At 54.6% G+C, this 57,671-nt stretch carries 54 protein-coding genes (1 of these 54 running past the window's edge); 28 read left to right on the plus strand and 26 right to left on the minus strand.

The genetic code is table 11. The features are described from left to right. From tnpA to B5D39_RS07525, 3 genes are all read left to right on the plus strand, one after another. Window positions 1–243, plus strand: a 243-nt coding sequence (tnpA, locus tag B5D39_RS07515; RefSeq protein WP_208610559.1) for an IS200/IS605 family transposase, incomplete at its 5' end; no start/stop codon positions are given. A gap of 163 nt (window positions 244–406) precedes the next feature. Next, on the plus strand, window positions 407–3,100 hold the full coding sequence (locus B5D39_RS07520; protein ID WP_078789851.1) for a valine--tRNA ligase: 2,694 nt from the start codon (window positions 407–409) through the stop codon (window positions 3,098–3,100). Window positions 3,101–3,114: 14 nt separating this feature from the next. Then, window positions 3,115–4,350: a tetratricopeptide repeat protein gene (locus B5D39_RS07525; RefSeq protein WP_078789852.1), complete on the plus strand. Its 1,236-nt coding sequence runs from the start codon at window positions 3,115–3,117 to the stop codon at window positions 4,348–4,350. On the opposite strand, the gene B5D39_RS07530 is transcribed toward B5D39_RS07525, so the two are convergent. After that, window positions 4,347–4,847 carry a BPTI/Kunitz domain-containing protein gene (locus B5D39_RS07530; protein ID WP_078789853.1) on the minus strand — a complete coding sequence of 167 codons (501 nt, stop codon included), beginning with the start codon at window positions 4,845–4,847 and terminating at the stop codon, window positions 4,347–4,349. The genes B5D39_RS07525 and B5D39_RS07530 overlap by 4 nt on opposite strands. 45 nt (window positions 4,848–4,892) lie before the next feature. On the opposite strand from B5D39_RS07530, the gene B5D39_RS07535 reads away from it, so the two are divergent. From B5D39_RS07535 to B5D39_RS07550, 4 genes are all read left to right on the plus strand, one after another. Further along, window positions 4,893–5,291 carry a hypothetical protein gene (locus B5D39_RS07535; protein ID WP_078789854.1) on the plus strand — a complete coding sequence of 133 codons (399 nt, stop codon included), beginning with the start codon at window positions 4,893–4,895 and terminating at the stop codon, window positions 5,289–5,291. A gap of 207 nt (window positions 5,292–5,498) precedes the next feature. Beyond that, window positions 5,499–6,965, plus strand: coding sequence for a caspase family protein (locus B5D39_RS17010; protein ID WP_208610560.1), 1,467 nt, complete (start codon window positions 5,499–5,501; stop codon window positions 6,963–6,965). 21 nt (window positions 6,966–6,986) lie between these two features. Further along, window positions 6,987–7,556, plus strand: a complete 570-nt coding sequence (locus B5D39_RS07545) for a metal-dependent hydrolase (RefSeq protein ID WP_078789855.1) — start codon at window positions 6,987–6,989, stop codon at window positions 7,554–7,556. A gap of 4 nt (window positions 7,557–7,560) precedes the next feature. Beyond that, window positions 7,561–10,638 (plus strand): CHAT domain-containing protein, encoded by a 3,078-nt coding sequence (locus B5D39_RS07550; RefSeq protein WP_078789856.1) that lies wholly within the window; start codon window positions 7,561–7,563, stop codon window positions 10,636–10,638. 10 nt (window positions 10,639–10,648) lie between these two features. Here B5D39_RS07550 and B5D39_RS07555 read toward each other — a convergent pair whose 3' ends face one another. The 14 genes from B5D39_RS07555 to pfkA form a co-directional block, all read right to left on the minus strand. Continuing rightward, window positions 10,649–11,959: an ATP-binding protein gene (locus tag B5D39_RS07555; RefSeq protein WP_078789857.1), complete on the minus strand. Its 1,311-nt coding sequence runs from the start codon at window positions 11,957–11,959 to the stop codon at window positions 10,649–10,651. A 41-nt stretch (window positions 11,960–12,000) separates the two neighbouring features. Beyond that, window positions 12,001–13,215, minus strand: coding sequence for an aspartate kinase (locus tag B5D39_RS07560; protein WP_078789858.1), 1,215 nt, complete (start codon window positions 13,213–13,215; stop codon window positions 12,001–12,003). A 42-nt stretch (window positions 13,216–13,257) separates the two neighbouring features. Next, a complete protein-coding gene (gene tsaE / locus B5D39_RS07565; protein ID WP_078789859.1) occupies window positions 13,258–13,788 on the minus strand; it encodes a tRNA (adenosine(37)-N6)-threonylcarbamoyltransferase complex ATPase subunit type 1 TsaE in 531 nt (176 codons plus the stop codon). Window positions 13,789–13,796: 8 nt separating this feature from the next. Further along, complete coding sequence (locus tag B5D39_RS07570; protein WP_078789860.1) at window positions 13,797–14,246, minus strand: CBS domain-containing protein; 450 nt, start codon at window positions 14,244–14,246, stop codon at window positions 13,797–13,799. A 15-nt stretch (window positions 14,247–14,261) separates the two neighbouring features. Further along, window positions 14,262–15,836, minus strand: a complete 1,575-nt coding sequence (locus B5D39_RS07575) for an NAD(P)H-hydrate dehydratase (RefSeq protein WP_078789861.1) — start codon at window positions 15,834–15,836, stop codon at window positions 14,262–14,264. Further along, window positions 15,833–16,213, minus strand: coding sequence for a holo-[acyl-carrier-protein] synthase (locus tag B5D39_RS07580; RefSeq protein ID WP_078789862.1), 381 nt, complete (start codon window positions 16,211–16,213; stop codon window positions 15,833–15,835). The genes B5D39_RS07575 and B5D39_RS07580 overlap by 4 nt, the downstream gene beginning before the upstream one ends. After that, the gene (locus B5D39_RS07585) at window positions 16,210–16,929 is read right to left on the minus strand and encodes a pyridoxine 5'-phosphate synthase (protein ID WP_078789863.1); all 720 of its coding nucleotides are present in this window, start codon (window positions 16,927–16,929) and stop codon (window positions 16,210–16,212) included. Before B5D39_RS07585 ends, B5D39_RS07580 begins: the two co-directional genes overlap by 4 nt. Before the next feature lies 1 nt (window position 16,930). Further along, the gene (glmM, locus tag B5D39_RS07590; RefSeq protein ID WP_078789864.1) at window positions 16,931–18,289 is read right to left on the minus strand and encodes a phosphoglucosamine mutase; all 1,359 of its coding nucleotides are present in this window, start codon (window positions 18,287–18,289) and stop codon (window positions 16,931–16,933) included. Between the two features lie 24 nt (window positions 18,290–18,313). Continuing rightward, window positions 18,314–19,060, minus strand: a complete 747-nt coding sequence (gene cdaA, locus B5D39_RS07595; protein WP_078789865.1) for a diadenylate cyclase CdaA — start codon at window positions 19,058–19,060, stop codon at window positions 18,314–18,316. Window positions 19,061–19,084: 24 nt separating this feature from the next. Further along, window positions 19,085–20,326 (minus strand): dihydropteroate synthase, encoded by a 1,242-nt coding sequence (gene folP, locus B5D39_RS17215; RefSeq protein WP_078789866.1) that lies wholly within the window; start codon window positions 20,324–20,326, stop codon window positions 19,085–19,087. Continuing rightward, a complete protein-coding gene (gene ftsH / locus B5D39_RS07605; RefSeq protein WP_078789867.1) occupies window positions 20,323–22,218 on the minus strand; it encodes an ATP-dependent zinc metalloprotease FtsH in 1,896 nt (631 codons plus the stop codon). The genes folP and ftsH overlap by 4 nt, the downstream gene beginning before the upstream one ends. A 116-nt stretch (window positions 22,219–22,334) precedes the next feature. Next, window positions 22,335–23,744 (minus strand): tRNA lysidine(34) synthetase TilS, encoded by a 1,410-nt coding sequence (gene tilS / locus B5D39_RS07610; protein ID WP_139366714.1) that lies wholly within the window; start codon window positions 23,742–23,744, stop codon window positions 22,335–22,337. Between the two features lie 11 nt (window positions 23,745–23,755). Further along, window positions 23,756–24,829 (minus strand): magnesium/cobalt transporter CorA, encoded by a 1,074-nt coding sequence (gene corA / locus B5D39_RS07615; protein WP_078790001.1) that lies wholly within the window; start codon window positions 24,827–24,829, stop codon window positions 23,756–23,758. Between the two features lie 4 nt (window positions 24,830–24,833). Next, a complete protein-coding gene (pfkA, locus tag B5D39_RS07620) occupies window positions 24,834–25,796 on the minus strand; it encodes a 6-phosphofructokinase (protein WP_078789869.1) in 963 nt (320 codons plus the stop codon). Between the two features lie 117 nt (window positions 25,797–25,913). Here pfkA and B5D39_RS16940 point away from each other — a divergent pair, with 117 nt between their 5' ends. Then, a complete protein-coding gene (locus B5D39_RS16940) occupies window positions 25,914–26,069 on the plus strand; it encodes a hypothetical protein (RefSeq protein ID WP_153304308.1) in 156 nt (51 codons plus the stop codon). Window positions 26,070–26,131: 62 nt separating this feature from the next. Here B5D39_RS16940 and B5D39_RS07630 read toward each other — a convergent pair whose 3' ends face one another. The 4 genes from B5D39_RS07630 to B5D39_RS07645 form a co-directional block, all read right to left on the minus strand. Further along, the gene (locus B5D39_RS07630) at window positions 26,132–26,422 is read right to left on the minus strand and encodes a helix-turn-helix domain-containing protein (protein ID WP_078789870.1); all 291 of its coding nucleotides are present in this window, start codon (window positions 26,420–26,422) and stop codon (window positions 26,132–26,134) included. After that, window positions 26,409–26,741 (minus strand): type II toxin-antitoxin system RelE/ParE family toxin, encoded by a 333-nt coding sequence (locus tag B5D39_RS07635; RefSeq protein ID WP_078789871.1) that lies wholly within the window; start codon window positions 26,739–26,741, stop codon window positions 26,409–26,411. Before B5D39_RS07635 ends, B5D39_RS07630 begins: the two co-directional genes overlap by 14 nt. Window positions 26,742–26,864: 123 nt before the next feature. Continuing rightward, a complete protein-coding gene (locus B5D39_RS07640) occupies window positions 26,865–27,362 on the minus strand; it encodes a hypothetical protein (RefSeq protein WP_078789872.1) in 498 nt (165 codons plus the stop codon). Window positions 27,363–27,527: 165 nt separating this feature from the next. Beyond that, on the minus strand, window positions 27,528–28,622 hold the full coding sequence (locus tag B5D39_RS07645) for a 6-phosphofructokinase (RefSeq protein WP_078789873.1): 1,095 nt from the start codon (window positions 28,620–28,622) through the stop codon (window positions 27,528–27,530). A 78-nt stretch (window positions 28,623–28,700) separates the two neighbouring features. On the opposite strand from B5D39_RS07645, the gene B5D39_RS07650 reads away from it, so the two are divergent. Beyond that, complete coding sequence (locus tag B5D39_RS07650; protein ID WP_078789874.1) at window positions 28,701–28,934, plus strand: CopG family transcriptional regulator; 234 nt, start codon at window positions 28,701–28,703, stop codon at window positions 28,932–28,934. Continuing rightward, window positions 28,921–29,178: a type II toxin-antitoxin system RelE family toxin gene (locus tag B5D39_RS07655; RefSeq protein WP_078789875.1), complete on the plus strand. Its 258-nt coding sequence runs from the start codon at window positions 28,921–28,923 to the stop codon at window positions 29,176–29,178. The genes B5D39_RS07650 and B5D39_RS07655 overlap by 14 nt, the downstream gene beginning before the upstream one ends. A 19-nt stretch (window positions 29,179–29,197) precedes the next feature. Here B5D39_RS07655 and B5D39_RS07660 read toward each other — a convergent pair whose 3' ends face one another. The 5 genes from B5D39_RS07660 to B5D39_RS07680 all read right to left on the minus strand — a co-directional run bounded on the left by B5D39_RS07660 (window position 29,198) and on the right by B5D39_RS07680 (window position 36,809). Beyond that, window positions 29,198–29,437: a hypothetical protein gene (locus B5D39_RS07660; protein ID WP_078789876.1), complete on the minus strand. Its 240-nt coding sequence runs from the start codon at window positions 29,435–29,437 to the stop codon at window positions 29,198–29,200. A gap of 26 nt (window positions 29,438–29,463) precedes the next feature. Continuing rightward, window positions 29,464–30,771, minus strand: coding sequence for a replication-associated recombination protein A (locus B5D39_RS07665; protein WP_078789877.1), 1,308 nt, complete (start codon window positions 30,769–30,771; stop codon window positions 29,464–29,466). Continuing rightward, window positions 30,771–33,239, minus strand: coding sequence for a glycogen/starch/alpha-glucan phosphorylase (locus tag B5D39_RS07670; protein WP_078789878.1), 2,469 nt, complete (start codon window positions 33,237–33,239; stop codon window positions 30,771–30,773). Before B5D39_RS07670 ends, B5D39_RS07665 begins: the two co-directional genes overlap by 1 nt. 310 nt (window positions 33,240–33,549) lie before the next feature. Further along, entirely contained in the window at window positions 33,550–36,006 is a 2,457-nt protein-coding gene (locus B5D39_RS16945; RefSeq protein ID WP_078789879.1) for a methyl-accepting chemotaxis protein, read from the minus strand. A 41-nt stretch (window positions 36,007–36,047) separates the two neighbouring features. Continuing rightward, complete coding sequence (locus tag B5D39_RS07680) at window positions 36,048–36,809, minus strand: substrate-binding domain-containing protein (protein WP_078789880.1); 762 nt, start codon at window positions 36,807–36,809, stop codon at window positions 36,048–36,050. A 245-nt stretch (window positions 36,810–37,054) separates the two neighbouring features. Between B5D39_RS07680 and ilvD the strand changes: the two genes are divergently transcribed. From ilvD to pssA, 7 genes are all read left to right on the plus strand, one after another. Next, on the plus strand, window positions 37,055–38,716 hold the full coding sequence (gene ilvD / locus B5D39_RS07685; protein WP_078789881.1) for a dihydroxy-acid dehydratase: 1,662 nt from the start codon (window positions 37,055–37,057) through the stop codon (window positions 38,714–38,716). 50 nt (window positions 38,717–38,766) lie between these two features. Beyond that, the gene (locus B5D39_RS07690) at window positions 38,767–39,180 is read left to right on the plus strand and encodes a DUF995 domain-containing protein (protein WP_078789882.1); all 414 of its coding nucleotides are present in this window, start codon (window positions 38,767–38,769) and stop codon (window positions 39,178–39,180) included. Between the two features lie 17 nt (window positions 39,181–39,197). Next, the gene (gene ilvB, locus B5D39_RS07695; RefSeq protein ID WP_078789883.1) at window positions 39,198–40,898 is read left to right on the plus strand and encodes a biosynthetic-type acetolactate synthase large subunit; all 1,701 of its coding nucleotides are present in this window, start codon (window positions 39,198–39,200) and stop codon (window positions 40,896–40,898) included. A gap of 21 nt (window positions 40,899–40,919) precedes the next feature. Further along, window positions 40,920–41,411, plus strand: coding sequence for an acetolactate synthase small subunit (ilvN, locus tag B5D39_RS07700; protein WP_078789884.1), 492 nt, complete (start codon window positions 40,920–40,922; stop codon window positions 41,409–41,411). A gap of 111 nt (window positions 41,412–41,522) precedes the next feature. After that, the gene (ilvC, locus tag B5D39_RS07705; RefSeq protein WP_078789885.1) at window positions 41,523–42,539 is read left to right on the plus strand and encodes a ketol-acid reductoisomerase; all 1,017 of its coding nucleotides are present in this window, start codon (window positions 41,523–41,525) and stop codon (window positions 42,537–42,539) included. Window positions 42,540–42,616: 77 nt separating this feature from the next. Next, window positions 42,617–43,276: a phosphatidylserine decarboxylase family protein gene (locus B5D39_RS07710; protein ID WP_078789886.1), complete on the plus strand. Its 660-nt coding sequence runs from the start codon at window positions 42,617–42,619 to the stop codon at window positions 43,274–43,276. A 22-nt stretch (window positions 43,277–43,298) separates the two neighbouring features. Further along, window positions 43,299–44,126: a CDP-diacylglycerol--serine O-phosphatidyltransferase gene (pssA, locus tag B5D39_RS07715; RefSeq protein ID WP_078789887.1), complete on the plus strand. Its 828-nt coding sequence runs from the start codon at window positions 43,299–43,301 to the stop codon at window positions 44,124–44,126. On the opposite strand, the gene B5D39_RS07720 is transcribed toward pssA, so the two are convergent. Next, entirely contained in the window at window positions 44,104–44,577 is a 474-nt protein-coding gene (locus tag B5D39_RS07720) for a metallophosphoesterase family protein (RefSeq protein ID WP_078789888.1), read from the minus strand. The genes pssA and B5D39_RS07720 overlap by 23 nt on opposite strands. 47 nt (window positions 44,578–44,624) lie before the next feature. Here B5D39_RS07720 and sppA point away from each other — a divergent pair, with 47 nt between their 5' ends. After that, window positions 44,625–45,515 (plus strand): signal peptide peptidase SppA, encoded by an 891-nt coding sequence (gene sppA / locus B5D39_RS07725; RefSeq protein ID WP_078789889.1) that lies wholly within the window; start codon window positions 44,625–44,627, stop codon window positions 45,513–45,515. Between the two features lie 143 nt (window positions 45,516–45,658). Here the strand turns inward: sppA and B5D39_RS07730 are convergent, their stop codons facing one another. Next, the gene (locus tag B5D39_RS07730; RefSeq protein ID WP_078789890.1) at window positions 45,659–46,711 is read right to left on the minus strand and encodes a 3-deoxy-7-phosphoheptulonate synthase; all 1,053 of its coding nucleotides are present in this window, start codon (window positions 46,709–46,711) and stop codon (window positions 45,659–45,661) included. A 63-nt stretch (window positions 46,712–46,774) separates the two neighbouring features. On the opposite strand from B5D39_RS07730, the gene gmhB reads away from it, so the two are divergent. The 10 genes from gmhB to B5D39_RS07780 form a co-directional block, all read left to right on the plus strand. Next, on the plus strand, window positions 46,775–47,350 hold the full coding sequence (gmhB, locus tag B5D39_RS07735) for a D-glycero-beta-D-manno-heptose 1,7-bisphosphate 7-phosphatase (RefSeq protein WP_078789891.1): 576 nt from the start codon (window positions 46,775–46,777) through the stop codon (window positions 47,348–47,350). Between the two features lie 109 nt (window positions 47,351–47,459). Next, entirely contained in the window at window positions 47,460–48,284 is an 825-nt protein-coding gene (gene mreC, locus B5D39_RS07740) for a rod shape-determining protein MreC (RefSeq protein ID WP_078789892.1), read from the plus strand. 12 nt (window positions 48,285–48,296) lie between these two features. Further along, entirely contained in the window at window positions 48,297–48,785 is a 489-nt protein-coding gene (gene mreD, locus B5D39_RS07745; protein WP_078789893.1) for a rod shape-determining protein MreD, read from the plus strand. After that, a complete protein-coding gene (mrdA, locus tag B5D39_RS07750) occupies window positions 48,782–50,698 on the plus strand; it encodes a penicillin-binding protein 2 (protein ID WP_139366715.1) in 1,917 nt (638 codons plus the stop codon). Before mreD ends, mrdA begins: the two co-directional genes overlap by 4 nt. Then, window positions 50,695–51,795, plus strand: coding sequence for a rod shape-determining protein RodA (gene rodA, locus B5D39_RS07755; protein WP_078789894.1), 1,101 nt, complete (start codon window positions 50,695–50,697; stop codon window positions 51,793–51,795). Before mrdA ends, rodA begins: the two co-directional genes overlap by 4 nt. A 63-nt stretch (window positions 51,796–51,858) precedes the next feature. Beyond that, window positions 51,859–54,558 (plus strand): preprotein translocase subunit SecA, encoded by a 2,700-nt coding sequence (gene secA / locus B5D39_RS07760; protein ID WP_078789895.1) that lies wholly within the window; start codon window positions 51,859–51,861, stop codon window positions 54,556–54,558. Window positions 54,559–54,704: 146 nt separating this feature from the next. Next, window positions 54,705–55,886: a bifunctional glutamate N-acetyltransferase/amino-acid acetyltransferase ArgJ gene (gene argJ, locus B5D39_RS07765; protein ID WP_078789896.1), complete on the plus strand. Its 1,182-nt coding sequence runs from the start codon at window positions 54,705–54,707 to the stop codon at window positions 55,884–55,886. A 21-nt stretch (window positions 55,887–55,907) separates the two neighbouring features. Beyond that, entirely contained in the window at window positions 55,908–56,303 is a 396-nt protein-coding gene (locus B5D39_RS07770; RefSeq protein ID WP_078789897.1) for a DUF2914 domain-containing protein, read from the plus strand. Beyond that, window positions 56,304–57,527, plus strand: coding sequence for a serine hydrolase domain-containing protein (locus tag B5D39_RS07775; RefSeq protein ID WP_078789898.1), 1,224 nt, complete (start codon window positions 56,304–56,306; stop codon window positions 57,525–57,527). 88 nt (window positions 57,528–57,615) lie between these two features. Continuing rightward, a protein-coding gene (locus tag B5D39_RS07780) for a response regulator (RefSeq protein ID WP_078789899.1) crosses the window boundary here: on the plus strand, window positions 57,616–57,671 show its beginning. Its footprint extends 1,039 nt past the window's final position; 56 of the gene's 1,095 nt are visible here — the first part of the coding sequence; it begins with the start codon at window positions 57,616–57,618; the stop codon falls past the right edge of the window.

Here is a 57,671-nt window from a genome sequence, read left to right on the forward strand (position 1 = left end):
GTGTTGAGTATTCCACCGAAGTACAGTGTTTCGATGGTGATAGGGTATTTGAAAGGCAAGTCGGCAATTCATATTCACCGTAAGGCCGAAGGGGTCAAGAAAGGTTTTATCGGTCGGCACTTTTGGTCACGTGGTTACTGTGCCAGCACTATCGGCCTGGATGAAGAAATGATCCGGGCGTATGTAAGAGATCAAGAACATCTGGACAAACAAGAGGAGTTGGACTTCACCCAAAACCCTTAGCCCCTTTTAGGGGCTTTCCTCAAGCCACCGGCTCTGCCGGTGGTCATGACTTTAATGAAGATTGCTTGGCGAGCCGTGTCTGAGCAGAACCTTGACCATGATGCCATCACAGGGTATATAACTATATTCACGCAAAAACAGGTAAAGGCAGGGTTGCTACGTAATGTCAAACAAAGAGCTGGCTAAGGGGTATGAACCCTATGAAGTAGAAAAGAAATGGTACGACGAGTGGCTTGGCAAGGGCTACTTTCATGCTGATGAAGCTTCCCCGCGTACACCGTACAGTATCGTCATCCCCCCCCCAAACGTAACCGGCGCTCTGCATATGGGGCATGCCCTCAACAATACCCTGCAGGATATCCTCTGCCGCTGGAAGCGGATGACCGGTCACAGCGTGCTCTGGATGCCCGGCACCGACCATGCCGGTATTGCCACCCAGAACGTGGTGGAGCGTCAATTAGCAGCAGAAGGCAAGGATCGTCACGATCTGGGGCGCGAGGCGTTTATTGAGCGGGTCTGGCAATGGAAGGCTGAGTCGGGCGGACAGATCATCGGTCAGCTGAAGCGGCTGGGTGCCTCCTGTGACTGGGAGCGTGAGCGTTTTACCATGGATGCCGGTCTGTCCAAGGCGGTCCGCACCGTGTTTGTCAAGCTGTACGAAGACGGGCTGATCTACCGTGATAACCGGTTGATCAACTGGTGTCCCCGCTGCCATACCGCTCTTTCTGATATCGAGGTTGAGCACGAAGAGAAGAAGGGGCATCTCTGGCATATCCGTTACCCGGTGGTTGGCCAGCCGGGCCGTTTTGTAACCGTTGCCACCACCCGTCCTGAGACCATGCTGGGTGATACTGCGGTGGCGGTCCATCCTGAAGATGAACGCTATGCTGACCTGCACGGCGCCAAGGTGCTGTTGCCGCTGGTGAACCGTGAGATTCCGGTGGTTGCGGATGAGTATGTGGACCGCGAGTTCGGCACCGGTGTGGTCAAGATTACCCCGGCCCATGACTTCAACGACTTTGAGGTGGGGGCACGTCACGGTCTGGACAAGATCAATGTCTTTGACGAGTCGGGTATCATCAATGCTGCCGGACATCAGTATGAAGGGCTGGATCGTTTTGCTGTCCGTACAAAGATTGTAGAGGATCTGGAGGCCGCCGGGCTGCTGGAAAAGATCGACGATCACGGTCTGTCTGTGGGAGGCTGCTATCGCTGCAAAACTGTGGTGGAGCCGTATCTGTCTCTGCAGTGGTATGTCAAGGTTGGCCCGCTGGCTGAGCGTGCCCTGCAGGCGGTCAAGGATGGTCGCACTCGGATTCTGCCCAAGCAGTGGGAAAATACCTATTACGACTGGATGGAGAACATCCGAGACTGGTGTATTTCGCGCCAGATCTGGTGGGGCCACCGGATTCCGGCCTGGTTCTGTGATCACTGCGGTCATATTACCGTGTCCATGGACGATCCAACTGCCTGTAGCCAGTGTGGAAGTGACGAGATACGTCAGGAAACCGATGTGCTGGATACCTGGTTCTCATCAGCGCTCTGGCCGTTTTCCACCATGGGCTGGCCAGACAAGACTCCTGAGCTGAAACAGTTCTATCCCACCGCTACCCTGGTAACCGGTTTTGATATCCTCTTCTTCTGGGTGGCCCGGATGATGATGATGGGGCTGCACTTTATGGATGAGGTGCCGTTCAAGGATGTCTATATCCATGCCCTGGTGCGGGATGCCCATGGTCAGAAGATGTCCAAATCAAAGGGCAACGTGATTGATCCGCTGACCGTGATCGATCAGTATGGCACCGATGCGTTCCGTTTTACCCTGGCTGCCTTTGCTGCCCAGGGCAGGGATATCAAGCTGGCTGAAGAGCGGATCTCCGGTTACCGTAACTTCTGTAACAAGGTCTGGAATGCAGCCCGTTTCACCATGATGAATCTGGAAGGGTTTGAACCGGATGCGCTGGTTTTTGAGGATTTGCGCCTGAGCGAGTCAGATGAGTGGATTCTGCATCGCCTGAATGAAACAGCCCGCGCAACCAATCAGGCATTGGAAGAGTACCGCTTTAACGAAGCAGCCATGACGCTGTACCAGTTTACCTGGAGCGAGTTCTGTGACTGGTATCTGGAGCTGTCAAAGCAGGAGCTGTACGGTGATGACCCGATACGTCGTCGCACCACCCAGTACGTGCTCTGGACCGTGCTGGAACACCTGCTGCGGTTGCTGCACCCGATCATGCCGTTTATCACGGAAGAGATCTGGCAGACCCTGCCCAAGGGGGATCGCTGCAGCCTGCGTGGTTCCGGTGGTGATTGGCAGCCTTCCATCATGTTGGCCCCTTATCCGCAGGCCCGTGAAGACTGGCAGTTTGAAGATGCGGCCAACCGGATGGAGCAGGTGATGGAGGTGATTTCTGCCATCCGTACTATCCGTGGCGAGATGGAAGTACCCCCATCCCGAGAAATAACGGTCATCCTTTCAACCGGCTCTCAGCATGCACAGGATCTGGCCTGTCTGTTTGAGTCAAAGATCAAAAGCATGGCCCGCGTGGGGCAGCTGACCATCGGGCGTGATTTGCCAAGGCCGGAAGATGCTTCTGTGCAGCCGGCAGGTGAGTTCCAGGTCTTTGTGCCGTTAAAAGGGTTGGTGGATGTGGCTGAAGAGGAGAAACGGCTACTGAAAGAGATCGGTAAGCTGGATAAAGAGATCGAGCAGTTCTCGAAAAAGCTTGAAAACCCCAGCTTTGTTGACCGTGCTCCGGCTGATATTGTTGCCAAGGAAAAGGCAAAGCTGGCTGATGTTACCGCAAAGAAGGCGGTACTGGAAGAAAGTCTGGAGAAGATTAAAAAGCTGAAATAGCCAGAGGAATAGTGATGGGTGAGCTGGAAAGAATACTGCGTGAAGGCGCCGCATTGCACGAAGCCGGGCGGTTTGATGATGCCCTGGCCCTGTACGATGACGCTGTAGGACGCTGGCCCACCCTGGCGCTGCTTTGGAACAACCGGGGTAATACCCTGCTTGAACTTGGGTTTCTGGATCAGGCAAGCAAAAGTTATCAGCAGGCCTTACAACTTGCCCCTTCTCTGCATGATAGCCGTGTGGCGTTGGCTACCTGTCTGCAGATGCAGGGAGAGGTACAGCAGGCCCTGGTTGAGTGCGCAAAGGTGCTAAAGGTTGCACCTGAACATGCTGAGGCCCATTGGAACTATGCCCTGTTGCTGCTGTTACAGGGGAACTATACTGCCGGTTTCAGAGAGTACGAGTGGCGCTGGAAAAAGCGCCGCTTTACCTCGCCACTACGGGAGTTCTCCCAGCCACGCTGGCATGGCGGTGACATTTCCGGCAAGACAATCCTGGTCTACGCGGAACAAGGATTTGGCGATACCCTGCAGTTCTGCCGTTATCTGCCGTTATTGGTAGCCCGCGGGGTAAAGGTGCTGTTTGAATGCCATCAACCGCTGGTTGCTCTTATGCAGAGTCTTGGCATCGGCATCTCCGTGCTGCCGTTTGGCCACCCCCTGCCGGACTTTGACTTCCATCTGCCTCTGCTTTCGCTGCCCTACATGCTTGGCAGCAGCCTTGAGACTATTCCTTGTCAGACGCCTTATCTTGCTGCCCCGGAACAGGTTTTACCTTTTTGGCAGAGCGTTATGCCGATCTGTACAGGCCACAAGGTAGGACTGTGCTGGGCAGGTAAATCATACCCTGATCCAGGTCGGCGCTGTCCGCCTGGCTTTCTGGCACCGTTATCCGACCTTCCGAATGTAACCTGGGTTTCTCTGCAGATAGCAGAAAAAGAGTTTCGGCAACCGTTTCCTCTGCTGGATCTGACCATGCTGGTGCAGGATTTCGCTGACACAGCAGCCCTGCTTGAGCAGCTTGATCTGGTGATAACCATTGATACGGCTGTGGCACATCTGGCCGGAGCGCTTGGCAAGCAGACCTGGCTGTTGCTGCCGTTTGCACCGGATTGGCGTTGGGGGTTGGAACGGAGTGATTGTCCCTGGTATCCGACCATCCGTCTTTTCAGACAGCAGGAAGCTGGTGACTGGAGCCAGGTGGTGGCAGAGGTTTCCTCAGGGTTGAACAGATTGATCTGCAGACATTAGTCAAACATGACCTGCGGATTCAGTTCTGCCGGTGTCTTCCAGTCAATGCTGTACTTCTGCAGTAATATCCGCTTCTTTGTCTCCCAGATCAGATGTACGAACCCCATGCTGCCACGCTGTGGATGGTTGGCAAGCGTCTCTTTGACCTCAGCATCAATCTTTCCAAATACCTCAGTATAACGCGGGTCATCCTCAACCGGGTCATAGTACAGGCCAGAGGCGCGCTTTTTCAGTACCGGTTGTGTCGCTTCACACAGCTGTTGGCACGCGTGCAGGCTGTCAAAAGGCACCACCGGGCCACAACCGTCGTAAAAATAGGCAACGCATTTCCCGCTGGCCTGATCAAATCTGAATTTTTCAATCATCGCCTTGCAACGGCCATTAACCGGTTTTTGACGACATTTTTTCGGTAGATCGTTGCCAAAGGCTAACGCTGTAAGACTGAGTAGGGTCAAGAGAATCAATAAGCTGCTAAGAATAAGGCGAACAAGGGACATGGCTGACCTCATTTCGTGTTGGTACCTGAACTATAACAGCATCAGATGAATCTGCAACACGAGCATGACACCGATCAGTTGTGTGGTAAAATAGAAATCAAGAATGTAAGTAGTGCCAGCTGTGAGGGAGAACTGTTTATGCGCATTGCAATGCTGGTTGTCTTTCTCTGCTGCACTCTGTTCAGCCTGGTGACAGCCTACTTGGTAATCAATGCAGGGCAGTCTGGTAGCGCAATTCTCTTTCTCTCCTTTGGACTCTTGTTTGGTTGCCTGACCGGTGCACTTCTACAAGGAATGCGACGAGAGAAAATTACTGCTGAGGCTGGCCCTGTAGAGATGAAAAGAGAACAGACGACCTTTGTCCCGCACTGGTTTGTGATGACTACTCTGTTGGTGACGGTTGTTATGGTGCTGGGCAGCATATTCTGGCGTGTCATACGGTGACGCCCGTGGCGCTACAGGCATTATCTTCTTGCTGACTGGCGAGGTGCTTTCAGAAGGGATTGTATTGGAGTACGGGCGAGAGTACACCTGAAAGAACTGGAAGAGGTAACGAGTATGCGATGTCGATCTCTGTTGGTCATTCTGGCGTTACTCTGTATTGGGGGGACACATGTCCTGGCAGCACCTGTTCAAAGATCGCAAGGAAACATGCGAGGCCTGCAGGTGCAGCCAAAGCCGGTGACAGACAATCGTCAGCGCGTGGCGCTAGTGGTCGGTAACAGCAGTTACACCTCATCCCCGCTTAAAAATCCTGCCAATGATGCCCGTGCCATGGCTGTCAGTTTACGGCGGCTGGGGTTTGTGGTGGACGAGCGCATCAACTTGAACTATCTGGAGCTAAACAAGAGTATTGAGGCCTTTGGGAAGAAGCTGAAAAGCGGCGGCATTGGGCTGTTCTACTACGCCGGCCACGGTATGCAGGTGCAGGGCAACAACTACCTGATTCCGGTAGATGCACAGATAGACGATGAGAATGAAGTTCGTTTCAAGGCGGTTGATGCCGGTCTGGTGCTGGCCAAGATGGAACAGGCGAGAAGCGATGTCAATATTGTCATCCTGGATGCCTGTCGAGATAACCCGTTCTCGCGTTCCTTCCGTTCAACTAGCCGCGGCCTGGCCAGTATGGATGCCCCCAGTGGCACCTTCATCGCCTATGCCACCGCGCCGGGCAAGACCGCTGCCGATGGTGGCGGCAGTAACGGTCTGTATACTGCTGAACTCATAAAAGTTCTGCAGACCCCAAGTCTCACGCTGGAGCAGGTGTTCAAACGAACTCTCAAAGCGGTGCGCGAGAAATCGGGTAACAAACAGACCCCCTGGATGGCCTCGAACCTGGAGGGGGAGTTCTACTTCGTGCCTCCTGCAGTCGTCAGTGATCCGAGGTCGTCATCCCTGCAATCAACGTTACCGCCTCCTCAGGTGGCGCAGCAACCGACGACCTTCTCAAACCCCCTCACCGACACCTTCACCGGTATGGAGTTTGTTTCTGTACCTGCAGGCTGTTTCACGGTAAACGGCGGACCGGTTTGTGTTGATGCCTTTAGCATCGGCAAGTTTGAAGTTACACAGAGCCAGTGGAAGAAGGTGATGGGTAACAACCCCTCACATTTTACCGAATGCGGTGACAGTTGTCCGGTAGAAGAGGTGAGCTGGCATGATGTTCAACAGTTTATTCAAAAGTTGAGTGCCCATACCGGTATGAACTATCGACTACCCACAGAGATAGAGTGGGTGTATGCCTGTAAAGCTGGCGGCAACCATGCATACTGTGGCAGCAACAACGTTAATGCAGTGGCATGGTATGGAGCTTACGGAGGCAGTAAGAAAGGTACCAGCAGAGAAACTACTAACCCTGTTGGTCAGAAACAAGCGAATGCTTGGGGGGTGTACGATATGTCTGGCAACGTCTGGGAATGGGTACACGACTGGTATGGGGATAGCTATCCGTCCAGTTCTAAAAACCCGCAAGGCCCATCATCAGGGACGCAGCGAGTGATTCGAGGTGGTAGCTGGTACTCGAATCTACCGTATCTGCACACATCGTTTCGTCAGTATGAGGCGCCCGAAAGCCGATTGAATTTTTTGGGATTGCGTTTGGTTGCTCCAGTTAAGTGAGCTATGGGCTGAGGAGTCAGTATGAACCCGGTTACCCATCTGCTGCTGGGCTGGACTGTTGCCAATGTCGATACCAGTCTGAACCGGAGAGAGCGTACCGTCATTACGCTGGCCGGTGTAGCGCCTGACCTTGATGGTCTTGGGCTGGTGGCTGAGGTGCTGACCCGTGGCAGCAAACATGAACTGCTTTGGTGGTCAAACTATCACCATACCGCCCTGCATAACATCAGCTTTGCTGTGCTGGTTGCCATTGTCGCCTTTCTGGTCACTGGTCGGCGTTGGCGGGTGGCCCTGCTGGCGTTTGCCAGTTTCCATATCCATCTGCTGGGTGATCTACTGGGGGCGCGGGGGCCTGAAAACGATCACTGGCCGATACCATATCTGACGCCGTTTTCAGACCGTTGGCAGTGGATCTGGGACGGCCAGTGGGAATTGAATGCCTGGCCCAACTTCGTGATCACCGGCGTGTTGCTGGCTTTGACGTTCTATTGGGCCTGGAAACGTGGCTATTCGCCGTTGGAGATGGTTTCCTGCCGGGCTGATCAGGCCTTTGTGCAGACACTTAGGGAGAGGTTTCCCATCAGGAGGTAACTGCATGACCAGTCGCGTTGTTATACCCGTTCTTTCCCTACTGTTGCTGGTCATCTTCTGTTCGCCCGGCTTTGCCGGTAAGAATGAGGCTGAAAACCTCTGGGAGGCGGGGAGTAAAGCTACTGAAACCAAGCGCTACCCGGATGCGATCAGGCTGTTTGAACGTTCACTTGCTCTATGTGGTAATGATGTTGACTGTCGCTGGGCCAACCTGAACGGCCTGGGGGTGGTCTATGATGCCCTTGATCAGAATGAACGTGCGCGCAGCTATTACGAACAGACCCTGCAGCTGAGCCGTCAGCGTAATAATCCGGATGATCTGACCAGTGATCTGCTGAATCTGGGCGCGCTGTTGTACAAGGGGTTGGAGCAGCATCAGCGGGCCTTGCCGTTGCTGGAAGAATCACTGACCCTGGCACGCAGGTCAGGTAAGCAGGAAGATATGGCGTTGCTGCTGTTTCATATCGGCACCGTCAAGACAACATTGGGGCGTTACCCTGAGGCGATCCGCGAGCTGCAGGAGTCGCTTGCCATCAACCGTCGTCTGAAAAACGATGCAGGGATTTCAAATGCTCTGGCAACCCTGGGCCAGGCCCATAATATGTCCGGCCAGTATAGCCAGGCTGTCGGATTTTATGATGAGGCGGTCGCTATCCAGCGTCGTGGCAAGCTGGATGAAGACCTTTGTTCAAGCCTAAACCGTAAAGGATTGAATGAGTTTGACCTGCGCAGGATTCCCAACGCCTTGACAACGTTTGATGAGGCATTGAGGCTTGCCAGACGCCTGGGGGATAAACGGCAGGAGGCGAATATCCTTAATAGCATCGGCGTGGTTCAAAAAAGTGCTGGACAGTATGAACAGGCTCGAAACTACTATCAGCAGACCTTGATCCTGGCCCGGCAGTTGGGGCGTAAAGGGATGCAGGCGGTGGCAAATAATAATATTGGGGATGTCTATGCCGCCCTGGGCCAGCAGGACAGGGCGCTGTCTTTTTATCAGGAGTCATTACGGATTAATCGGGAGATCGGCGCCCGGCAGGATATGGCGACCAATCTGAATAATATAGCCATGGTGTATTATCAAACCAAACGCTATGACGATGCAATCCGCTGGCATCAGCAGGCCCTTGAGCTGAAACGTAGTATTGGCAACAAACTAGACATCGCCTTGGGCTTGAGTAACCTTGCTGCAGCCTATCTGTTTAAGGGGGATCTTGGCACAGCGGAACAGCTGCTGGATGAGCGCAGGCGTCTGCAGATCAGTACGAGCGGGGTCCACCTGCGACATCCCGGTCTGGTGGAGGTCTACCTGCAGACCGGTCGCTATGATCAGGCTCTGTCGCTCTTGCAACAGCAACCGCCAGCAACTCTGGCAGGAGAGCAAGTGGTGGCTGAGCATGAGATGCAGACCGGTCGGGCCTTGATGGGGCGTGGCGAGTATGCCGGGGCAAGCCGACATCTGCTGAAATCCTACCAGTTGTTGGAGGAGTTGCGTTCCGCAGTCGGCGAGCGTGGCTCATTCCTGACCGCAGGAGGTGGTGGTGGACGGTTTCGCACCTATCGTGCCCTGACTGCCAGCGTTGTAGAGCAGGCCTTGCGTGGTGAGTCGATTGTGCCGGAGCTGCGGAACTATGGCGGCAATAATGCAGCTGCAGGCTTTTATTTTGCCGAGGCAAGCAAGGCCAGGACACTGATTGAGCGTGTGGCCGAGAGTGGGCGCAGTTCTGTGGCAGCGAGCGGTCTGCCGACTGCGCTGCGTGAAGAGGAACTGCAGCTCCGCCAGCAACTGGCTGCCCTGGATGCCGGTCGTGATCAGGCCGTGCGTGGCGGGGCAGCAGCTTATAGCCGGTATCAGCAGCAACGTCAGCCCCTGCGTCAGCAGCTTGATCGGTTGGCAACCCGCCTTCAGCGGGAGTATCCCCTGTATGCAGCCATCAACTACCCTCGTCCGATTGCGGCGGAACAGTTGCCATTGGCAGCCAATGAACTGCTGCTGGCCTATGCCCTGGGGGAGGATGCCAGCTACCTGTTTGTGGTCAGGAAAGGCGGTGTGCAACGGCTGGTGCGGATACCATTGAAGCGGACTGTGCTGGAAGAGAAGGTTAAGCGCTTTCTGGAACCGCTTACCAACCGCCATCAGCAGGATTTTTCCCAACAGCAGGCTGCTGAATTGTACCGGCTGCTGTTGTCTGAAGCTCTGTCCGATGCACGCCCCACAGATCGGCTGATCATTGTGCCGGATGGTATCCTTGGTACCCTGCCGTTTGAGATCCTGGCTATGCCTGGCACTGCCTCCATCAAAGAGGCCAGCTATCTGGGGGATCGCTATGCGGTCTCCTACTATCAGTCTGCCAGTCTGTTGGCGCTGAAACGGACCCTGCCGGCTGGGCAGCCGACCCGAACCCTGTTTGCCCTTGGAAATCCTGACTTTGGGACAACATCGGGAAGCCAGCAAGGCTTCCGTGGCCTATCAATAGTGCCGAAGCAGTACGGACAGCAAATCTTGTTTCCTTCTCTGCCTGAGACCGAGACCGAGGTGCGCAGGATTGCAGCCTTGCTGGGTACGGCGGTTCAACCGCCTGACATCCTGCTGGGACAGCAGGCCACAGAGGCGATGCTGAAACAATCGCCGCTGGGGGAGTACCGTTACCTGCACTTTGCCACCCATGCCTCGCTACCGGGCATGATTCAGGAGGTGAATGAGCCGTTCATCCTGCTGAGCCAACGGGACAAGCGGAGCGGAAGCGATGGCTTCCTTACCCTGAGTGAGGTGCTTGATCTGAAGCTGAATGCTGAAATGGTGATGCTATCTGCCTGTGTGACTGGAGTAGGTAAAGAGGTGGAAGGAGAAGGTGTGGCCAATTTTGCCCGGGCCTTCCAGTCGGCCGGTGCGGGCAGTGTGGTGGTCAGCCTGTGGGAAGTGGCCTCGGAACCGGCGGTGGAGTATGTGGCGCTCTTTTACAGCTATCTCAAGCAGGGCAAGCCCCACGCTCAGGCACTGAAGCTGGCACGTGAGCAGATGCGCAAGAAGTATCCCAACCCGTTTTACTGGGGTGTGTTTGTGCTGCACGGAGAAGGGTAAGTCATTATGCTCAGGTTAAGCTGAGTACCTTTTTCATCTCCTTAATCAGCACATCAACCTCCATCGGCTTGGGAACATAGCCGTCAAATCCTGAATTAAGTAGCTGTTTCTTTTCCTCCTGCAGGGCGTGGGCTGTCAGGGCGATAATCGGTATGTGCTTCTCTGCGTTGCCTTCTTCTTTCCTGATGGTTTCAGTTGCGGCAATGCCATTCAACAGTGGCATCTGGATATCCATCAGGATCAGATCAAAACTCTTTTCCCGCCAAAGCTGCAGCGCTTCTTTGCCATTGTTGGTACTGGTGACCTGATGTCCCATCCGCTCCAGGATGGTGACCGCAAACTTCTGGTTGATAGCGTTGTCTTCTGCCAGAAGGATCTGTAATGCCGGGCCTTCCCATTGTGAAGAGAGGGTGTCACGTTCTTCCTCTGCATCGAATGCAGCGGTTCTCCGTGCAACAATAAACGGCAGGGCCAGATAAAAAGTGCTACCGGTCCCAACGGTGCTTTCGGCCCAGATTCTTCCGCCCATCAGTTCGACCAAGCGTCTGCTGATAGAAACTCCCAACCCTTTTGCACCCAGTGGCCTGTCTATAGTTTTTTTCTTCTGCTGGAACGGCTTAAAGAGTTTGGCCAGTTCTTCAGCGTCAATACCGGTACCGGTATCGCTGATACTGAGTTGTAGCAGGACCTGGTCGTCATGTTGCTCCATTATGCCAACGGTAATTCGAACGGTTCCTTTGGCTGTGTACTTAATGGCATTGCCCAGCAGGTTGAGGATGACCTGTTTGGTGTGTAGCTGATCCCCCCTGAGGGAGTCTGGAACCGTGTGGGGGATGTCGATCAGCAGATCCAGGCCTTTGAGGTGAAGGTCTGAATGTTGGGTCTTGATGATGTTGTTGATGGTGCCGCGCAGACTAAAGTCAACCTCTTCCAGTTCAACCTGACCATCTTCAATCTTGGAGAAGTCAATAATATCGTTAATCAGATACATCAGGCTTTTGGCAGAGGTCTCAAGGCAATCAAGATACTCTTTTTGAGTGTTGTCCAGCGGTGTGGTGCGCAGAAGTTGAGCCATACCGATTACCCCGTTCATCGGGGTACGGATCTCGTGGCTCATGTTGGTTAAAAACTCGTTCCGTGCTACACGGGCCTGTTCTGACGAACTGGTGGCCAGGCGTGCGGGTTTTTTGCTGTTTCTGCGGGCAGGCGCCATAACAATATCCAATGTGGTACAAGTAGTGACTACGGTTTTAAGCATACCATGCTCTACACCATAGGCAAGCGGTCTGAACGGAATTGCCTGAAAACAGAAAAGGGACACCGGTATGGTATCCCCTTTTCTGTTACGTCATATACGGCTGTTTATCCCTGCAGGCCGAACTCTTCGTGGAGAACCCGTACAGCCAGTTCGGTGTATTTCTCGTCAATCACCACAGAAACCTTGATTTCAGAGGTGGAGATCATGCCGATGTTGATGTTGTTCTTGGCCAGCACAGCAAACATACGGGTGGCAACACCGGCATGGCTGCGCATACCCAGGCCGACGATGGAGATCTTGCTGATGTTTTCATCAGCCTGAACCTCTTTAGCCTGAATCTCTTTGGCTGCTTCGTTGGTGATCAGCAGGGCCTGTTTCAGGTCGGCCTTGGTGACGGTGAAGGTGAAGTCGGTCAGGCCGTCATGGCTGACGTTTTGAACGATCATGTCGACTGAAATAGCCGCATCGGAAAGCGGGGTGAGCAATTTTGCTGCAATGCCGGGCTTGTCAGGCACTCCCAGTACGGCAATCTTGGCTTCATTCTTGTCGTACGCAACTCCGGAAACGAGAATCCCTTCCATATCCTTATCCTCCCTGGTAACCATGGTACCGGTGTTTTCATTCAGGCTAGAGCGGACATGAATGTCCACATTAAATTTCTTGGCAAACTCAACCGAGCGGATCTGCAGCACCTTTGCACCAAGGCTGGCCAGTTCCAGCATCTCGTCGTAGGAGACCTTTTCCACCTTGCGGGCCTCTTTACAGACGTTGGGGTCAGTGGTGTAGACGCCGTCTACGTCGGTGTAGATCTCGCAGACATCAGCCTTGAGGGCAGCAGCAAGGGCAACGGCAGAGGTGTCTGAGCCGCCGCGACCAAGGGTGGTCAGGTTGCCGTCTTTGTCCATACCCTGGAAGCCAGCCACCACCACAATGTTGCCAGCCTTCAGATCGGCACGCACCTTGGTGTCGTCAATGCTTTCAATCCGGGCCTTGGAAAAGGTGCTGTCGGTGATGATCGGTACCTGCCAGCCCATGTATGACTTGGCTTTGTACCCCAGGGATTTCAGGTACATTGACAACAGGCCGATGGTGACCTGCTCGCCGGTTGCAACCACCACGTCATACTCACGGTTGTCAGGGATATCCATCATCTCATTGGCCAGGGCCACCAGCTTGTTGGTCTCCCCTGACATGGCAGAAACAACTACCACTACCTCGTTACCCGCCTCGTAGGTCTTGATGATCCGCTTGGCGACGTTCTTGATTCGGTCTGTGGTGCCGACCGAGGTCCCTCCATATTTCTGGACTACCAGTGCCATACTGTTACTCCTTCACAGAACAGATCAAAGATGAAAGGGCTATTAAATATCAGAACAGTGTTCCTCAGACAAGGACTTTTTACAAAAATCACCAGTAGTGGCCAGCTGTTCAACCATTTTTATACCCCGACAGCCGTGGGGGGAAAAGGTGATGCAACGCCGGGTCTCATCAGAATATTCAAACAACACCTCAAGACGGTCATCCGGCAGAATGGCTGCTATCCGTTCCGGCCATTCAATCAGGCAGACGGCATTTCCGGAAAGTTGTTCTTCAAACCCCAATTCCACGGCATCGTCACTGCCACGTAGACGATAACAGTCATAGTGCAGCACCGCTGGTTGCCCCGGATACTCGTTGAGGATGGCAAAGGTGGGGGAGGCCACCAGATCTTTACTGGCTGGGGCCAGTGTGGCAACTACGCCCCGCACGAAACAGGTCTTGCCGCCCCCCAGTTCGCCGGACAAGGTCACCACGTCACCTGGCTCAAGCAGCGTGCCCAGCCTGTTTCCCACCGCCTCGGTCTGTTCGGGAGAGTCGGTTTCAATGACCAGTGAGGTGACAGGATGGGTCATGATTTTTCCTACACCAGCAGGGTACGGATGATGTCGATACGGGCTACAATCCCCACCAGCTTGCCGTTGTCCAGTACCGGTAAGGCATTGGTGTGGTGGGCGCTCATCAGGTCAGCCGCCTCACTAAGCGATGCGGTTGGTGCTATGGAGACCGCTTCCGGCTGATAGATATCGGCAACGGTTCTGCCCCCCATCTTCTTCAGCTCTTTTTCCAGGGTCTTTTCTGACTCAAGGTAGATTACCCAGTCAAACAGGCTGATTACTGTTGGCAGGTGTACGCTTTTGCTCTGCTCCACTAGATCGGATTCAGTCACAATACCGAGCAGTGCCCCGGAGGCATCAACCACCGGTAATGAACTGATCCGGTGAGTGACAAACAGTTCGGCAAGGTCACGGATGGTGGTTTCAGTACCTACGGTGAACAGTTCTTTGGTCATGATCTCGGCAACAGTTTTCATGGGTCGCTCCTTGGATTAAGCGGGTTGATGATAGTTTGCAGGAAGGTTCAGGAGCCGGTTTAATGCCAGCGGAATACGCTTTATGAGGTCAGTGGCGGTCATGCCTATTTCACCCTGTTCCATAGCCACCAGATCACCGGCCAGGCCATGGATGAAGACCCCCAGGCGGCAGGCGTTCCAGGTTGAGTAGCCTTGCCCCAGTAACGAGACAATGATGCCGGTCAGTACATCCCCCATGCCGCCGCTTGCCATGCCGGGGTTGCCACTGCCGTTAATGGCAGCCATGCCGTTTGGAGCGGCAATAATGGTACGGGCCCCTTTCAGAACCACATAGACCCCGTAGGTGCGGGCAAATTCCTGGGCAACCGAGATCCTGATGGCGGCCACGTCAGGGATTGCTGAACCCAGCAGACGGGACATCTCGCCAGGGTGGGGGGTCAGGACGATGTTTTGTGAACGGCGACGATGCAGGATCGAGGTGTCTTCGGCCAGGGCGTTCAGGCCGTCGGCATCAATGACCATTGGAATGGATACGGTTTCAATCAGGGTCTGCACCACAGTAACGCTGGCAGGGCGGCGATCAATGCCAGGGCCGATGGCAAGGGCATCCTTGCCGGATAAATGCTTTTCAAGGGCCACAAGGGAGTGAATGGTCAGGTGTCCACTACCGGCATCAGGTAGCGGCAAAGTCATCGCCTCGGTGGTCTTCATTTCAAGGATCTGATTGAGGCTTTCCGGTACTGCCAGGGTAACCAGTCCGGAGCCGGTCCGAACCGCGCTGTTTGCAGCCAGGGCTGCTGCTCCGGTCTTGCCGGTTGATCCGGCAATAATCAGGCAGTGGCCATAGGTCCCTTTGTGGGCCTGACGGTCACGTCGCTTGACCAGCGGGGCCATCAGTTTTTCATTCAGAAAGTCGTAGCCAACCGCTTCGTCCATCAGTAGTGGCGGGATACCGATATCCACAATAACCAGTCTGCCCACATGCTCGGCAGCGGGGTAGAGTACATGACCCAGTTTGGCCACTCCAAAGGTAACGGTCATGTTGGCATGCACGGTTTGGCCCAGAATCCGGCCGGTGGTGCCATGAATGCCGGTGGGAATATCTACGGCCACTACTTTGCCCGGCGCACTGTTAATCAATTCAACCGCTTCCAGATAGACCCCGGTCAGGTCGCTGCGCAGACCGGTTCCCAGCAGGGCATCCACCAACACGTCGGCCTGCTGGAGGTCGTCGGCATGTTTCTCCGTCAGCTCCCCTTCGCCGGGACAAAAACTTACGATCTCTTCCGGCAGCCGTACCAGGTTGGTCTCGGCATCACCACTGATGCTGTCCCGGTCAGCCAGCACAATGACCAGCACCTGCCACTCTTTTTCCAGCAGGTAGCGGGCAATCACATAACCGTCGCCGCCATTGTTACCTTTGCCGGAGAGAATCACGACCCGTTTACTCTTCCGGGTGCCATAGGCCGCCAGGATATGATCGGCACAGCCACGACCGGCCTGTTCCATCAGGTCGCGACTGGGGATCCCGAATTCTTTAATGGCGCGGCGATCAAGCTCCTGCATGGTATGGGCGGTAACGATCTTCATGGCGTCTCCAGTATAACCTGAGCAACCGCATGACCACCATCATGGGACAGTGACAGGTGTGCTGTTGCAGTACCACGTTCCAAAAACAGCTGAAGGGCGCGACCAGACAGTTTTAGGGATGGCTTGCCCAACAGATCATTGATTACTTCAATCTCGGTCCAGCAGATGCCATCACGCAGGCCGGTCCCCATCGCCTTGACAAACGCCTCTTTTGCGGCAAAACGGGCAGCCAGACAGGAGGCTGCCTGTTTCCTGGGGCGGCAGTACTCCTGTTCAGCAGGGGCAAAGAGCCGGTTCAGCAAGGCCTGGTTGCCTTCATTCAGAAAACGCTGAAAACGTGCGATTTCCACCGTGTCTATACCGATGCCCAGGATCATGGCTGACGGATCAGTGCCACCATCTCACGCACAGCCCGGTCAAGGCCCACCAACATGGCGCGGGAGATAATGCTGTGGCCGATATTAAACTCTTCAATACCGGCTAGTCTGGTCAGGGGGATGATGTTGACGTAATTCAGCCCATGTCCGGCATGGACCGTTAATCCCAGTTCATTACCCAGTCTGATCGCCTCACGGATCGCAGCCAGCTCATGGTGCCGGGACTGTTCATCACGGGCCTCGGCATACCGGCCGGTGTGGATCTCGATCGCATCAGCGCCGCTTTCCTTTGAGGCCCTGATCTGTTCTGCGGTTGGATCAACAAACAGGCTGACTACAATCCCTGCCTCGTGCAGCCTAGTGGTTGCCTTGGTGATGGCGGCCAGGTTGCCAAGCACATCCAGTCCGCCTTCGGTGGTCAGTTCCTGACGTTTTTCCGGTACCAGGGTACACTGTTCCGGCTTGATCCGGCAGGCGATCCCCACCATCTCATCGGTGGCGGCCATTTCAAGGTTCAGCTTGGTTTTGACGGTCCTGCGCAGGATCTCAAGGTCACGATCCTGGATATGGCGGCGGTCTTCCCGCAGGTGGATCGTGATTCCTTCAGCACCGGCCAGCTCACCCATGGCTGCAGCGGTGACCGGGTCCGGTTCCGTGCCGCCCCGTGCCTGCCGTACCGTGGCGATATGATCAACATTCAGGCCCAACTTTGCCATGCTACTTCTCTCCTATCTGTTGCTTGACCAGATCAGCAATCTCGTTGGCCCATCCGGTAATTTCGTATTTGTCCTGACCTTCCAGCATGATCCGCAGCAGTGGCTCAGTACCGGAATAACGGATCAAAACCCGGCCTTCGTTGCCCAGCTTTTCCTCAACCCCTTTAATGGCAGCAGCAACGGTGGGGATGGTCATAATATCCTGGCGTTCCCTGACCCGTACGTTGACCAGCACCTGGGGCAGGGGGATCATCACCTCTGCCAGTTCAGAGAGCGGTTTTTCCTGACGGCGCATGACCGCCAGCAGTTGCAGGGCAGCCAGTACCCCGTCACCGGTTGTGTTGTTGTCCAGAAAGATCAGGTGGCCGGACTGCTCGCCCCCAAGATTATACCCCCCTTTACGCATTTCCTCCACCACATAGCGATCACCTACGGCGGTCTTGATGATCTTGCCACCAACCTTGCGCAGGGCGATGTCCAGGCCCATGTTGCTCATGACCGTGGCCACCAGGGTCTTCTTTTTCAGCTGTTTGCGGGCGATCATGTCGGTGGCGCAGATCGCCATGATCTGATCACCATTGACCTCATTGCCAAACTCATCACAGACGATTACCCGGTCAGCATCACCGTCCAGGGCAATGCCGATATCAGCCCGGTGCTGTTTAACCGCCTCGCTGATCACCTCCGGGTGTAGTGACCCGCAACCGGCGTTGATGTTGGTGCCGTTTGGCTTGACCCCCAGCGGGATAACCTCGGCCCCCAGTTCTTCAAATACTGCCGGTGCAACCTTGTAGGCAGCACCATTACCGCAGTCCAGCACAATCTTCAGGCCTGTCAGATCCAGCTCAGGAGGGAAACTGTTTTTAAGAAACACGATGTAACGCCCGGCAGCATCATCAATCCTGAACGCCTTGCCTACTTCTGTGGCAGTGGGGCGTAGCGCCTCGATCTTCTTGGAATCAAGTAGCTTTTCCATCTTCAGCTCAATTTCGTCCGGCAGTTTGTAGCCATCTGCAGAGAAGAACTTGATCCCGTTGTCCTGAAACGGGTTATGGGAGGCAGAGATCACCACACCGGCATCAGCCCGCATGGACTTGGTGATGTTGGCAATCCCTGGGGTCGGCAGTGGTCCCACCAGCAGCACATCCACCCCCATGGAGCAGATCCCTGCCACCAGGGCACTTTCCAGCATGTAGCCGGAAAGACGGGTGTCCTTGCCGATCACGATCCGGTGGCGTCGTCTGCTGTTGCTCTTAAAGATATAGGCAGCGGCCCGCCCCAGTTGCATGGCGGTTTCGGTGGTCATGGGGTGGATATTGGCAACGCCGCGAACGCCGTCGGTGCCGAACAGTTTTTTCATGGGGATATGCTCCTTTAGGGTGCCTCAGCCATGGTGTGCCATGGCCTTTTTTAATAGTTTTTTCAGGTCTGTCATGTCGATATCATAGGTAATCTTGCTGTCATGGACCGCCGAGATCTTGCCGGTCTCTTCGGAAACAACCAGTATCAGGGCGTCAGATAATTCCGAGAGCCCCAGGGCTGCCCGGTGGCGGGTGCCAAAGCTCTTGGAAATATCAGGGTTGTGGGAGAGGGGCAGCAGGCAGCCGGCCCTGGTGATCTTGCTCTGGTGCAGGATTACCGCGCCATCGTGGATCGGCGAGTAGGGCAGAAAGATTGAGTTGAGCAGCTCACTGGTTACCTTGGCATCAATGTCGGTTCCCACCTGAATCAGGTGTTCAATCGGCTGCAGTCTGACCACCACAATCAGGGCGCCGATCTGGCGGCTGGCCATATCGGACAAAGCCCTTAAAACTTCGTCCACCGCCCCATCATCGGCCGGTTGCTCAGTGGTTTGATGCTGACGTTTGCCCAGCATCAGCAGGGCGCGGCGCAGATCATTCTGGAAGATGATCGCCAGCACAACCGGCGTGGAGAGGATAATCACGTCAATGACACGGATAAGGGGAGCAAAGCGACTCAGGCGGGCAATCAGGGAAAAAGCCACCAGTATCCCCATCACCCCCAGCAGGCGCAGGGCAACGTCACGCCGGATCAGCAGGGAGAAGAGATAGATCAGGGCAGCCAGGATAATGCTGTCGCTGATACCGGTCAGGTCGATGGGGCAGCTCATGAGTCGTCTCGGAGACTGAAGGATTTACTGGCTGTTGATGGCGTGGGCCATCAGGGCAACATCTTTCATGGCCTGCACATCATGCACCCGTACAATTCTGGCGCCTGATGTTACGGCATGGGCTACGGTTGCTGCGGTACCGAACAGGCGGTCTGCTGCTGCTTCCCGTTGCAGGGTTTTACCGATAAAGGATTTACGTGATGTCCCCACCAGCAGCGGATACCCCAGGCTGCACAGTTCCGACAGGCGGCGCAGTAGTTCCAGGTTTCCGTGCAGATCCTTGGCAAATCCGATGCCAGGGTCCAGGGCAATCTGTTCATGTGCAATACCAGCGGACCGGGCGGATGCAGCTGACTGTAACAGGCTGGCCGTGACCTCGCCCATCAGGTCTGTGTAAGCGGTATCCTGTTGCATCTGCTGGGGCGTGCCCCTGGTATGCATCACAACCAGACCGGCCTGGTGTCGGGCAATCACCTCTGCCAGGGCCGGATCAAAGTTCAGGCCGCTGATGTCGTTGATGATCTCTGCCCCTGCTGTCAGGCAGGCATCAGCCACGCTGCTTTTCCAGGTGTCAATTGAGATCGGGATGGAGAGCCGGTTGGCAAGTGCCTCAATCACCGGCAGTACCCGTTCTTGCTCTTCTTCTGCTGAAATCAGCGGGGCTCCTGGACGGGTGCTTTCACCGCCGATATCAAGCAGGTCTGCCCCTTCAGCCTCCAGTTGCAGGGCCCGCTCAACAGCCTGTTCAACCGTAGAATAGCAACCGCCATCGGAAAAGGAGTCCGGGGTGACATTCAGGATGCCCATGATCAGCGGGCGCTCCAGAGAGAGCTGACGTCTGGAGGTCTGCCAGATGGTTGGTGGCTGCTGAACAGTTTTCAAAAACAGGGCAAGCTGTGAGGCCAGGGTTTTAAGGCCAAAAGGTTGTCCTGTCAGTTTGTTGCAGAGGGTCAGTAGCTGTTTCCGGGTGCCGATCAACAGTACATCAGTGCTGCTGACTGAACAGGCCACGGTGCCCCGCGCCACCGCAGCATCCCCCCCCAGGGAGAGCATCTCCTGTTTCAGGATGTTGGCTGCTGCTGCCCGTACCTGCGGTACCAGCAGGGCATGCTGTTCCAGCTTGGGCAGCATGTGGTTGATTCCAGCCGGATCAACCCCGATCCGTTCCAACTCTTTCTGTGCAGCTGCAGGGGAGATGAGACAGAGGGCGCGAATCTGATATTCGCGCCCTGGTATCATTGCACCCTGGTCCTGCTCTTTGGTCACGCCTGAATATCCACCGGTTTTGGGGCTTCTTCGGTGGTCTCGGTAGCGGTCTCTGCCGGTGTATCGGCCTTTTTACCGCTGCAGACCGGGCCGTTGCCGGCGATGATATCGTCAACCTCGGCGCCGCTAAGGTTTTCCTTCTCAATCAGGCACATGGAGAGCTGATGCAGGTGGTCTTCATGCTCCCGCAGGATTGTGATGGCACGGGTGTAGCTCTCATCCACAATCCGCTTGATCTCTTCATCAATCTTGATGGCGGTCTCTTCGCTGAAGTTCTTGTGCATGGCCATGTCGCGGCCCAGGAAGATTGACTCATCCTTCTTGCCCAGTGAAACCGGCCCCATCAGATCGCTCATACCCCATTCACAGACCATTTTGCGGGCCATTTCGGTGGCACGTTCAATGTCGTTACCGGCACCGGTGGTAAAGGTCTTGAAGATCAGTTCTTCTGCAGCACGGCCGCCCATCAGCACGGCAATCCGGCCCAGCAGGGATTCACGGTTGTAGCTGTGTTTGTCTTCAATCGGCAGCTGCATGGTAACCCCCAGAGCACGACCACGGGGGATGATGGAGACCTTGTGAACTGGATCGCTGCCCGGCACCATCTTGGCCACCAGGGTATGACCGGCCTCATGGTAGGCGGTGCTTTTCTTCTCTTCGTCAGAGATGACCATGCTGCGGCGCTCGGCACCCATCAATACCTTGTCCTTGGCAGCATCAAAGTCCTGCATATCCACTGATGTCTTGTCATTACGGGCCGCCAGCAGGGCCGCCTCGTTGACCAGGTTGGCCAGGTCAGCGCCGGAGAAACCGGGGGTGCCACGGGCAATCACCCCGAGGTCAACCTCGGGGGTCAGCGGCACCTTCTTGGCATGCACGGTCAGGATTTGTTCCCGTCCCTTGACATCCGGGCGTGGCACCACTACCTGACGGTCAAACCGGCCGGGACGCAGCAGGGCCGGGTCAAGTACGTCAGGACGGTTGGTGGCGGCGATCAGGATCACCCCTTCGTTGGACTCAAAGCCGTCCATCTCTACCAGCAGCTGGTTCAGGGTCTGCTCACGCTCATCATGGCCACCACCCAGACCGGCGCCACGATGACGACCGACGGCATCAATTTCATCAATAAAGATGATGCAGGGTGCGTTTTTCTTGCCCTGCAGGAACAGGTCACGCACCCGGCTGGCACCAACACCTACAAACATCTCCACAAAGTCGGAACCGGAGATGGAGAAGAACGGCACCCCGGCTTCACCGGCTACCGCACGGGCCAGCAGGGTCTTGCCGGTACCAGGAGGACCCACCAGCAGCACCCCTTTGGGGATCTTGCCACCCAGGGCGGTAAACTTCTTGGGCTCTTTCAGAAAGGCGATGATCTCTTCCAGCTCTTCCTTGGCCTCTTCAATGCCAGCCACATCCTCAAAGGTGATTTTACCTTGGGATTCTGTCAGTAGCTTGGCGCGGCTCTTACCAAAGGACATGGCCTTGCCGCCTCCCATCTGCATCTGGCGCATAAAGAAGATCCAGATGCCAACCAGCAGCAACAGCGGGAACCAGGAGATGAAGATTGAGAACCAGGAGACCCGTTCCTCTTCCGGCTTGGCCTGGATGGTGATCTTCTTTTCCAGCAGTTTTTCAGTCAGGTCAGCATCAAAGGTGGGCTTGTAGCTGCGGAACGCCTTTTCCTTGTTGTCCTTGTCCAGATATTTACCGGTCAGGTCATTGCCCTGCAGGACAACTGATTTGATCCGGTTGTCATCAATCTGGGTCATCAGTTCGCTGAAGCTGAGTTTGTCTTCAACAACGCGTGGTTTCTGGAACATGTTGAACAGCATGATCATCATCAGGCTGATGACCAGCCACAGGGCGAGATTCTTGTAGAACTGGTTCAAGAGTTAATCCTCCAATAGCGGGACTGCAGTATATTCGAGTGTCTGGCGAAATTGAGGAAAATTAACATACTTTATGCTTCAACGACAAGGCTTTTAAGAATTGGAGGCCAGGGGAATCAGGGGAACAGGGGGAGCTGATCCTGGCCGGAGAGGGTGATGCGGATTGTCTGTTGCTGGTCAGGATTGACCAGGGCATGGCGGCTGCGGCGGATACCGGCCAGCCAGAGCGGCCGATTGTCCTGGCAGATCAGCGGCAGGCAGGGGCGCAGGTAACGGGGGATCTTCAGGTCGGTCAGTAGATCCTGAAGAGAACGGCTGCCTTTGCTTCCCAGCAGTTCCAGGCGGTCGCCGGGGGCAATCGGGCGGACCTGCCAGGGGAAGGGTGCCTGAACCGGGTCAACGTAGCTGGTTGTTCCGTTCAGCCCTTGCCATGATAGCGGTGGTTGGGTCTGCTCAATCGTCAAGGTCAGTCCGTTGCCAAGCTCATACCTGCCGGGGCCGTCAATGGTGCCGCTGCAGGGGGGGGCTGGCTGCAGCAGTGCCTGGGGGGCAAACAGCAGCTGGTCAGCGGTCAGCATGGCGATCAGTCTGCAGGGCAGGTTCAGGCTGGCACCGGTGCTGCTTTCCAGCAGCAGGTTGTCCAGCAGCTGGTAGTGGCGCAGTTCAAAACGATGCAGGTTGCCCAACAGGGATTCTATGGCCTTGCGGTACAGCCGCTGTCTGAGTGGGCGAGGCTGTTGTCTCAGCCCTGACAGCGACAGGGCGTTCCAGCCGCTGCCGCTGCGGGATAGTTGTTGAAAGGTTGTGGCTGTGCAGTGGGCCAGCAGTGTCTCGTCTTCCCCCAGCAGGCTGGCGGTTGCTGATAACCGCTGGGCAATTGCCGGGTTATACTCCTGTAAAAGCGGCAGCAGTTCATGGCGGATCCGGTTGCGCAGGTAGGCCTGATCACTGTTGCTACTGTCCTCCCGGAAGGTCAGTCGGCGATCTGTCAGGTGCTTCCGTAGTTCCTGGCGGCTGATTCCAAGCAGTGGCCGGATAATCCCAGCCGGATTGACTGGCGCCATGGCAGCCAGTCCGGTGGTGCCTGCGCCACGCAGCAGCCTCAGCAGCAGGGTCTCGGCCTGGTCATCAACATGGTGGGCGACCGCTACGGCACTGGCACGGTATTTGGTCCGCAGCTCATTGAAAAAAGCATAGCGCGCCGTACGTCCGGCTTCCTCCAGAGAGCTCCGCTGCTGCTGGGCCAACTGTCTGACATCAGAGCGGCGCAGCTCGCAGGGCAGCTGATAATGGGCTGCCAACTGCTGCACAAACTGCTGGTCGCCATCGCTTTCATCTCCCCGCAGGCAATGGTTCAGGTGGGCCACAATCAGGTGCAGCGGGAAGTCGGGCAGGGTTGCCAGCAGATCCAGCAGCGCCACTGAATCAGCGCCACCTGACACCCCGACAATCAGGAAATCACCGGGTTGGCACAGCTTGAACTGTTGAATGGCATCCAGTGTTTTTTGGTGGATTGCTGCAGGCATGGGTAGGTAGTTTACAGCCACTTTCTGTGCTTGAAGTAGAAGACCATCCCCACGGTCATGAGGGCCATCAACCCCAGTACGGCAAAGTAGCCGTAGTGCCACTCAAGCTCCGGCATGTACTTGAAGTTCATGCCGTAGAGGCCAACCACAAAGGTCAGCGGGATGAAGATGGTGCCGATGATGGTCAGGAACTTCATGATCTCGTTGGTGCGATTACTGAGGCTGGAGAGGTAGAGATCCAGCATGCCGGAAAGCAGGTCCCGGAAGGTTTCAACCGTATCAATGGTCTGCACCGCATGGTCATGGACATCCCGCAGGAACAGACGGGTGGCATCACAGATCAGGTCGGTATCGTCCCGTTCCAGAAACGACAACACCTCACGCAGCGGCCAGGTTGACTTGCGCAGGTAGATCACCTCTTTTTTCAGGTCATTCAGCTGCACCAGGGTGCGGGGATGGGGGTGCATGGCAACCTCTTCCTCTATGTTGACCAGCCGCTCTCCAAACCCTTCCAACACGGTAAAATAGCGGTCAACCACCGCATCCAGCAGGGTGTACAACAGGTAGTCAGCCCCCAGGGTACGAAATTTACCCTTGGCAGAACGAATCCGCTCCCGGACCGACCCAAAGGCATCGCCCCGAATACCTTCCTGAAAGGTCAGCACATACCCCTTGCCCAGAATCAGACTCAACTGTTCAGCCGCAAAATCGCCATCCGGCAGGGGCAATAGCATCTTGACCACCACAAACAGGTAGTCATCATAATCCTCAACCTTGGGGCGCTGGAGTGTACTGACGATATCTTCCAGCACCAGGGGATGCAGGTTGTAGGCCTCACCCAGGCTGCGGATGGTTTCAACCTGATGTATCCCTTCCACATCCACCCAGACCACGCCTGATGGTTTGGGTGAGATAAGGCTGAGGTCAAGGGTTTCTGAACAGGTCTCCTGCAGCCCCTGTTCGTTATAGGAAAAGACCGAGATGCTGACCGCATCTGCCGGTGCTTCACCAATGTGGATCAGGCTGCCAGGGGGTAGACCTTCCTTGGAGGCACGGGTTCTGAACAGTCTTTTGGGCCGTTTCATGGTCTTAAATTCCCAGAATATCTGCCATACGCAGCAGATCTTCATTCAGCTTTTTCTGGCCGCCTTTTACCACCATCTCCAATAGGGTCGTGGTCAAAGAGTTGGCTGACAGGCCCACCATCACCCCTTTGGTGCCGGACAGCAGCAGCTCAACTGATTTTCTGCCAAAGCGGCTGCCCAGCAGACGGTCAAACACCGAGGGAGCCCCGCCCCGCTGATAGTGACCCAGCACGGTCACACGGGTTTCAAACCCCACTGCATCCTTGATCCCATCAGCAATAGACTGGGCATGACCAGCACCTTCAGCCATGATGATCAGGGCATTGGTGCGCCCTTCTTCGTAGCGCCGCCGCAGCTGGTGGCACATCTCAGTCAGGTCCAGCTCCACCTCTGGCACAATGGCAAACTCAGCCCCGGTGGCAATGGCAGCGGTTGAGGCTAGGTAACCGGAGTTGCGACCCATCACCTCAACAATAAAGGCCCGGTCATGGGATGAGGCGGTGTCCTTGATGCAGTCCACCGCATAGATGATGTTGTTCAGGGCCGTATCCACCCCCAACGCCATGTCGGTGTAGGCGATGTCATTGTCAATACTGGCCGGGATGCCGATTACTGGAAAGCCCATCTTGTCCAAGGCCAGGGCGCCGGACAGCGAGCCATCTCCACCCACCACAATCAGCCCTTCTACCCGTTCCTTCATCAGGTTATCCAGGGCTTTTTTGCGCCCCTCTTCAGTGCGGAACTCGGCAGAACGGGCTGATTGCAGAAACGTGCCGCCCCGCTGCAGGGTGCCTGATACTGCCAAGCTGTCCAGCACGATAAACTCGTTCTTCAGCAGCCCGGCATACCCCTTGCGGTAGCCGATCATCTCCACATCATTGGCAATGGCGGTGCGGGCAGCCGCACGGATGGTGGCGTTCATGCCGGAACAGTCACCGCCGCTGGTCAGAATGGCAAGTCGTTTCATGGGGCCTCCTCAAATGAATGACATCTATTTGTTTGTTTTGTGACATGAACGATAGCGCGGTTATGGATGGTACGCAAGCGGGGCACGATAATTTTTCATTGTCGTAGCAAATGATCAATGCGGTTTGAGAACATCGGTGCGTTGTTTTGTGACAAAACCGATGGTCAGGCCAAACGGGGCAGCTACTTTTTCCAGCGTCTCCAAGGTTTACGAGATAACCGGCTGGCGATGCCGGAGCGGTGCTGCTTGACCAACCTGCCAACTGATGACTGAGGAACTGGTGAAATTCAGCGCAGCCCCAGCCAGTCCAAGTTGATTGGGCCGTTAGACCCGTGTTAGTGGGCTTCGTGAACCAACTTCAATTCAAGACGGCAGCCTAGGGCATGGGCGTATTTGCGCAGCGTAGAAAGCGAAGGAGAATGTTTGCTGTTGAATGATTCAAGGCGTGCAATGGCTGACTGCGTAGTGCCGATACGTTTAGCAACCTCTGTTTGAGACATGCCTGCGGCGGCTCTAGCTTTGAGGAATTCGTCAAGAATAGCGAACTCCTCATCAAGGCTGTCATATTTAGTTTTCACGTCTGCACGATTGAGGGCTTTTGCTTTAAGTTCTTTATGGGTTAGCATTTTTTATCTCCTTCATCCTGCGCTTGGCTGTAGAAAGCTCTCTGGCAGGAGTCTTGTCTGTTTTCTTTGTAAACTGGTGCAACATAACGATTTTATTGCCCACTACGGTACAATAGAAAACCCTTGCAATACCTTCTGATGATTTTAGGCGCAGTTCAAATAGGCCGTCACCCATTGCACGAGTATGAGGCATGCCCAAGTCTGCTCCGTATACCTCCATTCTGTCTGAATAGCGGAGGTAGCGAGCAAGAAAGCCTGATGGAAGTGCAAGTATTTCTGCCTGCACTGAGTCGCTGTAGTAGGTGATTGTCCAGTTCATGTTGAGGATGATAGCATATTTGCTATGAATGGTCTACGGATAGTTTGTTGTAAGGTCTGACGGGGCGCCCGGTTCACCCGCTTCGCCCAGCCTTTCCGGGCGTGGCGGTGTGCAACCGGCTGGTTATCCATTCATTTCGGTTTCAAAAGGTGACTTATGCACAGTTTCTACAAAGTTCAGAAGCCTGCTGATATTCTCAAGGGCATATTCTCTGGTGTCTCGTCCTTCCCATCTGTTTTCAAAGTATTTTTCAAGAAACGGATATTCCGGCTCACCATCTACGTCATAGCGGCAATACTCTTTCCATGCTTCATCAAATTTTTCTCTTTTGTCGGCGGGGAGGTACAGGCGAAAGCGCAGCATAGCCTTAATCTGCTGAGGGAATGTTCTGTTGAGAATGTAGTATACTTTTCCGATTCTATTTTCGTCGGGGTCGGGGTTTTCTCGGCAGTAGTACCTTTGGTCGAGACTCATCAAAGCGTCAAGAAAAGCCTCATGAAAATCGATAGCCGCTTTCTGCATTTCTTTTCGGTCGGAAACCTTTACGGCGTTGAGGTAGCCGATAAGACCTCCAATGGCTGTTCCGAGCAACGTATAGATAGCGGGGTGAATGTCAGGCATAGCTCTTCCTCTTGGTCAACGAGCGATCACGTAGGCGCAATTTTAGGAATTGTCGCTGGTGGTATCTTGGTTCATTTCATCTTTTCTCGATTTGGATAACTTACTATTGAGCGGTTCACGCGCGCACGCACGTGAACCGCTCATCCCTCCAAAGAGGGTGGTTGATCAATCCCCGAAGCAGATCCCGATATCCCGTGCGGTAAGGATAGTGTCACCATCTGTCCTGACCCGTTTTTCTATGCCCAATGCCTCGGCCAGCGGAACCAGGGCGATATCCGGTGATTTGAGCGCAACCATATGATCAAATTTGCCCGCTTCAATGGCCCGCACTGCTGCTGCACCAAAGCGCAGTGAAAGTAGCCGGTCAAAGGTGGTGGGGGAGCCGCCCCGCTGCAGGTGGCCCAGCACCATGGAGCGGGAATCCTTGCCGGTGCGCTTGCTGATCTCTTTTGCCACATAGTCAGCAATGCCGCCCAGCACCACATGCTGGCGTCCGGCCTCACCTTCTCCTTTGCTGATCGCTTCGCCATCTTTGGGCACGGCTCCTTCAGCCACCACGACAATGGCATACTTGCGGCCGTTTAACTCATTTTCCATCAGCTTGTCGCAGACCTTTTCAATATCAAAGGGGATTTCAGGAATCAAAATCACATCGGCATTGCCGGAGATGCCGCTATTTAAGGCGATGAAACCGGCATTGCGGCCCATCACCTCCACCACCATGACCCGGTCGTGGGATTTGGCGGTTGAGTGCAGGCGATCAATCGCCTCGGTGGCAATGCTTACCGCCGTATCAAAACCAAAGGTGATGACAGTACCACCCATGTCATTGTCAATGGTCTTGGGAACCCCCACCACCGGCATCCCTTTTTCTGCAAATTGGTGGGCAATCTCCAGGCTGCCATCACCACCCACCGCCACCAGGGCATCAAAACGCAACCGCTTGAAATTGTCCATGACTCTGTCGGAGACATCGCGCAACTCGCATTCGCCGACAGCGTTGCAGACCGGCATGGAAAAAGGGTTGCCCTTGTTGGTGGTACCCAGAATCGTACCGCCAATGCTGGCGATACCGTCCACTTTTTCAGGTGTCAGGCGGATGATTTCGTCGGTATTAAGCAGGCCGGTATAGCCGGATTTAATGCCGTACACTTCCCATTGGCGGTTGTAGGCGGCCATGGTAACCGCTTCGATCACCGCGTTCAGGCCGGGCGCATCGCCGCCGCCGGTATTGATGCAGATTTTCATCCGTTTTGACATGGGTGACTCCTTACGTAGGTTTTAATTGGTTGACGTTGTGGTGTCGTAACGTTAAAATTCACATGGAGGTAATTGATTATGAATACTGCTGTTAAACGAGCTACGGTGTATTTTGATCCTGCAATGCATCAGGCCTTACGTCATAAATCATTTGAAACATCACGAAGTCTTTCAGATCTGGTGAACGAGGCTGTACGCCAGTCATTGGCTGAAGATGCAGATGATCTGGCAGCCTTTGCCGAGCGTGTGCATGAACCGTTGGTCAGTTATGAAACCATTCTGAAAGAACTCAAGGCTGATGGCCGTCTATAGTATCTTTTTCAAAGAGTCGGTTCGGAAAGACTTGTCTGGTATTGCAAACCATGACCTGAAGCGGATTATGGAACGCATTTCCGCACTTTCAGAGAATCCTCACCCTGCCGGTTCTGAAAAGCTGGTCGGGCAGGATCGTTATCGAATCCGTCAGGGGAACTACCGTATCGTATACTCTGTTCAGGATACCGAGTTGACCGTGTGGGTGGTCAAAGTCGGCCACCGCAAAGAGGTGTATCGGTAATGCCAGGTCTGTATGGGGATTATTGATCCTCAGTACCGTTCCAAAGGGCCTCACTAAAGCCAAGACCACGGGCAGCATACTGCTCCTGCTGGTTCAGGTCGCTCCATTCCTTGTCAGAGCTTGCCGGTGCGTTGTTGTCATCCCAACGATCCTGATCCCACCCCAGTGCGCTCCACAGTTGCTGCTCTGTGGCACTCATGTCCTCCCAGCCTAACTGCTCCCAGATATGTGGATTACTCTGCATATTTCGGACACTCATAATGGCCTCCTTGTGTTCGTCTGAGTTTATTCTTTCTTTCCCATCTTCTTCATCCACTCCATCCGCTCCAGAATATTCTTTTCATAGCCGTGCCCTTTGGGGGCATAGAACTTCCGGCCCTGCAGCCTTTCCGGCAGGTATTCCTGCTGTACATAGCCGCTGCTAAAGTCATGGGCATACTGGTAGCCCCCGTGGTAGCCCATCTCTTTCATCAGCTTGGTGGGGGCGTTGCGGATATGCAGCGGCACCTCCAGTGCGCCGGATTTTCTGACTTCTGACAAGGCTTCGTTGATCCCCATGTATGAGGCGTTGGATTTGGGGGCGGTGGCCAGGTAGGTGACCGCCTGACCCAGGATAATCCGGCCTTCCGGCATCCCCACCATCTGAAAGGCCTGCAGGGCTGAGACCGCCATCTGCAGGGCGCGGGGGTCGGCGTTGCCGATATCTTCAGAGGCCAGGATGATCATCCGGCGCAGGATAAAGAGCGGGTCTTCCCCTGCCTCCAGCATCCGGGCCAGCCAGTAGAGGGCCGCATCGGGATCGCTGCCCCGCATGGATTTGATAAAGGCGGAGATGACGTTGTAATGTTCTTCGCCACCCTTGTCATACAGCAACGCCTTCTGTTGCATCGCCTCCTGGGCGACCTCAAGGGTGATCACGCTATCCAGCGTCAACCCTGCTGCCACTTCAAGGGTGTTCAAGGCCTTGCGGCCATCACCCTGGGCTGCTTCAGCCAGAAAGGCAAGGGCATCGTCTGCAATGGCAAGCTGCAGGCTTCCCAGGCCCTTGTCAGTGTCCTGCAGTGTCTTGCGGAGCAGTGCGGCAAGCTCGTCTGCCTCAAGTTGCTTCAGGCGCAGGACCCGGCAGCGGGAGAGCAGGGGGGCGATGACTTCAAAGGAGGGGTTTTCTGTGGTGGCGCCGATGATGGTGACCAACCCTTTTTCCACGGCGGGCAGAAAGGCGTCCTGCTGGGCCTTGTTGAAGCGGTGGATCTCATCCACAAACAGGATAGTGCGGGTGCCGCTGCTGGCGTGGGTCTCGGCATCCTTAAAGATTTCGCGGATCTCCTTGACCCCGGCCATGATGGCGGAGAAGAAGACAAAGCGTGAGCTGGTTTCATGGGCAATGATATGGGCCAGGGTGGTCTTGCCGCAGCCCGGCGGCCCCCAGAAGATCATGGAGGGCAACCGGTCTGCCTCAATCATGGTGCGCAGGGATTTGCCTGGACCAAGCAGATGTTCCTGACCGCAGAATTCTGCCAGGCTGCGGGGACGCATCCGTTCTGCCAGCGGTGGCGTCAGTGACTGATCAAAAAGAGCGGATTGATTGTTCATTACCAGTGGCGGATTCCTTTGAGTTCTACCGGTTGCGGTTTAATGCCCCAGATGTCGCGGGCATACTCGCCAATGGTGCGGTCACTGGAGAATTTGCCCATGCTGGCGGTGTTCAGGATTGATTTTCTGGCCCATTCATCCGGTATCATGTAGAGCCGATCCACATCTGCCTGGGCATCCATGTAGCTGTCAAAATCAGCCAGCAGCAGGTAGTAGTCGCTGTTCAGCAGGTTGTCCACCAGGGGACGGAACAGTCCCTGGTTGCCGGGGGAGAACATGCCGGATGAAATCTGGTCCAGTACGGTCTTCAGTTCCGGCAGCTGGTAGTAGTAATCCTGCGGGCGATAGCCGGATGAGCGCAGCCCCACTGCCTGCGGGGTGGTCAGACCAAAGATGAAGATGTTTTCTTTGCCCACCTCTTCCATGATCTCGATATTGGCGCCATCCAGGGTGCCGATGGTCAGGGCGCCGTTTAAGGCATACTTCATGTTGCCGGTGCCGGAGGCCTCGGTACCGGCGGTGGAGATCTGTTCAGAAAGGTCTGCAGCCGGGAAGATCTTTTCTGCCAGTGAAACACTGTAGTTGGCCAGAAAGACCACCTTCAGCTGTTGATTCACCGCCGGGTCATTGTTGATTACGTTACCGACTGAGTTGATCAGTTTGATGATCAGTTTTGCTGTGGCGTAGGAAGGGGCTGCCTTGCCGCCAAAGATCACGGTGCGGGGTGGCAGTTCCAGGCCGGGGTATTCCTTGAGCCGGTTGTAACGGGCAACTACCTGCAGGATGTTCAGCAGTTGGCGCTTGTATTCGTGGATCCGCTTGGTCTGGCAATCAAACAGCGAATCCGGCGAGACCTGTATGCAGTTGCGCTGGTAGATATGCTCTGCCAGTTTCTGCTTGTTCATCCGTTTAATATCCATCCAGCGTCTGCGGAATTCACTGTCTTCAGCCAACGGCTTCAGGTTCTGCAGTTGATCCAGATCAGTGGTCCATTTGTCGCCGATCGCCTCGCTGATCAGGTCTGACAGGTGCGGGTTGCAGTGGCGTAACCAGCGACGCTGGGTGATGCCGTTGGTCTTGTTGTTGAAACGCTCCGGCCAGACTTCATAGAAGTCGTGGAACAGGTCATCCTTCAGAATTTCACTGTGCAGGGCAGAAACGCCATTGACTGAATGGCTGGCAACAATGGCAAGATAGGCCATCCGCACCTGCTTTTCGCCACTGTCATCAATGATCGACATCCGCTGCAACCGGGCGGTATCGCCGGGGAAACGGCGTTCCACCTCTTCCAGGAAGCGGCGGTTGATCTCAAAGATAATCAGCAGATGGCGCGGCAGCAGGCGACCAATCATCGGCAACGGCCATTTTTCCAGCGCCTCTTGCAGGATGGTGTGGTTGGTGTAGGCAAAGGTCTTGGTGGTGATCTCCCAGGCTGCCTCCCAGGTCAGTTTGCGTTCGTCAATCAGGATCCGCATCAGCTCCGGGATGGCCAGCACCGGATGGGTGTCATTCAACTGGATCGCCACCTGATCCGGCAGTTCTGCCAGGTTGTCATGCTTTTTGGCAAAGCGGTAGAGGATGTCCTGCACCGTAGCGGAGGCCAGGAAATATTCCTGCCGTAGACGCAGTTCCTTGCCCTCCAGCATATGGTCGGCAGGGTAGAGTACCTTGGAGATGTTCTCGGTCTTCATCTTGGATTCAACCGAGCCGATGTAGTTGCCCTGGTTGAAGAAGTTCAGGTCAAAATCCCGGCTGGCCTTGGCGCTCCAGAGTCGCATGGTGTTGACGGTGTTGTTTTTATAACCCGGTACCGGGAAGTCATAGGCCAGGGCCATGACCTCATAGTAGTCCACCCAGGAACAGCGCTTGGAGCCGTCCCGGTCGGTAAATTCCACCACCCGGCCTTCAAAGCGGATCGGGTGCAGGTGCTCCTGACGGTCAAATTCCCAGGGGTTCTGGTAGCGCAGCCAGTTGTCCGGCACCTCATGCTGGCCGCCATCTTCAATTTTCTGGTAGAACATGCCGTATTCATAGCGGATGCCGTAGCCGTAGGCCGGCAGTTGCATGGAGGCCATTGAATCAAGGAAACAGGCGGCAAGGCGCCCAAGACCACCGTTACCCAGGCCGGCATCCCACTCCACTTCCTGCAGGTCTTCGATATTCAGCCCCAACTCCTTCAGGGCCATATCCCATTCCTCCATCACCCCCAGGTTGATCAGGGCATTGCCCAGGGTGCGCCCCATCAGGAACTCCATTGAAATGTAGTAGACCCGCTTGGAATCATTGATGTAGTAGGATTGCTGGGTGTCTATCCAGCGGGTGGCCAGCAGGTCACGCACGGCATAGGCCAGGGCCAGGTACATATCAGCCTTGGTGGCCGAGTACTTGTCTTTAACCAGGGTATGCTGCAGATGGTAGATAAATGACTTTTGCAGATCCTTGACGGTTGGTTGTGCTACCTGGTCCATGGTGCCCTCGTTGTCTTGGAATATGAATGCAGAAGTATACCGCCCAACCATTGATTGTTCAAGGCGGGCAGTGAAAAAAGAAGGGGGACCTGATTGGTCCCCCTCTGGTTTTGTACTCTGCTTGATTAATCCATAAAAATCAGTTCACGCGGAGAAGCGGAGACGCGAAGAAAGAAAACAGGCTATTACGGCATCATATCGTTTCATTTCATTAGTAGGGTTGTCCCTTGTTCCTATGAAATTATTGGATTTTCTCCGCGAGCTTCGCGACTCCGCGTGAGTAATGCCGTTTTCGGGATTAAAACCCTGCCTACAGTTTAAACCAGCCCACCATCTGCTGCAGTTCATGGGCCAGCTGATCAAAGGCCTCAGAGGTCTGCTTGATCTGCTCAATCGAGCTTGAGAGCTTGCCGGTGATCTGATGGATGGCAAGCATGGAGCGGTTGACATCCTCGGCTGTGGCTGACTGTTGTTCGGTGGCTGTGGCAATGGTCTGCACCATTTCAAAGACCTGCTCCACGTTGCCCACAATCTGATCCATGGCGATCTGGGTGCTGTCAACGGCAGCCACGATCTTGTCAATCGCCTCCCGCTCATGCTGCATGCTGGTTATGGATGAGGCTACTTCAACCTGCATCCCTTTAACCGTGGCAGCGATTTCATCGGCAGATTCTGTGGTGCGCTGGGATAACTGGCGGACACTGTCGGCAACCACGGCAAAACCACGTCCGCTGTCACCCGCTCTGGCTGCTTCAATGGCTGCATTCAGCGCCAGCAGGTTGGTCTGATCAGCGATATCCTTGATCATGTTGACGATCTCGTTGATGGCGGCAGATCGTTCTCCCAGTGCTTCAACCCGGGCAACCGACTGTTTGACAATTTCAGCAAAGTCACCCAGCTCACGGGAGGTAAGGTCAAGGGATTGTTTGCCTTCTGTGGCCAGGTTTTTCATTCTGCCTGCTGCATCAGAGGTGGCCAGTGCATTCTGGGAAACATCCTGAATGGTCTGCACCATTTCGGTCATGGCAGTGACCGATTGTTCGATCTGCGTGGTCTGGCTGGTGGAGTCGTTTTCAAGCTCTCCGGCGGTGTTGGCCAGCTCATCAGCGCTGTTGGCAACCGTTGCGGTTGACCGGGAGATCTTGCCTGCCATCTCCCGCAGGTTGGTAACCATGGTCCCCATGGATGACAGCACCTTGCCAAACTCATCCTTGGTGGAGCGCAGTTGCACCTCTTTCAGATCACCTCCGGCAACATGGTCGGAAACCGTGATCAGCTGGGCCAGCGGTGCTGATACGGATTTAAAGACCCAGGCACCAATTACGATACCGGCAACTGCAGCAGCAATACTGATGATCACCAGCAGGGTAATGCTGGTCTTGACGATCTTGTTGACCGAGGCGATCGCCTTTTCCTGCTCGCCGCGGGCCGTTGAAACCGACTCCTTGCCTTTTTCTGCCTGCTTGATGACGATCTCACGCAGCTTCAATGCTGACTGGACCGCCTTCTGTTCCATCTCGAACCGTTTCTTCAGGGTGGCTACAATACCGCTTTCACTCAACAGCATCCCCTGGATGCCGGTCAGCGCGCCAGCTGCACTGCGCAGCATCTGCAGTTCTCCCTTAACCCCCAGTTTGATCAGGTCTTTTTCCAGCTGCGCAACTGACTTGGATGATTTGGCAAACTCTGCCCGGATGGCCGGTGTTGCCGCATCAATCTCCTGAATGGATTTCAGGGTGAACAGTCTGGCTGAGCCGGCCTCAATGGCCAGACCCTGGCTCATCAGTTCCGAGTTGGCGATCAGAATGCTGTTGGCCTGATTGGATTGGCCAAACATAGTGCCCTGGCGGGCAGCCTCCGCCGTGTACTTTTCTCCAGCCAGGATGGCATCCTGTTCAATAGAAAGGAAGAGGGCGCTCAGCTTTTCGCTGATCTCTCGGCTGGCTGTATCAACTTTGCCTTTGGTGGCGTCATCCTTTTGGGTCAGCCAGGTGCCCTGCAGCTTTTGCAGCTCATCCAGACGCTCTGCCAACAGTTTGATTTCAGTCGCAGAATTCTTTGAGTTTTTGAGATGCTCATTCTGACTCAGCTTGTTGATTGCAGCATTGACCTTGCCCCGGGCAATCAGCAGGGTTGGCCGCTTCTGGGCATTCTGTACCTCGTAAAAGGCCAGTTGCAGGTCTTTCAGCTGCAGACGTGCTGCCTCTACACCACGCAGACGGCTGGAGATCTTGCCTGACTCATCCAGGGCGTTGCTGAATGCCCCTGTACGATTGCCCTGCAGTGCCCGGATCTTACTGTCCAACTGGCGCAGTTTTGCGGTTGCCTCAGCCATCCGTTTGTTCAGATCAATAGAGGCCTTGGCAGCATCATCCTGTGCCTTCAGTTTGCCGTCTGATATTTCAAACAGTTCAGACGCAACTGTGCGTAATGATTCGTGGGTATCCAGCTTGGCGCCACTTGCTGTCAGGCTTTCCAGCTGTTCCTGGGCTGCCTTGACATCAGACAGCGCCTTTCCCGCCTCTGTCTTGAAACTCTGCAGTTCCTGGGGAGTGGCTGCGGCGTTTATCTTGAACAGGGTGGCGGTGGCCCCCTGAATCTCACGCTGGAACTCCAGGGTACGCATCTGGTACGGAGTGCTTTTCTGGGTCAGGTAGGAGAGTTTGCCGCTGATAAAGCGCATCCCGAAAATACTGGTCACCACTACAGTCGCCACGATGCCCAGCACAATGACAATATTAAGGGTAAGTTTGGTTTTTATGGTCATAACGTGAGATACCCTTTTAGCATAAAAGCCATAGAATACAGTTACTTGATCAGTTTAGCGCCGTCACCCTTGATGAATCCTATCAGTTTCTGGATCTTGGCTGAGGGAGCCCCTTTGGTCAGCAGGGTGATGTCACGGGCAACTTCCGGTGATTTAGGCGACCAGATGCTGTCGTCAACAATGGCTGCCGGGCCGATGCCGATCGCTTCAGGGTTGCTCTTGACCTTGTCTTTCACATCTTCAGCAGTGGTTGCATCAAGCACTTCTTTGGTGACCGCAGTGCCACCCAGGGCAACCTTGCTGAACATGCTGTTGGTGCCGGGGATCAGGCTGCCCCAGACCAGCAGAATCGGCATATCCTTGCCGCCCACATCCTTCCAGTTTTGGGTCTTGCCGCTGAAGATCCCCTGCAACTGCTCTTTGGAAAGGGCAGGGATCTTGTTGTCTTTGTGGGTAATGACGACTACGCGGTCCTTGCCGATTACCAGTCCCTGATAGGCGCCGGGGTTTGCCACTGCTACGCCCTCTTTTTTAAGCAGTGTCCACCAGTCATCCAGGGCAAGCCCTGCAGCTGCTGCATCAACGGTCCCTTTGTCCAGTTCAATAAAGGCCTGCTTGGGGCCGTTGGAGATGGTGTTAAGGGTAATGCCACTGGCCTTTTCAAAGGCGGCCCGGATCGGCTTCAGAATGTTTTCTGTCGGGGCAGCTCCAGCTCCGATGCGGATATCTTCGGCAAAGGCGGTGCCAGCAACAAGGGTGAGTGCCATGGCGGTAACAATTCGTTTCACAAGAGAAAAATGCATGGTGTACGTCTCCTTTCGTGGTTGGTGTGAGATTGTTGATTGTTTGAATTGTTTAATAAATCTTAAATAAAACAGCATGTTGTATTTGAGATTACCATATCTGCGCTGCATTTGAATAGCAAATTGCTGATGAACATGGTTGTGAATCATCGGTTGACACCGCAAGCATGAATATATTAGTGTTCATGCTTCTTCCAACCGCTTGATTTGACGATAACAAACAAAGTTTTTGCAGGAGGCTGTGCATGCGTAGTGATATGATTAAGAAGGGTCTGGAGCGTACACCGCACCGGGCATTGCTGAAGGCAACAGGAATTCCCCAGAGCCAGATGGACCGCCCTTTTATCGGGGTTGCCACCAGCTTTACCGACCTGATCCCCGGCCATGTGGGGATGCGTGATCTGGAGCGTTTCATAGAGAAGGGTATCCACAGTGGAGGCGGTTATGCTCAGTTTTTCGGGATCCCCGGTGTTTGTGACGGTATCGCCATGGGCCACAAGGGGATGCACTACTCCCTGCCGACCCGCGAGCTGATTGCCGATATGGTTGAATCAGTGGCAGAGGCCCATCGTCTGGATGGTCTGGTGCTGCTGACCAACTGCGACAAGATCACCCCCGGCATGCTAATGGCAGCTGCCCGTCTGAACATCCCCTGTATCATTGTGACTGCCGGTCCGATGATGAGCGGCAGGGGGGTAGAAGGACGTGCCTATTCCTTTGTGACCGATACCTTTGAGGCGATGGCCCGTTACAAGGCCGGTGTGATTGACGCCAAGGAACTGCAGGTTTGTGAGGATAATGCCTGTCCCGGCATGGGTTCCTGCCAGGGGCTGTTTACTGCCAACACCATGGCGATCCTGACCGAGACCCTGGGGATGTCGCTGCCCCGTTGCGGTACAGCCCTGGCGGTTTCTGCCATGAAGCGGAGGATCGCCTTTGCCTCAGGTGAGAAGATTGTTGAGCTGGTACACAATGATGTCAAGCCACGGGACATCATGACCCGGGCTGCCTTTGAAAACGCCATCCGGGTTGATCTGGCCCTGGGCGGTTCTTCCAACACCGTCCTGCATCTGCTGGCCATTGCCCGCGAGGCCGGTGTGGAGCTGCCGCTGGAGACCTTTGATGTCCTGGCTAAAGAGACCCCGCAGCTGGCCTCCATGAACCCGGCAGGTAAGCACTTTATGGAAGATCTGGATATTGCCGGTGGTGTCTGTGGTGTACTGAAGCAGCTGGGTGACAAGATCATTGATACCCAGACCCTGTTCGGCCTGACCACCCGCCAACTAGCGGCAAGTATTGAAAATGTTGATGAAGAGGTGATTCGTCCCCTATCGGCGCCGGTTAAGAAGGAGGGCGGCATTGCGGTGCTGTTCGGTTCCATCGCGCCGAAGGGGGCGGTAGTCAAGCAGTCAGGTGTGTCGGACAAGATGATGCTGTTTGAAGGCACGGCCCGCTGCTTTGATTCTGAGGAACTGGCCATGGCAGCCCTGATGGATGGAACCATTAAGGCCGGTGATGTGGTGGTTATCCGCTATGAAGGCCCCAAAGGCGGGCCTGGTATGCGGGAAATGCTGGCCCCCACTGCTGCCCTGATGGGACTTGGCCTGGGTGATTCGGTTGCCCTGATCACTGATGGCCGTTTCTCCGGTGGTACCCGCGGCCCCTGTATCGGCCATGTCTCACCTGAAGCTGCTGAAGGCGGTCCGATCGCCCTGATTCAGGATGGTGACCGGATTCTGCTGGATATCCCGAATCGCAAGCTGGATCTGCTGGTTGATGGGGCAACCATTGAGGCCCGTCGCGTCCAGTGGACAGCGCCGGAGCCAAAGATCAAGACCGGCTGGCTGGCCCGTTACGCCAAAGTGGTTACCTCTGCCTATACCGGCGCAGTGACCACTGCTGACTAGGAAACGTTATCCGTTTCCCTACTAACCATTGATTGAAGGAGGAACCTGCCATGAAACGTCTGCTCTCTCTCGCTGCTGCCGCTGTTCTGGCTTTAACTGTCACCGCTTGCAAGACCGATGAATCGGCCCTGCGTGATTCCAGCTCAACCCTGCTGGGTGCCAGAGAGGTCAAAGAGCTTCTGGTCGGTAATACGGTTACTGCAGCAAACGGTGATACCTATTATTTTGACCGTGGCGGTGTCGTGATCGGCAAAGGTTCCTATGGTGAGAAGAATAAAGGCAACTGGAACATCACCCAGGAAGGGCAGCTTTGCTTTAGCAACTGGAATGCAAATTTTGCCCCCAGTGCCTGCTACAAGGTGTTTTTTGACAATGTCAGCCAGCAACGCAAGCTGGTTGATGGTAACGGTGATGTGAAATATACGGTTATTAATATTATAACCGGAAATCCAAATAATTTTTAGACTTTACGAGGTTTTGCATGAAAATGAATGGAGCACGTATCCTGCTTGAAAGCCTGAAGCGTGAAGGGGTGGATCTGGTATTCGGCTACCCCGGCGGCACGGTGATCAATCTGTATGATGAACTGATGAATGTGCGGGAGATCCGCCATATCCTGCCTCGCCATGAGCAGGGCGGAACCCATGCGGCTGACGGCTATGCCCGTGCCACCGGCAAGGTCGGTGTGGCGATTGCCACCTCCGGTCCCGGCGCCACCAATACCATTACCGGTATTGCCAATGCCTACATGGATTCAATCCCGATGGTGATTATCACCGGCCAGGTCCCCACGCCGCTGATCGGCAATGATGCCTTTCAAGAAGTGGATATCATCGGTATTACCCGCCCGATCACCAAGCACAGCTTTCTGATCCGGCATGCCAAGGATATCCCGACCATTGTGCGCAAGGCGTTCTATATTGCCCGTTCCGGTCGTCCCGGTCCGGTGCTGATCGACTTTCCCAAGGATGTTCAGATCAGCCAGGCTGAATTTAAATGGCCCGAGTCAGTCGAGATCCGTGGCTACAAGCCGAACCTGGAAGGTCACCAGAAGCAGGTTGAAAAAGCGGTTGATATGCTGTTTGTTGCCCGTCGTCCGGTTATGTATGTGGGGGGCGGGGTCATTCTTGCCAATGCGGCAGCGGAGTTGACCGAGCTGGCTCGCACCCTGCAGTTCCCGGTTACCACCACCCTGATGGGGTTGGGAGCTTTTCCTGAGAACGATCCGTTGGCGCTGAAGATGCTGGGAATGCATGGCGCCTATGCCGCCAACATGGCCATGACCCACTCAGATCTGATCCTGGCGGTCGGTGCCCGTTTTGATGACCGGGTAACCGGCAAAATCGCCACCTTTGCGCCCCACGCCAAGATTATCCATATCGACGTAGATCCTACCTCAATCCGCAAGAACGTGCGGGTTGATCTGCCGATCGTAGGTGATACCAGGGACGTTCTGGTCAAGATGATTGATTGCCTGAAAGGGCAGACCGAGAAGGTAACTGCCCAGCACAGCGCCATGGAAGCCTGGCATGAGGATATCAGTGGCTGGAAGGCAAAGCATCCGATTTCCTACAAGCAGAGCACCAGCGTGATCAAGCCCCAGTATGTGATTCAGAAGCTGCGCGAACTGTCTGAGGATGATGCCATCATGGCTACTGACGTGGGGCAGCATCAGATGTGGACCGCCCAGTTCTTTGAGTTTAACCAGCCCCGCACCCTGTTGACCTCCGGCGGTCTGGGTACCATGGGTTTTGGTCTGCCGGCTGCCATGGGGGCACAAGCTGCCTATCCCAAGCGCCAGGTGATCTGTGTCTGCGGTGATGGTGGCGTGCAGATGAACATGCAGGAGCTGGCCACCCTGGTGCAGCATCGTCTGCCGGTCAAGATTGTTGTGTTGAACAACAATTTCCTGGGGATGGTGCGTCAATGGCAGGAGCTGTTCTTTGATAAGCGCTACTCCCAGACCTGCCTTGAACTGCCGATGGACTTTGCCAAGATTGCCGAGGCCTATGGCGCCAAAGGACTGAAGGCAGATAAGCCGTCCGAGGTTGAGCAGGTCATTAAAGATGGCTTTGCCCATGACGGTCCGGTGATCATGGAGTTCAAGATCGCCCGGGAAGAAAAGGTGTTGCCGATGGTCCCTGCAGGGGCGTCGCTGAATGAAATGGTGTTAAACGCCTAGGGACTTGGAGGAAACGAGCTAATGCAACATACCATATCGGTTGTGGTTGAAAATGAATTCGGCGTTCTGGCCCGGGTTGCGGGCCTGTTTTCCGGCAGGGGATTTAATATTGACTCGCTTTCGGTTGCGCCAACCAGCGATGAATCCCTTTCCCGTATAACGATTGTCACTAGAGGAGACGATGCGGTCCTTGAGCAGATTACCAAGCAGCTGAACAAGCTGGTGGATGTAATCAAGGTGCTTGATTTCAGCGAGGATAACGCCATTGAGCGTGAGCTGGCACTGATCAAGGTGGCGGCTGAGGACGAAAGCCGGGCTGAAGTCCTAAGGATTGTTGATATCTTTAGGGCAAAAATCATTGATGTTACCCCTAAATCCTACACCATTGAGGCTACCGGCGCCCCGGCCAAGATCAATGCCATCCTTGATCTGTTGCGCCCGTTGGGGCTGAAGGAGTTGGTACGCACCGGTTCGGTTGCCATTGGTCGTGGTGCCAAGGGCTGGAAAGGGTAGCAGTGGGCAGGCGTCGATTGACAGCAGCAGGTAGCTGTAGTATTGTACGCCGTATTTCTTTAACAAGAATACCTGTTAAATTAGATTTTTATACATAACGAGGAGGAAGTAATGAACGTGTATTACGATCGGGATTGCGATCTCGCATTGATCAAGTCGAAGAAGGTTACCATAGTTGGTTACGGTTCACAGGGCCATGCCCATGCCTGCAATCTCAAGGATTCCGGCGTTGATGTGACCGTCGCTCTGCGTGCAGGCTCTACATCTGCCATTAAGGCTCAAAATGCCGGTCTTAAGGTGGCAACCGTTGCCGAGGCAGTGGCCAGCGCTGACGTGATCATGATCCTGACCCCCGATGAGTTTCAATCACAACTGTACCGTGATGAAATTGAGCCTAAGCTGAAGCAGGGCGCAACCCTGGCTTTTGCCCACGGCTTTGCCATTCACTATAACCAGGTTGTGCCTCGTGCTGACCTGGACGTGATCATGATCGCCCCCAAGGCTCCTGGTCATACGGTTCGTTCTGAATTCGTCAAGGGTGGCGGTATCCCTGACCTGATCGCCGTGTTTCAGGATGCCTCAGGCAAGGCCCGTGAAGTAGCCCTGTCTTACGCCAGTGCCATTGGTGGCGGTCGTACCGGTATCATCGAGACCACCTTCAAGGATGAGACCGAGACCGACCTGTTCGGTGAGCAGGCTGTGCTGTGCGGCGGTGCTGTTGAGCTGGTCAAGGCCGGTTTTGAGACCCTGGTTGAGGCTGGTTATGCCCCTGAGATGGCCTACTTCGAGTGTCTGCACGAACTGAAGCTGATCGTTGACCTGATGTTTGAGGGCGGTATTGCCAACATGAACTACTCCATCTCAAACAACGCCGAGTACGGTGAGTATGTCACCGGTCCCAAGGTGATTAACGATGAGAGCCGTGCAGCCATGAAGGAGTGTCTGAACAACATCCAGAACGGCGAGTATGCCAAGCGCTTCATTCTGGAAGGGATGTCCAACTATCCTGAGATGACCGCACGTCGTCGCCTGAATGCTGCCCACCCGATTGAGGTGGTTGGTGGCAATCTGCGCGCCATGATGCCCTGGATCGGCAAGAACAAGATTGTTGACAAGGCCAAGAACTAACCTGCTGTTGTGATTGTACTTTAGACCCCGCTCTTACTGGGAGCGGGGTTTTCTACGTTATGTATAATGGACTATTCATGCGCCCATCCAATGCCCTGATAACCCCTGAAGGATACCCGTTTATCGCCTATAGCGTCGGCCTGTTTCTGCTTCTTGCTGCAGGCACGCTACTGCTAAATTCAGCTGTTTTAGCGTTTCCTGCTGGAATTGCGTTCCTGTTGGTCTTGTTTGTTATTTCCTTTTTTCGTAATCCCGAGCGGACGCCGCCGGTTGATACAACGCTGCTGGTGGCCCCTGCTGATGGCACGATTGTCTATGTTGGGCCGGCAACCCAGGAACATCTGGGGGCCTGTCAGAAGATCAGCATCTTCATGTCGGTCTTTAACGTCCATGTCAATCGCGCCCCCATCACCGGCAAGGTGGTGGAACGTTTTTACAAGCAGGGTAAGTTCTATGATGCCCGCCATGCCGATGCCTCCTGCGAAAATGAGCAGTGCGGTCTGGTAATGGAGCAGGAAAACGGCGTGCGGGTGGCGTTTGTGCAGATTGCCGGATTGATCGCCCGCCGGATTCTCTGTTATGCAGAGGTAGGCGAACAGCTTGAGCGGGGGCAACGCTACGGTATGATCCGTTTTGGATCACGGGTTGATGTCTATCTGCCGGAAGGTCTGGAACCTCTGGTTGCAGTGGGGCAGACAACGGTTGCAGGTGAAACCGCCTTGGTCAGGTTGGGATAGTATCAATAAGGAGCCGACAGCTATGGAGACACCTGAGCAGATAGAGGCGCAGCCTGCGGAAAAGTCTGAAAATATCAGGCGGGGTATCTATATCCTGCCGAACCTGATCACTGCCGGTAGTCTGTTTGCCGGATTTTACAGCATGGTAGCGACCCTGAACGGCAACTACAGTTCAGCTGCGATCTGGATCTTTATCTCGGCCATCTGTGATGGTCTGGATGGCAAGGTTGCCCGGATGACCAATAGTACCAGCCAGTTCGGGGTTGAGTTTGATTCTCTGGCTGACCTGGTGGCCTTTGGTGTGACACCGGGCCTGATGATGTATGCCTGGGCCTTGAAGCCATTCGGTCGTTTGGGCTGGTTGGCGGCATTCCTGTTTGTGGTCTGCGGTGCACTGCGGCTGGCCCGCTTCAACGTGCAGGTCAATACGGTTGAGAGTAAGCGTTTTGTCGGCCTGCCGATACCGGCTGCAGCCAGTATGGTTGCCTCCACCGTACTTCTGTTTAACCATTTCGGCTGGCCAAGTTCTTACAAGAAACTGGCTATTCTGGCCCTGATCTATCTGTTGGCCTTCCTGATGGTCTCCAGCGTCAAGTATTACTCCTTTAAAGATCCCGAACTGATTAAAAGGCAGCCGTTTGGCTTTTTGGTGCTGGCCGTGGTGTTGCTGATCATCATCGTCGCAGAACCAGCCGTGATGATGTTTGTGATCATGCTCAGCTATGTGCTTTCCGGGCCAATAGGGCTGTTGCTTTCCCTGCCCAGGCGCAGGAGGCTTGAAAAGGCGATTCACAAGGGGCATGAAGAGTTATTGCATGATCCGGTGGTTAAAGCAGGGGATGAATCGTAGCGGTACTGCCGGTTTCGGTTATTTCCAGGATAGCATAGGACTTGAAAGGTACCGGAGCAGCCAGGGTGCCGGGGTTAACCAGCAGCAGACCTTCCTGTTCCACTGATTGGGCAAGATGGGTATGGCCGTACAGGACCACATCGACCGCTGCGGCGTGTCCCCGCTCAATCAGCCGTGACAGCCCTGATTTAACACCATAACGGTCACCATGGCAGAGCAGCAGGCGTGCCGTACCAAATTCACAGAGCAGCTCACGTGGCGTGGTTGAGCCAAGGTCGCAGTTGCCAGCAACCTGAAACAGCTGGATCTGATCGTCAACCGCCTCCAGCACCTGAGTATCCTGCTCACCATCACCAAGGTGGATGACCGCGTCACAACGGCCAGCTGCTTCGTGGGCCTGTAACAGGGCGGTCTGATTGCCATGGGTATCTGAAACAAGTAGTATTCGCATTGTGTTAATCTGCCTCGGAAGGCGGCGGCTGCCGCAGGAGTTTTTGTATGTCTACGAAAAAGGTTCTGTTGATTGTAGGCGGTTGTTTCCTTGGTCTGGTACTGCTTTTTGCAGGCAGTATGCTTTTTGCCAAACTGCTCTTTAGTGACAAGGACAAGGGTTTTGTCACAGGACCTGGGATCGGACTGGTTGAGGTCAAAGGGATGATTGTTGACTCAACTGAACCGATCAGGCAGCTCCGCCATTTTGCTAAAAAAGATTCGGTCAAGGCAGTTGTGCTGCGGATTGACTCCCCTGGCGGGGTGGTTGGCCCTTCACAGGAAATTTATGAAGAGGTCCGCAAGCTGGCTGCCAAGAAGAAGGTTGTCGTTTCCATGGGTAGTCTGGCTGCCTCAGGCGGCTACTACATTGCAGCGCCTGCCTCGGTTATCTATGCCAATCCCGGTACCATTACCGCCAGCATCGGGGTGTTGATCAAATTCTCCAATCTGGAAGGACTGTTTGGCAAGCTGGGGGTCAGCTCCACCACCATTAAAACAGGTGCTTTTAAGGATGCCGGTGCGCCGGATCGACCGCTTTCTCCTGAAGATCGGGCCATGTTCCAGGCCTTGATTGACAGTACCCATGAGCAGTTTATCAAGGCAGTGGCTGAAGGGCGTAAACTGCCGGTTGACGAAGTACGCAAGATTGCCGATGGCCGGGTCCTTTCAGGTGAACAGGCCAAGGCACTCAAACTGGTGGATAAACTGGGTAATCTACCCGATGCCGTTGAAGAGGCTGGCCGACTGGCCGGTATCTCCGGTGAACCATCACTTATCCTGCCCCCAAAGAAAAAGGTTAATTTCCTTGAGATGCTGGCTGAAGGGGCAGAGGAGAAATTTAACGGTGTGCTGAGTAAGGCGGCGGTCGGACGAGGCCTCCAAGTCACCTACGAATAGGAGCGGTTCTTTTCCGTTCTGGCTGTGTCAACCTGCGGGATACTTTGTGCGGCGTACTACCCCGTACGCCTCCGCAGTATCCCTTGTTTGCCGCACCAAGAACGAAAAATTCCGCGCTCCTTCAGCTATGGTTCTTGTTTTGCCTACTTCCGTTTCTGCAGCCGTTTGTGGGCCTCAAGCAAGATAGTCTCCGTGGTTTCCCAATTGATACAGGCATCAGTGATGGATACACCATATTTAAGCTGTGAATGGTCAGCCGGTACCTTCTGGTTGCCTTCCTCAAGGTTGCTTTCGATCATCAGGCCGGAGATTGACTGGTTGCCGGCCACCACCTGATCAATGATCTGCTCCAGCACCTCTGGTTGCTTACGGAAATCCTTGTTTGAGTTACCGTGGCTGCAGTCAACCATGATGGTGGGGGTGAGGTTATTCTTTTTCAGGCTTTCTTCAGTGTGGATGATATCTTCAGGCAGATAGTTGGGCTTGCGTGAGCCACCCCGCAGGACAATATGTACATCAGGGTTGCCGGTGGTCTGTACAATGGAGGCGCGGCCTTCACGGTTGATGCCGAGGAAGCTGTGGGGAGCACGGGAAGAGATCATGGCATCAATGGCGATCTGCAGATTGCCGTCGGTGCCGTTTTTGAAACCGATCGGGAAGGAGAGGCCGCTGGCAAGTTCCCGGTGGGTCTGGGATTCGGTGGTGCGGGCACCGATGGCACCCCAGGAGATCAGGTCTGCCACATATTCCGGGGTAATCGGGTCAAGCATCTCGTTGGCCACCGGTACTTCAAGATCGGTCAGGCGGCAGAGCAGGCCGCGGGCAATGCCCAATCCCTTTGAAATGTTGTGTGAACCATCCATGCCAGGGTCATTGATCAACCCTTTCCAGCCTACCGTGGTGCGGGGTTTTTCAAAATAGACCCGCATAACCAGCAGTAACTGGTCATCAACCTTGCGGGAAAGAGCGGAAAGCCGCTTGGCATACTCAACCGCTGCTTCGGTGTCATGGATTGAGCAGGGCCCAACCACCACCATTAGACGACGATCACGGCGTTGCAGGATTTCTTTGATTCTTTCACGGCTACGGGAGACAAACTCCCGACCGGTGTCTGACATGGGGAAGACCTGGCGCAGATCAGCCGGGGCAATAATAGGGGTAATGCCTGAAACTTTCAGGTTGTTGGTCTTGATCATGGCAACGCCTCGCAGCAAGGAAAATGATAAACAAGTACTCTTTCTACTGGATTGGAGTAAAGCTTGTCAAATTCAAACAGGTTTCATGGTACTAAACAGGCGGTGTTTCTTGATCGTGATGGCACGATCAATGTTGAAAAAGAGTACCTCTACCGGGTGGAGGAGTTTGAGTTTACCCCCGGTGCGGTGGAGGCGATCAAGCTGCTGAATCAGGCAGGCTATCTGGTGGTGGTGGTCACCAACCAGTCCGGTGTGGCGCGGGGCTACTATGCTGAAGAGGATGTGAAGCAGCTGCATCTTCATATTGATGCAGTACTTGCATCTCACGGGGCCCGGGTGGATGCCTGGTATTACTGCCCCCATCATGAGCAGGGCCAGCCCCCCTATAATCAGGAGTGCGACTGCCGCAAGCCAATGCCCGGCATGTTACTGCAGGCTGCAGCTGACCATGCAATTGATCTTACCCGTTCCTGGATGGTGGGGGATAAAACGGCTGACATTGAGGCCGGGCAGGCTGCCGGATGCAAACCGGTGTTGGTAATGACCGGCTATGGGGCTGAAGTGGCCGATGAGGTGTCTTCTCAGGTAACGTGCTGTGCAGACCTACTGGCTGCAGCCCACCTGATTGTGGCTGTTTGACAGGGGGTAAGACCCTGTGCTAATGCTATTTTTTTAAATTTATGAAATGAAACCTTGTATGCTCCTGACTTCCTGGAAGAGGAAGTGGCAGAAGGGTGCTCCTTTACCTATGTTTGATTTTTTTCGTAAATATTCATTGCCTATTCTGGTTGTTGTGGGGCTACTCGTCGCACTGATCACCTATTCACTGAATCTGTCCCGGACACGTCAGGCAAACCTGCTTGAACGGGGTGTTAATGGTGCGCTCGCTCCGGCCCAGAAACAGGCAACCCGCAGCGGCGGCCTGTTGGGTCGAATCTGGCATGATTATATTGATCTGGTGGACCTGAAGCAGGAAAACAGCCGTCTCAAGGGCGATATAAAACAGCTGAACAGCGCTTTGGCCGCTGCTGGCGAGGCGCTGCGTGAAAATGAGCGTCTGACTCATCTGCTTGACCTGCGCAAGACGGTTAAGGAACCGACCGTTGCTGCGATGGTAATTGGTGAGGATGTCACCCCCTGGTTTCGCTCGCTGACGATTGATCGTGGTTCCGAGAACGGGATCAGAGAGGGAATGCCGGTCCTTGCAGCCAACGGGGTGGTGGGGCAGACCGTCAAGGTAACGGCCAACTCCAGTCGGGTACTGTTGTTAACCGACCATGCCAGCGGCATTGCCGCCATGATACAGCGTTCCCGTGCCCGCGGGGTGGTCAAGGGACGCGGCGACAACCTCTGCTCACTGGAATTTACCATGCGTGGCGAAGATGTGCAGGTGGGTGATCAGGTGGTCAGCTCTGGCATAGGCGGTATCTTTGCCAAGGGCCTGCCGATTGGTGAGGTGGCCATGGTGAAGAAGGGCGAGTATGGCATCTTCCAGACGGTAACCATCCGTCCCACGGTCAGTACAGCCCATCTTGAAGAGGTGCTGGTGGTTCTGCGAGTACCACGTGATTAAGGGTACGCAGTCATGACCGGTTTTTTGAAGGGGGCACTGGTGGTGTTGGCGCTGGTGGTGCTGCAGACATCAGTGTTGCCCCAGTATCTGACCACACTCTATAAGCCTGACCTGCTGCTGATTCTAATGGTCTTTCTTGCCCTGCGGGCGCCTGTCAGCACCAGCCTCCCGGCTGCGTACGGTCTCGGCCTGTTAAAAGATTGCTTAAGCGGTCTCTACCTTGGTTTAAATGCCTTTTCGTTTTTAATTGTGTATCTGGTGTTAAAAGCCCTTTCTGACCGCCTTTATGTTCAGAATGCACTGTTACTGGTCTTGACGGTTTCTCTCTCCACCCTTGCCACCATGCTGATCAATACCGTCCTGCTGACAATTTTCTCAGAGGCCAGCGGCATATTTTCATCAATGTTGACCGCCATGTTACCGCACCTGTTGATGAATGCCTTTATCGCATCTCTGGTGGCGGTATTTCCTGAATTTGGTCGAGTCAGGATAGCCAAATGATCAAAGGACAGCGCTACGTCAGGGAGCTTGCCCAGCCACGGCAGCGCACTATTCCATTGGCTATCGTGGTGACGGTGCTGTTCTTTCTGCTGTTGTTGCGCCTCTGGTACCTGCAGATTATCAAGGTTGATGACTATCGGACCATGTCAGAGAATAACCGGCTGCGTTTTCTGCCGGTAGCCGCCTCCCGCGGTGCCTTGATGGATCGCAACGGAACGGTAATGGTTAATAACCGTCCCTCCTTCAGTCTGTCGATCATTCCGCAAGAGGTTAAGGATGTCGAAGGAATGCTTGACCGGCTGGCCGCGCTTCTGAAGCTTGACCGGGCTGAGCTGCAGGAACGCTGGGAGAAAACCAAGGGGCGCGCCCGTTACTATCCGGTGGTGATTGCGGTGAATATCACCCAGGACCAGGTTGAGATAGTGGAAGAAAACCGGTTGCGCTTGCCTGGGGTAGAGGTCAGTGTCAAGCCGATCCGGGAATATGCCTTTCAGAATTCAGCTGCTCACCTGCTGGGGTATATTGGTGAGGTCTCTGATAAAGAGTTGGATGCTCCTGCCTACAGTGACTATAACCCAGGTGACTATGTTGGCAAAAACGGCATTGAAAAAGCCTGGGAAAAAGAGTTGCATGGCAGTGATGGCGGTCGGCAGCTTGAGGTTGATTCCAGAGGCCGCGTATTGCGGGTGCTGAGCGAGAGCAGTCCGACCGTTGGCAACAGTCTGGTCCTGACAGTGGACAGCCGGTTACAGCGGACAGCAGAGCAGGCGTTTGGGGGGCAGGCTGGTGCTGCGGTGGTGATGAATGTGAACAATGGGGAAGTGCTGGCCTTTGTCAGCAGCCCTACCTTTGACCCCTCGCTCTTTGCCGGGCGTATTCCGGCAGATATCTGGAAGAAATATCTTGAAGATAAACGTCATCCCCTTGAGAACAAGGCCTTAGCCGGCCAGTATCCACCCGGCTCAACCTTTAAGATGTTGACTGCTCTGGCAGGCCTTGAAGCAGGAGTCATCAATGAAAATACAACGGTACATTGCGATGGCGCCTATGAAATGGGAGGCAGTAAATTCCGCTGCTGGAGCAAGTCCGGTCATGGTAGTGTTAACCTGCGAAAATCGTTGAAGGAGTCCTGTGACGTCTACTATTACCATCTGGGCGAAAAGCTGGGGGTTGACCGTATTGCGGCGATGGCCGAGCGTTTTATGTTGGGAAAAGAGCTGGGTATAGGGCTGCAAAATGAAAAGAAAGGGTTGGTTCCCAGTACTGCCTGGAAGTTGAAGCGCTTTGGTAAAAAATGGTTTCCCGGTGAGACCCTGCCGGTGGCCATTGGGCAGGGCTATGTCCTGATGACACCGATTCAGCTGGCCTCCATGGTGGCGACGGTTGCCAATGAAGGGACCATTTACCGGCCACATCTGGTCAAGAAGGTGGTTGATCCTGATGGCAAAACCATTAAGGAATTTACTCCTGAAACCATTGGTACCACCGGTATAGCTCCGGCCTCGTTCAAAAAAGTGAAGCAGGGCCTCTACGCTGTTGTCAATGATCCTGGTGGAACCGGTGCCAATGCCCGTTTATGGGATCAGAAGGTGGCTGGCAAGACCGGTACATCCCAGGTCGTAAAACTGGGGGAAGACCGTAAAAAAGCCCGCAAGTATGAACATATGGATCATGGTTTGTTTGTGGCCTTTGCCCCCTACGACAAGCCGGAGGTTGCCGTGGCCGTGGTGGTGGAACATGGCGGTGGTGGCGGTGCGGTAGCAGCTCCGATTGCCGGCAAGATCCTGCGTAGCTACTTTGATCTACAGAAACCGCCTCCAAAACAGAAACCCGCCGAGAAGGAAGAGCAAGAACCGGCAGAAACGCCTGTCAAACGGCAGGAAATGCCGGCTGAGAGAGAGACTGAAGAGTGATTGACCGTCGTCTTGTAACCAACTTTGACTGGACCCTGATCGGTCTGGTCAGCGCCATCTGCCTGATGGGGGTGCTGAATATCTACAGTGCCTCGGCAGCCTATAAACTGGGCGGCGCGCCCTACTACATCAAACAGCTGAACTGGATGGCCTTTGGACTGCTGCTGTCACTGGTGGTGGCAAGTCTTGATTATCATATCCTTGAAGACTTCTCCTACTGGTTCTACGGTTTTCTGGTGCTGCTCCTGATTGCGGTGCTTTTGGTGGGCAAACGCTCATTGGGGGCAACCCGCTGGCTTAACCTCGGTTTTTTTACCATTCAGCCCTCAGAATTGATGAAGATTGTCATTGTGATCACCTTTGCGCGCTTCTTTAACAATTTTCATTCGGTAGGGGGGCTGACGGTCAAAGAGATGCTGATCCCGCTGGGGTTGCTGGCTCTGCCTACCCTGTTGATCATGAAACAACCTGATCTTGGCACTGCCACTCTGGTGGTGATGATTGCTGTTTCCATGGCTTTCTTCATCGGGTTCCGCTGGGCCACCATCGTCACTTTTGCCTTGGTTACGGTGCCGCTTTTCTGGTTTACCTGGGCTGTCTACATGAAGCCGTATCAGAAAAACCGGGTGCTTGATTTTATCAATCCCGAGCGTTCCCGGTTGGGCAGCGGGTATCATATTATTCAAAGCAAGATTGCGGTTGGTTCCGGCGGTTTCTGGGGCAAGGGCTATGTCAAAGGCACCCAGGCCCAGCTGCGTTTTCTGCCAGAGCAGCATACTGATTTTGCCTTTTCTGTCTTTGCAGAAGAATGGGGCTTTTTCGGCACCTTGATCCTGATCTTGCTCTACCTCTGTCTGATCCTTTGGGGGCTGAATATCGCCCGGCGCTGCAATGATCGACTTGGCGGCCTGCTTGCCGTGGGGGTCACGGCAATGCTGTTCTGGCATGCGGTAATCAACATCGGCATGGTGATCGGTCTCTTTCCGGTGGTGGGGGTGCCGCTGCCGTTCTTTTCCTATGGTGGCACCTCCATGATTACTTCCATGGTCGGTGTCGGAATTTTACAAAGTATCAGCATGCGACGGTTTATGTTTTAATATTTTTGTGGTAAAGTTCATCGGTTTCACCATCCACACGTCATAAAAACCTGGAGATACACAATGATCAGCAGTCTGATTCGCAAGGTTATCGGCAGTAAAAACGAACGTGAACTGAAACGGCTTTGGCCGATTGTTGCCAAGATAAACAGCCTTGAACCACAGATGCAGGCTCTGTCCGATGAGGCTCTGCGGGGTAAGACCGCCGAGTTTAAAGAGCGTTACAGCAAGGGCGAGTCTCTGGACTCCATGTTGCCCGAGGCGTTTGCGGTCTGCCGTGAAGGTGGCCGTCGTGAACTGGGGATGCGCCATTTCGATGTGCAGCTGATCGGCGGTATGACCCTGCATAATGGCAAGATCGCTGAAATGAAGACCGGTGAAGGTAAGACCCTGGTGGCAACCCTGGCGGCCTACCTGAATGCCCTTTCCGGTAAAGGCGTCCATGTGGTGACGGTCAACGACTACCTGGCACGGCGTGACTCGGAATGGATGGGGCGGCTCTATGGTTTTCTGGGGCTGACCACCGGTGTGATCCTGCATGGCCTGACCGATGAAGAGCGGCGTGAAAACTACGCTGCGGATATCACCTACGGCACCAACAACGAATTCGGGTTCGATTACCTGCGTGATAACATGAAGTTCTCGCTGGAGGATTATGTGCAGCGTGGCTTTAACTTTGCCGTAGTTGACGAGGTTGACTCGATCCTGATCGACGAAGCCCGTACCCCGCTGATTATCTCCGGCCCCACGGAAGAATCCACGGACAAATACTACGTCATCAACCAGATTATTCCCCGCCTGGTTCTGGGCGAGGTCAAAGAGGTTGAGGCCAATACCATCTCCGGTAAGAAAAAGACCTACACCGGCGATTACACCATTGATGAAAAGGCCAAGAGTGCCACCCTGACGGAACAGGGTGTTTCCAATGTTGAAAAACTGCTCAAGATCGAAAACCTGTACGACCCGCGCAATATCGAGACCTTGCACCATGTTAATCAGGCTCTGCGTGCCCACGCCATGTATAAGCGGGATGTGGATTATGTGGTCAAGGATGGCGAGGTGCTGATCGTTGATGAATTTACCGGCCGTCTGATGCCTGGCCGTCGCTGGTCAGATGGTCTGCACCAGGCGGTTGAGGCCAAGGAAGGGGTGCGGATCGAGAGTGAAAACCAGACCCTGGCCACCATTACCTTCCAGAACTATTTCCGGATGTATGCCAAGCTGTCCGGCATGACCGGTACGGCTGATACTGAAGCAGAAGAATTTCACAAGATCTACAAGCTGGATGTGACGGTGATCCCCACCAACCGTCCGCTGCTGCGCCCAGACTACCCTGATGTGATCTACAAGACTGAACGTGAAAAGTTTGACGCGGTTATCAAGGATATCAAGGAACATTACGAAAAAGGGCAGCCCTGTCTGGTGGGTACCATTTCCATTGAAAAATCAGAGGTGCTGTCCGAGCTGCTGCGTAAGCAAGGGGTGCCACACTTTGTCCTGAACGCCAAGCAGCATGAGAAAGAGGCAGAGATCGTTTCCCAGGCCGGCCGCAAACAGGCGATCACCATTGCCACCAACATGGCGGGCCGTGGTACCGATATCGTGCTGGGTGGTAACCCAGACAGCCTGCTGAAACAGTGGAAACTGACCAACCCAGAGGTCACTGAAGAGCAGACAACCGCCATGCTGGCGCAGTTTAAGCAGCAGTGTGCCACTGAGCATGATGAGGTGGTGGCCCTGGGCGGTCTGCATATTATCGGTACCGAGCGCCATGAATCACGCCGGATTGACAACCAGTTGCGGGGCCGTTCCGGTCGTCAGGGGGACCCCGGTTCATCACGGTTTTACCTCTCACTGCAGGATGACCTGCTGCGGATCTTCGGTTCCGAGCGGGTTGCCAAGATCATGGACTTCCTCAAGATTGAAGAGGGAGAGGCGATCACCCACAGCATGATCAACAAGTCGATTGAAAATGCCCAGAAAAAGGTGGAAGCCCACAACTTTGAGATCCGTAAGCACCTGATCGATTACGATGACGTCATGAACAAGCAGCGTGAGGTGATCTACACCCAGCGTCGCGAAATCCTGGCTGGTGAGGATATCCGCGAGAGCTTCCTTGAGATGCTGGATGACACCATCGGTGATATCGTCAAGGCCTATGCCTTTGAAAAGGATGCACCGCTTGAGTGGGATTGGGAGTCGCTGTCCGAGACCGTCTTCCGCTGCTTCTCGCTGCAGTTGGAGCTGACTCGTGAGATGATCGCCCGCCTGAATGCCGATGGCCTGCAGGCCATGCTGAAGGAGCAGGTCCACGCCATTGTCAACCGCAAGGCTGAAGACCTTGGCGATGAGCTGATGGATCATCTGATCCGGGTGGTGATGCTGCAGGCGATTGACGTACACTGGAAAGACCACCTGCTGAATATTGACCATCTTAAAGAAGGGATCGGCCTGCGCAGCTATGGCCAGAAGGATCCCAAGCAGGAGTACAAGAAAGAGGCCTTCCACCTCTTTATGGAGATGATCATCCGTATCCGAGAGGAAACGGTTGAGAAGGTCTTCTGGGTTCAGATTGAGAAAGAAGAAGATATTGATGAGCTGGAAGAAGAACAGGTGGAGCGTAGCCGCAAGATGTTCCAGGCCATTACGGTTAATGACGATGAGCATCCTGCCGAGCCCGCCAAGAGCAAGAAAAATGCGGGTCGTAATGAGGCGTGTCCCTGTGGTAGTGGCAAAAAGTACAAGAAATGCTGCGGCAAGTAATAAAAAGGTGATTTAACGCAAAGACGCAGAGATGCAGAGAACCCTGAAACTGAAAGAATCTATAAAAATGAGTTGTTTTTCTCTGTGCCATTGCGTCTCTCTTTTTTCTTTGCGTTAAAAATTGGGTCTTGATTTTTTAGGGGTTGATGATGCTCAAAGGTTTTCAGTTTTCTGCTGTTGAGGCGGCTATAAAAAAGCCGGGTCGTAAGGATCTGGCCCTGATCTTTTCCGAGGCTCCGGCAACGGCTGCAGCGGTCTTTACCACCAACGCGGTCAAGGCGGCCCCGGTGCTGCTCTCTGCTGAACGGATTGCCGGTGGTAAGGCCCAGGCACTGGTGGTTAACAGCGGTAATGCCAATGCCTGTACTGGCGCCCAGGGGATGCTGGATGCCCAAAAGACCAGTCAGATACTGGCAGCAGGGTTAGGCATTGCAGAAGAACTGGTGCAGATCTCTTCCACCGGCGTGATCGGTGTGCCGTTGCCGATGGATCGCCTGACCGCTGCCATTCCCGCTCTGGTGGCTGGTTGCGGCAGTGCGGGAATTGATGACCTGGCTGCAGCCATCATGACCACTGACACCTTTCCCAAGGTTGCCCAGCGGAGCGGCAGTGCAGGCGGTGTCAGCTATACCGTGGCCGGGGTTGCCAAGGGGGCTGGTATGATTATGCCCAACATGGCCACCATGCTCTCCTTTGTGTTGACTGATGCGGCGATTGATCCTGCCCTGATCGACCGTATCTTCCGTTCCAGTGTTGATCGCTCCTTTAACGCCATTACCATTGATGGTGACACCTCTACCAATGATACCTGTCTGCTGATGGCCAACGGCGCTGCCGGAACGCCGGTAATCGCTGCAGGGACACCTGAGGCTGAACAGTTTGCAGGATTGCTTGATGAAGTGCTGTTGGATCTGGCCAAGCTGATTGTCAAGGATGGGGAAGGTGCCACCAAGTTTGTGGAGATCCGCATCAGCGGTGCTGAGTCTGATGCCGATGCCAAGCGGGCTGCCATGGCGGTTGCCAACTCATCGCTGGTCAAGACCGCCTTCTTTGGGCAGGATGCAAACTGGGGCCGGATCTTTGCTGCCGTGGGCTATTCTGGCGCCAAGGTCAACCCTGATCTGCTGGCACTCTGGTTTGATGATGTCTGTATGGCAAAATCCGGTATCTTCAGCGGCGGTGATGCCGAGGCCAGAGGTACTGAAGTGTTGCGTAAAAAAGAGTTTAGCGTGCAGGTTGATCTTGGACTGGGGCAGGGGAGTGCAACGGTTTACACCTCAGACCTGTCCCACGAATACGTCAGTATCAACGCTGATTATCGTACCTGATTCCCTACGGGAGGTAGCACGATGAAGAAGCTGCTATCGGTTCTGTTCGCACTGCTTGTGGTTGCCATGGCTGTCCCGCTCTGGGCCGGATCGCTCAGTATCACGGAGTTGGCAGTCACCACCAAGGTGTCAAAGGGCAAGCCGATTGACGCAGTTCATCGTATTTCCCACCACACGGTCAAGACCCTGTACTGCTTTACCCGTACGGTAAGCGATGACTCTGGTGAAACTAGTATTAAGCATGTCTGGCTGCGTGGTGGTCAGGTGGTTAAGGAAACTACCCTGCCGATTAAAGGAAAACGGTGGAGAACCTACAGTTCTCTGCCTGTTGATGCCTCAACGGTTGGCAACTGGCGGGTTGAGGTACGGGACGCAGCTGGTGTCCTCATAAAAACAGTGGAGTTCAGGATACAGTAAATGATGATCAATACCGTAATTTCAAGCCGCCTGCTGGGCGGCTTTTTTCTGCGCCTTAGCCTGAATATTCTGATGCTGCTCAGTTGTAGTCTGGCTGTCGTTGCTGTTGAAACAGCCCATGCAGAGCAGGATCTGCTTCAGGAACTAGGGCGTACTGCAGTGCTTGATACCATGCTGCAAAATGCGGTCAGACAGGGGTTGATCAGTGGCGCAGTGGTGCTGGTGGGCAATCAGAATGGTACGCTCTATACCCATGCCGCAGGGCGTGCCGGTTTTGAATCCGCTTCCCGTCCGCTTACGGTTGGGACGGTATTTGATATCGCCTCCCTGACCAAGGTCTTTGCCACGACACCAGCAGTTGTCAGACTGATGGATCAGGGCTCGCTTTCGTTGCTGGATCCGCTTTCCCGTTGGTTTCCTGAGTTTGCGGGCAAGGAGATAACGGTATTGCACCTGCTGACCCATACCTCGGGCTTGCATGACGGTATGCTGGATCCGTCTGCGCCGCTGGAAAGTGCCATCAGTCGCGCAGCCTCACAGTCATCTGACAAGCCAGGTACCCGCTTTCAGTATGCTGATATCAATTTTATCCTGCTGGGCAACCTGGTGCGCAGGATCAGCGCCTTTGGTCTGGACAGTTACTGTCAGGACGCCTTCTATCAGCCTTTAGGCATGGTACATACAGGATTTAACCCGGCAGCAAATGGCAATACTGCAGCAACCCTGGGGGGGCGCAACGGCGTCCTGAAAGGCGTTGTCCAGGATCCGAATGCCCGCTTGTTGGGAGGGGTGGCCGGACATGCGGGGCTGTTCAGTACGGCAGAAGATCTGGGGCGCTTTGCCAGAATGCTGTTAAATGGTGGTGTGCTGGATGGTCGCAGGGTGCTTTCATCACGGGCGGTTGCCCAGATGACCGCCCCCTATTTTTTTAGAAACGGGAAGATTGTACGCGGGCTTGGGTGGGATAGAGAGTCACCCTTTTCTGCACCCAAAGGTGCACTTTTTTCTGAGGTTTCCTACGGACACACCGGCTACAGCGGCTCTTCGGTCTGGATTGACCCGGAAGCAAATCTGTATGTTGTGCTACTGACAACCAGGCTGGATTACCGTAACAGGCGTGGTTTTAACCGGTTGCGTAGTGACATCTCGACCCTTGCAGCAGCCCTGTTTGCGCGGCATGAAAAGGCGGCTGCTGCACAAATGCCCCAAAATACTGGGCCTTGACACCTGCTGGACCGTATGTTAGTGTCTTCCACGTTTTGTGCCAATTCTTCTGTAGCGCATCATCAGCAATCCTTGCGGGGAGGGACCGATGGGCAGCATCTCAATACTTCTGGCCGATGACAGTATTACTATCCAGAAAGTCGT

This window comes from Trichlorobacter thiogenes, assembly GCF_900167465.1.
In the GTDB taxonomy this organism is placed as follows: Bacteria; Desulfobacterota; Desulfuromonadia; order Geobacterales; family Pseudopelobacteraceae; genus Trichlorobacter; species Trichlorobacter thiogenes.

Coding starts and splice junctions, on each gene's coding strand:
- B5D39_RS07690 (WP_078789882.1), top strand. CDS start 38,767: ATGAAACGTCTGCTCTCTCTCGCTGCTGCCGCTGTTCTGGCTTTAACT.
- B5D39_RS07560 (WP_078789858.1), bottom strand. CDS start 13,215: ATGGCACTGGTAGTCCAGAAATATGGAGGGACCTCGGTCGGCACCACA.
- tilS (WP_139366714.1), bottom strand. CDS start 23,744: ATGCCTGCAGCAATCCACCAAAAAACACTGGATGCCATTCAACAGTTC.
- argJ (WP_078789896.1), top strand. CDS start 54,705: ATGATGCTCAAAGGTTTTCAGTTTTCTGCTGTTGAGGCGGCTATAAAA.
- B5D39_RS07770 (WP_078789897.1), top strand. CDS start 55,908: ATGAAGAAGCTGCTATCGGTTCTGTTCGCACTGCTTGTGGTTGCCATG.
- B5D39_RS07650 (WP_078789874.1), top strand. CDS start 28,701: ATGAATACTGCTGTTAAACGAGCTACGGTGTATTTTGATCCTGCAATG.
- B5D39_RS07530 (WP_078789853.1), bottom strand. CDS start 4,847: ATGTCCCTTGTTCGCCTTATTCTTAGCAGCTTATTGATTCTCTTGACC.
- pssA (WP_078789887.1), top strand. CDS start 43,299: ATGGAGACACCTGAGCAGATAGAGGCGCAGCCTGCGGAAAAGTCTGAA.
- B5D39_RS07720 (WP_078789888.1), bottom strand. CDS start 44,577: ATGCGAATACTACTTGTTTCAGATACCCATGGCAATCAGACCGCCCTG.
- ilvD (WP_078789881.1), top strand. CDS start 37,055: ATGCGTAGTGATATGATTAAGAAGGGTCTGGAGCGTACACCGCACCGG.
- B5D39_RS07640 (WP_078789872.1), bottom strand. CDS start 27,362: ATGCCTGACATTCACCCCGCTATCTATACGTTGCTCGGAACAGCCATT.
- mreD (WP_078789893.1), top strand. CDS start 48,297: ATGACCGGTTTTTTGAAGGGGGCACTGGTGGTGTTGGCGCTGGTGGTG.
- B5D39_RS07580 (WP_078789862.1), bottom strand. CDS start 16,213: ATGATCCTGGGCATCGGTATAGACACGGTGGAAATCGCACGTTTTCAG.
- B5D39_RS07525 (WP_078789852.1), top strand. CDS start 3,115: ATGGGTGAGCTGGAAAGAATACTGCGTGAAGGCGCCGCATTGCACGAA.
- B5D39_RS07655 (WP_078789875.1), top strand. CDS start 28,921: ATGGCCGTCTATAGTATCTTTTTCAAAGAGTCGGTTCGGAAAGACTTG.
- B5D39_RS07545 (WP_078789855.1), top strand. CDS start 6,987: ATGAACCCGGTTACCCATCTGCTGCTGGGCTGGACTGTTGCCAATGTC.
- B5D39_RS07670 (WP_078789878.1), bottom strand. CDS start 33,239: ATGGACCAGGTAGCACAACCAACCGTCAAGGATCTGCAAAAGTCATTT.
- B5D39_RS07635 (WP_078789871.1), bottom strand. CDS start 26,741: ATGAACTGGACAATCACCTACTACAGCGACTCAGTGCAGGCAGAAATA.
- tsaE (WP_078789859.1), bottom strand. CDS start 13,788: ATGACCCATCCTGTCACCTCACTGGTCATTGAAACCGACTCTCCCGAA.
- ilvC (WP_078789885.1), top strand. CDS start 41,523: ATGAACGTGTATTACGATCGGGATTGCGATCTCGCATTGATCAAGTCG.
- corA (WP_078790001.1), bottom strand. CDS start 24,829: ATGAAACGGCCCAAAAGACTGTTCAGAACCCGTGCCTCCAAGGAAGGT.
- ilvN (WP_078789884.1), top strand. CDS start 40,920: ATGCAACATACCATATCGGTTGTGGTTGAAAATGAATTCGGCGTTCTG.
- B5D39_RS07575 (WP_078789861.1), bottom strand. CDS start 15,836: ATGAAGATCGTTACCGCCCATACCATGCAGGAGCTTGATCGCCGCGCC.
- ilvB (WP_078789883.1), top strand. CDS start 39,198: ATGAAAATGAATGGAGCACGTATCCTGCTTGAAAGCCTGAAGCGTGAA.
- B5D39_RS07660 (WP_078789876.1), bottom strand. CDS start 29,437: ATGAGTGTCCGAAATATGCAGAGTAATCCACATATCTGGGAGCAGTTA.
- cdaA (WP_078789865.1), bottom strand. CDS start 19,060: ATGAGCTGCCCCATCGACCTGACCGGTATCAGCGACAGCATTATCCTG.
- B5D39_RS16945 (WP_078789879.1), bottom strand. CDS start 36,006: ATGACCATAAAAACCAAACTTACCCTTAATATTGTCATTGTGCTGGGC.
- secA (WP_078789895.1), top strand. CDS start 51,859: ATGATCAGCAGTCTGATTCGCAAGGTTATCGGCAGTAAAAACGAACGT.
- B5D39_RS07665 (WP_078789877.1), bottom strand. CDS start 30,771: ATGAACAATCAATCCGCTCTTTTTGATCAGTCACTGACGCCACCGCTG.
- glmM (WP_078789864.1), bottom strand. CDS start 18,289: ATGAAAAAACTGTTCGGCACCGACGGCGTTCGCGGCGTTGCCAATATC.
- B5D39_RS07585 (WP_078789863.1), bottom strand. CDS start 16,929: ATGGCAAAGTTGGGCCTGAATGTTGATCATATCGCCACGGTACGGCAG.
- pfkA (WP_078789869.1), bottom strand. CDS start 25,796: ATGAAACGACTTGCCATTCTGACCAGCGGCGGTGACTGTTCCGGCATG.
- B5D39_RS07535 (WP_078789854.1), top strand. CDS start 4,893: ATGAATCTGCAACACGAGCATGACACCGATCAGTTGTGTGGTAAAATA.
- mreC (WP_078789892.1), top strand. CDS start 47,460: ATGTTTGATTTTTTTCGTAAATATTCATTGCCTATTCTGGTTGTTGTG.
- B5D39_RS07550 (WP_078789856.1), top strand. CDS start 7,561: ATGACCAGTCGCGTTGTTATACCCGTTCTTTCCCTACTGTTGCTGGTC.
- B5D39_RS07775 (WP_078789898.1), top strand. CDS start 56,304: ATGATGATCAATACCGTAATTTCAAGCCGCCTGCTGGGCGGCTTTTTT.
- mrdA (WP_139366715.1), top strand. CDS start 48,782: ATGATCAAAGGACAGCGCTACGTCAGGGAGCTTGCCCAGCCACGGCAG.
- B5D39_RS07645 (WP_078789873.1), bottom strand. CDS start 28,622: ATGTCAAAACGGATGAAAATCTGCATCAATACCGGCGGCGGCGATGCG.
- sppA (WP_078789889.1), top strand. CDS start 44,625: ATGTCTACGAAAAAGGTTCTGTTGATTGTAGGCGGTTGTTTCCTTGGT.
- B5D39_RS07730 (WP_078789890.1), bottom strand. CDS start 46,711: ATGATCAAGACCAACAACCTGAAAGTTTCAGGCATTACCCCTATTATT.
- B5D39_RS16940 (WP_153304308.1), top strand. CDS start 25,914: ATGCGGTTTGAGAACATCGGTGCGTTGTTTTGTGACAAAACCGATGGT.
- B5D39_RS07570 (WP_078789860.1), bottom strand. CDS start 14,246: ATGAAAACTGTTGCCGAGATCATGACCAAAGAACTGTTCACCGTAGGT.
- B5D39_RS07630 (WP_078789870.1), bottom strand. CDS start 26,422: ATGCTAACCCATAAAGAACTTAAAGCAAAAGCCCTCAATCGTGCAGAC.
- B5D39_RS07680 (WP_078789880.1), bottom strand. CDS start 36,809: ATGCATTTTTCTCTTGTGAAACGAATTGTTACCGCCATGGCACTCACC.
- B5D39_RS17010 (WP_208610560.1), top strand. CDS start 5,499: ATGCGAGGCCTGCAGGTGCAGCCAAAGCCGGTGACAGACAATCGTCAG.
- B5D39_RS07710 (WP_078789886.1), top strand. CDS start 42,617: ATGCGCCCATCCAATGCCCTGATAACCCCTGAAGGATACCCGTTTATC.
- B5D39_RS07520 (WP_078789851.1), top strand. CDS start 407: ATGTCAAACAAAGAGCTGGCTAAGGGGTATGAACCCTATGAAGTAGAA.